40 protein-coding genes and 1 tRNA gene are annotated in these 41,870 nt (G+C 61.3%); 19 read left to right on the forward strand and 22 right to left on the reverse strand.

Annotation, left to right across the window (positions count from 1 at the left end):
- Nucleotides 1-314: 314 nt before the first annotated feature.
- Nucleotides 315-854, forward strand: a complete 540-nt coding sequence (locus AB5Y89_RS08160) for a gamma carbonic anhydrase family protein (protein WP_053288965.1) — start codon at nt 315-317, stop codon at nt 852-854.
- A gap of 77 nt (nt 855-931) precedes the next feature.
- On the opposite strand, the gene polA is transcribed toward AB5Y89_RS08160, so the two are convergent.
- Nucleotides 932-3,685, reverse strand: a complete 2,754-nt coding sequence (gene polA, locus AB5Y89_RS08165) for a DNA polymerase I (RefSeq protein WP_319892185.1) — start codon at nt 3,683-3,685, stop codon at nt 932-934.
- A 401-nt stretch (nt 3,686-4,086) separates the two neighbouring features.
- On the opposite strand from polA, the gene elbB reads away from it, so the two are divergent.
- On the forward strand, nt 4,087-4,737 hold the full coding sequence (gene elbB, locus AB5Y89_RS08170) for an isoprenoid biosynthesis glyoxalase ElbB (RefSeq protein ID WP_042878992.1): 651 nt from the start codon (nt 4,087-4,089) through the stop codon (nt 4,735-4,737).
- Between the two features lie 72 nt (nt 4,738-4,809).
- Here the strand turns inward: elbB and AB5Y89_RS08175 are convergent, their stop codons facing one another.
- The 4 genes from AB5Y89_RS08175 to AB5Y89_RS08190 form a co-directional block, all read right to left on the reverse strand.
- Nucleotides 4,810-5,019 carry a cell division protein ZapB gene (locus AB5Y89_RS08175; RefSeq protein WP_010672454.1) on the reverse strand — a complete coding sequence of 70 codons (210 nt, stop codon included), beginning with the start codon at nt 5,017-5,019 and terminating at the stop codon, nt 4,810-4,812.
- Between the two features lie 221 nt (nt 5,020-5,240).
- Complete coding sequence (locus AB5Y89_RS08180) at nt 5,241-6,521, reverse strand: hypothetical protein (protein WP_010672453.1); 1,281 nt, start codon at nt 6,519-6,521, stop codon at nt 5,241-5,243.
- A gap of 21 nt (nt 6,522-6,542) precedes the next feature.
- Nucleotides 6,543-7,322 (reverse strand): serine O-acetyltransferase, encoded by a 780-nt coding sequence (gene cysE, locus AB5Y89_RS08185; RefSeq protein WP_010672452.1) that lies wholly within the window; start codon nt 7,320-7,322, stop codon nt 6,543-6,545.
- An 8-nt stretch (nt 7,323-7,330) separates the two neighbouring features.
- Complete coding sequence (locus tag AB5Y89_RS08190; RefSeq protein WP_043155671.1) at nt 7,331-8,242, reverse strand: cation diffusion facilitator family transporter; 912 nt, start codon at nt 8,240-8,242, stop codon at nt 7,331-7,333.
- Nucleotides 8,243-8,329: 87 nt separating this feature from the next.
- On the opposite strand from AB5Y89_RS08190, the gene AB5Y89_RS08195 reads away from it, so the two are divergent.
- The 3 genes from AB5Y89_RS08195 to trmL all read left to right on the forward strand — a co-directional run bounded on the left by AB5Y89_RS08195 (nt 8,330) and on the right by trmL (nt 10,909).
- Nucleotides 8,330-9,022: a response regulator gene (locus AB5Y89_RS08195; RefSeq protein ID WP_069651467.1), complete on the forward strand. Its 693-nt coding sequence runs from the start codon at nt 8,330-8,332 to the stop codon at nt 9,020-9,022.
- On the forward strand, nt 9,019-10,374 hold the full coding sequence (locus AB5Y89_RS08200; RefSeq protein WP_103244036.1) for an ATP-binding protein: 1,356 nt from the start codon (nt 9,019-9,021) through the stop codon (nt 10,372-10,374). Before AB5Y89_RS08195 ends, AB5Y89_RS08200 begins: the two co-directional genes overlap by 4 nt.
- Nucleotides 10,375-10,444: 70 nt before the next feature.
- Entirely contained in the window at nt 10,445-10,909 is a 465-nt protein-coding gene (gene trmL / locus AB5Y89_RS08205) for a tRNA (uridine(34)/cytosine(34)/5-carboxymethylaminomethyluridine(34)-2'-O)-methyltransferase TrmL (protein ID WP_039041146.1), read from the forward strand.
- 40 nt (nt 10,910-10,949) lie between these two features.
- On the opposite strand, the gene dinF is transcribed toward trmL, so the two are convergent.
- The 4 genes from dinF to lexA all read right to left on the reverse strand — a co-directional run bounded on the left by dinF (nt 10,950) and on the right by lexA (nt 14,410).
- On the reverse strand, nt 10,950-12,311 hold the full coding sequence (dinF, locus tag AB5Y89_RS08210; protein WP_368223451.1) for an MATE family efflux transporter DinF: 1,362 nt from the start codon (nt 12,309-12,311) through the stop codon (nt 10,950-10,952).
- Between the two features lie 14 nt (nt 12,312-12,325).
- Complete coding sequence (locus AB5Y89_RS08215) at nt 12,326-12,952, reverse strand: SCO family protein (RefSeq protein WP_045522510.1); 627 nt, start codon at nt 12,950-12,952, stop codon at nt 12,326-12,328.
- Nucleotides 12,953-13,142: 190 nt separating this feature from the next.
- Entirely contained in the window at nt 13,143-13,433 is a 291-nt protein-coding gene (locus AB5Y89_RS08220) for a hypothetical protein (protein ID WP_010672445.1), read from the reverse strand.
- Between the two features lie 350 nt (nt 13,434-13,783).
- Nucleotides 13,784-14,410 (reverse strand): transcriptional repressor LexA, encoded by a 627-nt coding sequence (lexA, locus tag AB5Y89_RS08225; RefSeq protein WP_010672444.1) that lies wholly within the window; start codon nt 14,408-14,410, stop codon nt 13,784-13,786.
- A 204-nt stretch (nt 14,411-14,614) separates the two neighbouring features.
- Between lexA and plsB the strand changes: the two genes are divergently transcribed.
- Nucleotides 14,615-17,038 (forward strand): glycerol-3-phosphate 1-O-acyltransferase PlsB, encoded by a 2,424-nt coding sequence (plsB, locus tag AB5Y89_RS08230; RefSeq protein WP_010672443.1) that lies wholly within the window; start codon nt 14,615-14,617, stop codon nt 17,036-17,038.
- Between the two features lie 64 nt (nt 17,039-17,102).
- Here plsB and ubiA read toward each other — a convergent pair whose 3' ends face one another.
- Together ubiA and AB5Y89_RS08240 are read right to left on the reverse strand one after the other, a co-directional pair.
- Complete coding sequence (ubiA, locus tag AB5Y89_RS08235; RefSeq protein ID WP_010672442.1) at nt 17,103-17,966, reverse strand: 4-hydroxybenzoate octaprenyltransferase; 864 nt, start codon at nt 17,964-17,966, stop codon at nt 17,103-17,105.
- Nucleotides 17,963-18,514, reverse strand: a complete 552-nt coding sequence (locus AB5Y89_RS08240; RefSeq protein ID WP_202043486.1) for a chorismate lyase — start codon at nt 18,512-18,514, stop codon at nt 17,963-17,965. Before AB5Y89_RS08240 ends, ubiA begins: the two co-directional genes overlap by 4 nt.
- 145 nt (nt 18,515-18,659) lie before the next feature.
- Here AB5Y89_RS08240 and AB5Y89_RS08245 point away from each other — a divergent pair, with 145 nt between their 5' ends.
- Together AB5Y89_RS08245 and AB5Y89_RS08250 are read left to right on the forward strand one after the other, a co-directional pair.
- A complete protein-coding gene (locus AB5Y89_RS08245; protein WP_049636424.1) occupies nt 18,660-19,091 on the forward strand; it encodes a flagellar basal body-associated FliL family protein in 432 nt (143 codons plus the stop codon).
- A gap of 56 nt (nt 19,092-19,147) precedes the next feature.
- Nucleotides 19,148-19,318, forward strand: coding sequence for a hypothetical protein (locus tag AB5Y89_RS08250; RefSeq protein ID WP_010672439.1), 171 nt, complete (start codon nt 19,148-19,150; stop codon nt 19,316-19,318).
- 57 nt (nt 19,319-19,375) lie between these two features.
- On the opposite strand, the gene AB5Y89_RS08255 is transcribed toward AB5Y89_RS08250, so the two are convergent.
- From AB5Y89_RS08255 to AB5Y89_RS08265, 3 genes are all read right to left on the reverse strand, one after another.
- Complete coding sequence (locus AB5Y89_RS08255) at nt 19,376-19,714, reverse strand: DUF2799 domain-containing protein (protein ID WP_010672438.1); 339 nt, start codon at nt 19,712-19,714, stop codon at nt 19,376-19,378.
- A gap of 168 nt (nt 19,715-19,882) precedes the next feature.
- Nucleotides 19,883-20,005 carry a hypothetical protein gene (locus AB5Y89_RS08260; RefSeq protein ID WP_010672437.1) on the reverse strand — a complete coding sequence of 41 codons (123 nt, stop codon included), beginning with the start codon at nt 20,003-20,005 and terminating at the stop codon, nt 19,883-19,885.
- A gap of 265 nt (nt 20,006-20,270) precedes the next feature.
- Complete coding sequence (locus AB5Y89_RS08265; RefSeq protein WP_039041139.1) at nt 20,271-21,293, reverse strand: LacI family DNA-binding transcriptional regulator; 1,023 nt, start codon at nt 21,291-21,293, stop codon at nt 20,271-20,273.
- 252 nt (nt 21,294-21,545) lie between these two features.
- Between AB5Y89_RS08265 and AB5Y89_RS08270 the strand changes: the two genes are divergently transcribed.
- The 4 genes from AB5Y89_RS08270 (at nt 21,546) to AB5Y89_RS08285 (ending at nt 24,892) form a co-directional block, all read left to right on the forward strand.
- Nucleotides 21,546-21,989, forward strand: coding sequence for a PTS sugar transporter subunit IIA (locus tag AB5Y89_RS08270; RefSeq protein ID WP_005307534.1), 444 nt, complete (start codon nt 21,546-21,548; stop codon nt 21,987-21,989).
- Nucleotides 21,990-22,024: 35 nt separating this feature from the next.
- Complete coding sequence (locus AB5Y89_RS08275; protein ID WP_042879175.1) at nt 22,025-22,312, forward strand: PTS sugar transporter subunit IIB; 288 nt, start codon at nt 22,025-22,027, stop codon at nt 22,310-22,312.
- A 60-nt stretch (nt 22,313-22,372) separates the two neighbouring features.
- Nucleotides 22,373-23,629, forward strand: coding sequence for a PTS ascorbate transporter subunit IIC (locus AB5Y89_RS08280; RefSeq protein ID WP_010635518.1), 1,257 nt, complete (start codon nt 22,373-22,375; stop codon nt 23,627-23,629).
- A 213-nt stretch (nt 23,630-23,842) separates the two neighbouring features.
- A complete protein-coding gene (locus AB5Y89_RS08285) occupies nt 23,843-24,892 on the forward strand; it encodes a glycosyltransferase family 9 protein (RefSeq protein ID WP_368223454.1) in 1,050 nt (349 codons plus the stop codon).
- Nucleotides 24,893-24,913: 21 nt separating this feature from the next.
- Here AB5Y89_RS08285 and AB5Y89_RS08290 read toward each other — a convergent pair whose 3' ends face one another.
- Genes AB5Y89_RS08290 through rfaD form a run of 5 tightly spaced genes read right to left on the reverse strand, consistent with a single transcriptional unit; the run spans nt 24,914 to nt 30,435 of the window.
- A complete protein-coding gene (locus tag AB5Y89_RS08290) occupies nt 24,914-25,609 on the reverse strand; it encodes a glycosyltransferase family 32 protein (protein ID WP_039041138.1) in 696 nt (231 codons plus the stop codon).
- Nucleotides 25,606-26,337, reverse strand: coding sequence for a glycosyltransferase family 25 protein (locus AB5Y89_RS08295; protein WP_042864640.1), 732 nt, complete (start codon nt 26,335-26,337; stop codon nt 25,606-25,608). Before AB5Y89_RS08295 ends, AB5Y89_RS08290 begins: the two co-directional genes overlap by 4 nt.
- Nucleotides 26,318-27,640 (reverse strand): O-antigen ligase family protein, encoded by a 1,323-nt coding sequence (locus tag AB5Y89_RS08300; RefSeq protein WP_368223466.1) that lies wholly within the window; start codon nt 27,638-27,640, stop codon nt 26,318-26,320. The genes AB5Y89_RS08295 and AB5Y89_RS08300 overlap by 20 nt, the downstream gene beginning before the upstream one ends.
- Nucleotides 27,641-27,662: 22 nt before the next feature.
- Entirely contained in the window at nt 27,663-29,426 is a 1,764-nt protein-coding gene (locus AB5Y89_RS08305) for a polysaccharide deacetylase family protein (protein ID WP_277856421.1), read from the reverse strand.
- A 49-nt stretch (nt 29,427-29,475) separates the two neighbouring features.
- Nucleotides 29,476-30,435 (reverse strand): ADP-glyceromanno-heptose 6-epimerase, encoded by a 960-nt coding sequence (gene rfaD / locus AB5Y89_RS08310; RefSeq protein ID WP_039041134.1) that lies wholly within the window; start codon nt 30,433-30,435, stop codon nt 29,476-29,478.
- A 154-nt stretch (nt 30,436-30,589) separates the two neighbouring features.
- Between rfaD and AB5Y89_RS08315 the strand changes: the two genes are divergently transcribed.
- The 5 genes from AB5Y89_RS08315 to AB5Y89_RS08335 all read left to right on the forward strand — a co-directional run bounded on the left by AB5Y89_RS08315 (nt 30,590) and on the right by AB5Y89_RS08335 (nt 36,783).
- The gene (locus AB5Y89_RS08315; RefSeq protein ID WP_010672429.1) at nt 30,590-31,234 is read left to right on the forward strand and encodes a TetR/AcrR family transcriptional regulator; all 645 of its coding nucleotides are present in this window, start codon (nt 30,590-30,592) and stop codon (nt 31,232-31,234) included.
- 183 nt (nt 31,235-31,417) lie between these two features.
- On the forward strand, nt 31,418-32,608 hold the full coding sequence (locus AB5Y89_RS08320) for a glycine C-acetyltransferase (RefSeq protein ID WP_052815560.1): 1,191 nt from the start codon (nt 31,418-31,420) through the stop codon (nt 32,606-32,608).
- A gap of 89 nt (nt 32,609-32,697) precedes the next feature.
- Nucleotides 32,698-33,723, forward strand: a complete 1,026-nt coding sequence (tdh, locus tag AB5Y89_RS08325) for an L-threonine 3-dehydrogenase (protein ID WP_010672427.1) — start codon at nt 32,698-32,700, stop codon at nt 33,721-33,723.
- A 219-nt stretch (nt 33,724-33,942) separates the two neighbouring features.
- The gene (locus AB5Y89_RS08330) at nt 33,943-34,395 is read left to right on the forward strand and encodes a cytochrome c5 family protein (RefSeq protein ID WP_039041132.1); all 453 of its coding nucleotides are present in this window, start codon (nt 33,943-33,945) and stop codon (nt 34,393-34,395) included.
- Nucleotides 34,396-34,479: 84 nt separating this feature from the next.
- Entirely contained in the window at nt 34,480-36,783 is a 2,304-nt protein-coding gene (locus tag AB5Y89_RS08335) for a putative bifunctional diguanylate cyclase/phosphodiesterase (protein WP_368223457.1), read from the forward strand.
- On the opposite strand, the gene rep is transcribed toward AB5Y89_RS08335, so the two are convergent.
- Entirely contained in the window at nt 36,770-38,782 is a 2,013-nt protein-coding gene (gene rep / locus AB5Y89_RS08340) for a DNA helicase Rep (RefSeq protein WP_368223459.1), read from the reverse strand. The two genes, AB5Y89_RS08335 and rep, sit on opposite strands and share 14 nt — an antisense overlap.
- A 152-nt stretch (nt 38,783-38,934) precedes the next feature.
- Here rep and AB5Y89_RS08345 point away from each other — a divergent pair, with 152 nt between their 5' ends.
- Together AB5Y89_RS08345 and AB5Y89_RS08350 are read left to right on the forward strand one after the other, a co-directional pair.
- Nucleotides 38,935-40,155: an aminotransferase class V-fold PLP-dependent enzyme gene (locus tag AB5Y89_RS08345; RefSeq protein ID WP_210556369.1), complete on the forward strand. Its 1,221-nt coding sequence runs from the start codon at nt 38,935-38,937 to the stop codon at nt 40,153-40,155.
- A 13-nt stretch (nt 40,156-40,168) separates the two neighbouring features.
- A complete protein-coding gene (locus tag AB5Y89_RS08350; protein ID WP_223916408.1) occupies nt 40,169-40,603 on the forward strand; it encodes a SufE family protein in 435 nt (144 codons plus the stop codon).
- Between the two features lie 21 nt (nt 40,604-40,624).
- Here the strand turns inward: AB5Y89_RS08350 and tcdA are convergent, their stop codons facing one another.
- Together tcdA and AB5Y89_RS08360 are read right to left on the reverse strand one after the other, a co-directional pair.
- On the reverse strand, nt 40,625-41,461 hold the full coding sequence (tcdA, locus tag AB5Y89_RS08355) for a tRNA cyclic N6-threonylcarbamoyladenosine(37) synthase TcdA (RefSeq protein ID WP_368223463.1): 837 nt from the start codon (nt 41,459-41,461) through the stop codon (nt 40,625-40,627).
- 147 nt (nt 41,462-41,608) lie between these two features.
- Nucleotides 41,609-41,685 (reverse strand) — tRNA-Asp (locus tag AB5Y89_RS08360).
- Between the last annotated feature and the right edge of the window lie 185 nt (nt 41,686-41,870).

Consider the following 41,870-nt stretch of genomic DNA (forward strand, 5'->3'; position numbering starts at 1 on the left):
TGATTCAAATTGTTAAAGAGCGACGCAGCTTTTGGCTGCTGCGGGAGTGGCATTCTACTCAACCGCCTTCTCGAGTCAAGCCTTATTTTACGAGGCTTTTCGAGGCTACCGACCGGCTTGTTTGCGTTGCCGCTTGCCCTGTCGATGGAGGCGCATTATAGGGAGCTAATTCGTTCTGGCAACCCCTCCTCTGCAATAAAATTGTAAAAATCGGCACTTTTTTAGTTATTCATATCCAAACACAGCTTTTATACAAACTTATCCACAGAAACCGGTGTCGTCTTGCTAGAATGGCCGAAAACAAGGAGGCCAAGATGGACTTGCGACTGAGACCTTACAAGGGAAAACGCCCGCAACTGGGCAAACGGGTATATGTGGATCCCTGCGCCACCCTAGTGGGGGATATCCAGCTGGGTGACGATGCCAGCATCTGGCCCATGGTGGCCGCCAGAGGGGACGTCAACCATATCCGCATCGGTGCCCGCAGCAATATCCAGGACGGCACAGTGCTGCACCTGACCCGCAAGAGTGCCAGCAACCCCGGCGGCTATCCGCTGCTGATAGGTGAGGATGTCACGGTCGGTCATAAAGCCATGCTGCACGGTTGCACCATAGGCGACCGGGTGCTGGTCGGCATGGGTGCCATCCTGCTGGATGGGGTGATCGTTGAAGACGATGTGATGATCGGGGCGGGCAGCCTGGTGCCACCAGGCAAGCGGCTCGAGGCCGGCTTTCTTTATATGGGCAATCCCGTCAAGCAGGCCCGCCCTCTCAAGCCGGCCGAGATCGCCTTCCTGAAGACCTCGGCCGACAACTATGTGCTGCTCAAGGATGAATACCTGCAAGAGGCCTGACCCTGCAGCCACAAACAGGAAGCCCGGCATGATGCCGGGCTTCTCTTCTTATATAGCTATGTGACCATCAGGCAGGATCAGTGGGCCTGATCCCAGTTGTCACCGGTGCCCGCTTCCACCACCAGCGGCACATACAGTTCGGCCGCACCCGACATCTTCTCCTTGATGAGGCCGATGTACTCTTCCAGCTTCTCTTCGCGGATCTCGAACACCAGTTCATCGTGTACCTGCATCAGCATGCGGATCGACTCGTCTTCAATCCCACGGATCCAGTCATCCACGTTGATCATGGCGCGCTTGATGATGTCGGCGGCCGTACCCTGCATAGGTGCGTTGATGGCGGCCCGTTCGGCAGCTTTACGCAGACCGGCGTTACGGGACTTGATGTCCGGCAGATAGAGGCGGCGACCAAACAGGGTTTCGACATAACCCTGGGCCTCCGCCTGCTGGCGAGTGCGCTCCATGTACTCCAGCACCCCCGGGTAGCGCTCGAAGTAGAGATCCATGTACTTCTGCGCTTCGGCGCGACCGATACCCAGCTGCTTGGCCAGACCGAAGGCGCTCATGCCGTAGATGAGACCGAAGTTGATCGCCTTGGCGCTGCGACGCATGTCGCTGGTCACCGCATCGAGCGCGACGCCGAATACCTCGGCGGCGGTCGCCTTGTGGATGTCCTTGCCCTCGGCAAAGGCGGTCAGCAGCCCCTTGTCACCGGAGAGGTGGGCCATGATGCGCAGCTCGATCTGGGAGTAATCCGCCGCCACCAGCTTGTAACCGGCGCACGGAATGAAGGCCTGCCGAATGCGGCGCCCCTGTTCGTTGCGCACCGGAATGTTCTGCAGGTTGGGGTCGGTGGACGACAGTCGACCGGTCGCCGCCACCGCCTGGTGATAGGAGGTGTGCACCCGCCCGGTCTGCGGCTTGATCATCAGCGGCAGCTTGTCGGTGTAGGTGGACTTGAGCTTGGCCAGGCCACGGTGCTCCATCAGCAGACGCGGCAGCTCATAGGTCTCCGCCAGCTCGGCCAGCACCTCTTCCGCAGTGGATGGCGCTCCCTTGGGGGTCTTTTTGATGATCGGCAGCCCCAGCTTGGTGAAGAGGATTTCACCCAGCTGCTTGGGCGAGGAGAGATTGAACTCCTGCCCGGCCAGCTCGTGGGCCTGCTTCTCCAGCTCTGCCAGACGCACTTCGATCTCCTGGCTCTGCTGGTGCAGCAACTTGGGCTCGATGGTGGTACCGAGTCGCTCCATCCGTGCCAGCACCGGCAGCAGCGGCAGTTCGATCTCGCTGAACACCTTGGCAAGGCCCGGCTCGGCAGAGAGCTTGCCCCACAGCGCCTGATGCAGACGCAGGGTGATGTCAGCATCTTCCGCCGCGTAAGGGGCCGCCTGCTCCAGCTCGATCTGATTGAAGGTGAGCTGCTTGACCCCCTTGCCGGCGATCTCTTCGAACGAGATGGTTTCGGCATTCAGATATCTGCGAGCCAGGGAATCCATGTCGTGGCGGCTGGCGGTGGAGTTGAGCACATAGGATTCGAGCATGGTGTCGTAGGCGATGCCCTGCAGCTCGATACCGTGGTTGAGCAGCACGTTGCGATCGTACTTGAGGTTCTGCCCCACCTTGAGACGGGTCGGATCTTCCAGCAGCGGTTTGAGCTTGCCCAGCACCACGGCCTCGGTCAGCTGTACCGGCGCCCCCAGATAGTCGTGGCCGAAGGGCACGTAGGCCGCCTTGCCCGGCTCGATGGCAAAGGAGACGCCAACGACCCGCGCTTCCATATAGTCGAGACTGGTGGTCTCGGTGTCGAAGGCAAACAGCGGCGCCGCCTGCAACCGTGCCAGCCACTCGTCGAATTCGGCCTCATCCAGGATGCAGCGATAGTCGGTTTCGATGGCGGCTGCCGGGGCGGCGCCTTCCTCATCACTTTCGGCTTCGCTCTCCTCAGCGCCACCGGACTCCAGCTCTTTGATCAGGTTGCGCAGCTCATACTCGCGATAGACCGCCAGCAGAGCCTCTTTGTCGATGGGGCCAAGCTGCAACTCTTCCAGGCTCTGTTCCAGCGCCACATCGGTCTTGATGGTAGCCAGCACATAGGAAAGGCGCACCTGCTCTTCCTGCTCGCGGAACTTGTCGGCGAACGCCTTGGAGCCACGGAAGCCGAGCGCCGCCACCTTATCGAGGTTGGCGGCGATCTCGTCGATGCTGCCTATCCCCTGCAACAGAGCCAGTGCGGTCTTCTCGCCGACACCTGTCATGCCGGGAATGTTGTCCACCTTGTCCCCCATCAGCGCCAGGTAATCGATGATGAGCTCGGGCGGTACGCCGAACTTCTCGATCACCCCTTCCCGATCGGTCTTCACATCCTTCATGGTGTCGATCAGGGTGACATGGTCGGAGACCAGCTGCGCCATGTCCTTGTCGCCGGTGCTGATGAGCACAGGCAACTGTTTCTCGGTCGCCTGACGGGCCAGGGTGCCGATCACATCGTCAGCCTCCACCCCTTCGACCATCAGGAAGGGGAAACCCATTGCCTTGATCATCTGGTGGATAGGGGCGACCTGGCTGCGCAGATCGTCCGGCATGCTGGCGCGTGTTGCCTTGTATTCGGGATAGATGTCGTCGCGGAAGGTCTTGCCCTTGGCGTCGAACACCACGGCCACGTGGCAGTCGGGGTACTGCTTGCGAAGGCTGCGCATCATGTTGGCCATGACACGGACGGCGCCGCTAGGCAAGCCGGTCGAGGTGCGCAGATCGGCCTGCTGCGAGGCAAAGAAGGCGCGGTAAAGATATGAAGATCCGTCGACCAGAATAAGAGGATTGCTAGAGGCCATGAAAATCGTCCTGCCAAGAATAAACAGCCGCTAGGATGCCACAGGGCCCGCACCACACCAAGGGGACTCCCACCATCACCCCGGCGCACCGGTGGGGCATATTGCTGTGGATAACTCTGTGCTCAAAAATGGCACCATTGCATAACGGCCGTGACAAAGCTGTGGATTAAAACAAAAAATATCCTTTAAAACAATATTTTGAGATCATGAAAACTCAACATGACGCACGCATCATGATCTCGATCAATGTGGAAAAAAATTCAAGAGGGGTGCTGAGGCAGGATCCAAAACGAAACAATCCTAGCACAGGGAGATGACTTGACCAGCGGAGGTCGAACGATAACCATACAAAAGTACAACAATCTACCCTGGCTCACATTTTCAACAACGAGGAGTCTGTCATGAAAAAAGTGGCCGTGATCTTGAGTGGTTGTGGCGTGTTTGACGGCGCCGAAATCCACGAGGCCGTCATCAGCCTGCTGGCGCTGGCCCGTCAGGGAGCATCCGTTCAATGCTTCGCCCCCAATGTCCCTCAGCTTCATGTCATCAATCACCTGACCGGCGAGGTCAGCGAGGGAGAGAGCCGCAACGTGCTGGTCGAGGCGGCCCGCATCTGCCGCGGCCAGATCAGGGATGTGGCTGAACTGGATGCAGCCGACTTCGACGCCCTGCTGGTGCCGGGCGGCTTCGGCGCCGCCAAGAACCTGTGTGACTTCGCCATCAAGGGCGCAGAGTGCCGCATCCAGCCGGATGTGCTGAAGGCCTGCCAGAGCTTTGCCAGAGCAGGCAAACCGGCCGCCTACATCTGTATCGCACCGGCCATGATCCCGCTCATCTATGGGGCAGGCACCCTGGCCACCATTGGCAACGACGAGGGCGCCGCCAACGCCATCGAAGCCATGGGTGGCAGTCATCTCGACTGCCCGGTGAGCGAATTCGTGGTGGATCAGGAGCGCAAGGTCATCTCCACCCCTGCCTACATGCTGGCCAACAATATTGTGGAGGCGGCGGACGGCATCGAGAAGACCGTCAAACAGCTGCTGGCACTCTGATTGCCCGGCAGACCAAAACAAGCGGGCCGCTCAAGGAGCGGCCCGCTTTCATTCCGGTCAGTCTAGACGAGATCAGATGGCATCGCCCATCTGGTCCATCTTGCCCAGCAGGGCACGCAGACGCTCTTGCCAGGCAACGTGCTCGTTGCGCAGTTGGTGGTTTTCGTCTTGCAGCTTGCTGTTCTGCTCTTTCAGCTCGTCCAGCTCCATCTTCAGCAAGGAGATGTTGTCGACGGCGGATTGTACTTTGGATTCGAGTTGCTCAAGGACTTCTAGTGACATATGCATACCTGTATGTTCAATTGCGATGCCCCACAGAGGGCGATTCAAGCGCGTGGAGCCAGCATACCCTGATGCGCTCGACACAAACAAGCCAGCACGTTGCAAAATGCGCCCTGCGGCCCGGTATTGCTTAAATATGCGTCGGTTTTTCTCGCAGGCAGCAGGAACCTCGATCCCGGGCGCCCGCCGTGGCATAACCCGCCCTCCTGCCGATGCCACCATCAGCCATGCAAGGCGATGAAGCCCCCCATCATCAGACAGGCCACGGCGTACATCAACAGGCCGTAGAGCAGGTTCCAGCGCAGCAGCAGCCCGGCGCTCAGGTTGTAGCGGGACGCCAGCGCCAGATTGGAGCCGGAGAGCGGGCTCGTCCCGGTCGCCAGCCCCCACCCCATGAGGAAGCACATGCCAAGCAGGCTGGGATCCGGTGCCAGCGGCCAGAGCAGCGGCGCCACCCCCGAGATGCTGATGAGAGGATGCACACCCACTATGGCCACCAGGAAGATCAGCAGCAGGGTCAGGCAGGCTTCCAGCCAGCCGAAGTGGTTGAACAGCGGCAGGCCGTGGCCACTGCCAAAGTCCAGTACTGACAGCGCGCTGTTGATGCCAGCCGCCAGCAGGCCGGCCCCCAGAAACAGCACAAGCTGGCCACCGATGGCCGGGAAGCGCTCCACCACCTGGCGCTTGAGAGCAGCCCCTCGCCCCGCTTGCGGCATGAACAGCAACGCCAGCAAGGGCGCCACCAGGGCGATCACCGCCAGAATGCTGAGTCCGGGCCAGAAACGGTGGATCACCAGCACCAGCAGTGCCAGGGTCACCGGTAGCCCCAGGGTCTGGAGCCGCAGCGGATAACCTTCAAAGGTCTCCACGCCGAGTCGCTCTACCTGCCAGGCCGTCAGCCCCATGGCCAGCAAGGCCGCCAGTATGCCAAAAGGCAGTATGCTGCCCAGTTGCAGACCCGGTGCATAGGTGAGGGCCACCGCCATGGCGACGAAGAAGGGGGACCAAAACGCAGCCGCACAGAAGATCCGGCTCAGCACCATGACCTGACGCCGCTCCAGCGTCCCGTTGCGCTCCAGCCGATCGCCGATGATGAAGAGCACCGAAAGATTGATGACGGCCCCCAGCAGGTTAAGGCTGGCCATGGTGCTCCACAGCCCCTTGCGACCGGACCAGGAGGCGGTGCCGGTCAAGAGGCCGGAGGTAGCCAGATTGAGGGTGCTCACTGCGGCAAACATGGTCAGCATGTTGATGTTCGGCAAGAGCCAGTCACCGGGGCTGAGGCTGGCCCCTCGCCACCAGGAAAAGAGCAGCAGCAGGAGCGCCGCGCCGTAGAGGGCTAGCGCCTGGCGCCGTGCGGCACCCACCAGCCAGGGCCAGGTGAGCAGGGAGGCGGCCCAGGCCGCGATGGCGGCGGGCCAGGGGGAGAAGTCCAGATAAAGGTGCAGCAGGTTGAGCAGCCACATCCCCAGGATCAGAAAGCCTGACCAGCGCTTGACCATACAACGGCCTCGGTCAGGGGATCAGAGGCACTGATCCATGTCCAGGGAAGGTTTGTCGCACTCGGGGCGGCCCACAATCCTGGCGGGCACGCCAGCGACCGTGGTGTGAGGCGGCACCGGGTTGATCACCACGCTGCCGGCACCGATCTTGGCACCGACGCCCACCTCGATGTTGCCGAGGACCTTGGCCCCCGCCCCTATCATCACCCCTTCCCGGATTTTGGGGTGACGATCGCCACTCTCCTTGCCGGTCCCCCCCAGAGTCACACTCTGAAGGATGGAGACGTCGTTCTCGATGACGGCGGTTTCGCCGACCACGATACCGGTGGCATGGTCAAACATGATGCCCTTGCCGATGCGGGCGGCCGGGTGTACATCCACGCCGAACACCACGGAGATCTGGTTTTGCAGATAGAGCGCCAGGGCACGGCGTCCCTGACGCCACAACCAGTTGGCCACCCGATACCCCTGAAGAGCATGGAATCCCTTGAGGTAGAGCAGCGGGGTGGAGAAGAGGTCGACCGCCGGGTCGCGATCCTGCACCGCGCAGATGTCGGCGGCCACTGCGGCCAGCAGCTCGGGCTCGCTGCGCAGAGCCAGCTCGATCACTTCCCGCAAGGCGATGGCAGGCATGGTGGTGCTGTCGAGCTTGTTGGCGAGCTGGAAGCTCAGCGCCGAGCGCAAATCCCGGTGATTGAGAATGGTGGAATGAAAGAAGCTGGCCAGCATGGGCTCCTGGGCCGCCATGCTCTGCGCTTCCTGCTGAATTTTTTGCCAGGTTCTGGCAACCAGATCATCCATGTTGCAGCCTACTGTTGTTCAGGGTGAGTGCTTTGTCGTTCTTTTGTCAGCACCGAGATGGGGTCCATGTGAATGATCACATCCATCCGCTCGAAGGCCTGGCGGACGGCCAGTTCAGCCTCGTCGGCTATCTGATGGGCCCTGACCAGAGGCAGTTGATCATCGAGTTCCAGATGCAACTGCACGAAACGGGTCGGCCCGGATTGGCGGGTACGCAGGTCATGTACGCCATGCACCCCCTCTACGGCGCAGCAGAGGGCCATTATTCTCGCTTGTTCCTCCTCTGGCAACTGACGATCGAGCAGGGCCTGTACCGATTCGTAACCGATATGGACGGCCCCCCACACCAGGAACAGACCGATCAGAATGGCAAACAGGCCGTCGGCCCAGTACCACCCCTGCCCCGCCAGCACCAGTGCTACCAGCACGCCGCCATTGAGCAGCAGGTCGGAACGGTAGTGCAGCATGTCTGCCTTGATGGCCACACTGTTGGTCTTGCGGATGACAAAGCCCTGGAAGCTCACCAGCAACAGGGTCAGCACGATGGAGCCGACACTGACCCAGATCCCCGCCTCCAGGCGCACCACGGGCACCTGATTCAGCATCGACGAGATGCCGTGCATCACCAGCAGCAGGGCGGACCCCGAGATGAAGGCCGACTGCACCAGACCCGCCAGGGACTCCGCCTTGCCGTGGCCGAAGCGATGCTCTTCGTCGGCAGGTGCCAGCGCATAACGGATGGCCAGCAGATTGATGAGAGAGGCGCTGATGTCCATGAAGGAATCGGTCAGGGATGCCAGCAGGCTGGATGAATCCGTCATCAGCCAAGCGATCAGTTTGCCCAGGATGAGCAGGGTGGCGGTGGTCACAGCGGCCATGCTGGCCAGGGTAACCCAGCGGGAATAGTGTTGGTGGCTCAAAACCGGCTTTCCTCCGACGCGTAAAAACTTATTATACCCTGACCCGGACGTCAGTTTGGCGTGCAAAATCAACAGAGTGACTCCCAGATGAACAAAATACTCCTGGTCGACGACGATCTCGAACTGACCCAGCTGCTCACCGAAATCCTGACCCTGGAGGGGTTTGAGGTCACCGTCGCCGAGGATGGGGAAGAGGGATTGCAGCGACTGGCAGAACAGGCTTTCGACCTGGTGCTGCTGGACGTCATGATGCCCAGACTCAACGGTTTCGCCATGCTGACCCGGCTGCGCAAGACCCACGACACCCCGGTGTTGATGCTGACCGCCCGTGGCGACAGCCAGGATCGGGTCAACGGGCTGGAGGCCGGTGCCGACGACTATCTCGCCAAGCCGTTCGACGACAGGGAACTGCTGGCCCGGGTGCGTGCCATCCTGCGTCGGACCCAGAGCCAGGCTCCCCAGCGCGGAGCCCCGGACGAGCTGAGATTCATGGATCTGGTGCTGCAGCCCGGCCTGCAACAGGCTCGCTGCGACGATCAGTTGCTGGAGCTCACTGCCACCGAGTTCGGCCTGCTGGAGTGCCTGCTGCGCAATCCGGGCCAGATCGTCAGCAAGGGCCTGCTCTCCGAGCAGGTGCTGGGCAAGAAGCTCGAACCTTTCGATCGGGCCATCGACATGCACCTGAGCAACCTGCGCAAGAAGCTGCCGGAGCGGGCTGACGGCCAGCCCCGCTTCAAGACGGTGCGGGGACGAGGCTACCTGTGGCTGGAGCAGGCATGAAATCGGCCCGCACCTTCAACGGTCTTTCCACCCAGATCTTCCTCTGGTTCTGGTTCATCCTGCTGCTGGTCGTGGCTGCGGTGGTGATCCTCCCCACTCTGGACCCCCGCAATATCATCCCGCTGCCGGCCCACGAGGTCACCCGTCTCAACAACAACCTGGCGGCGCTGCAACGGGGCGCGGATCCCGAGCAGGATTTCGATCTGGCCAAGGCCATCGATGCCGCGGGCCTCTTGCCGGTGGACAACATCTATCTACGCGATGCCAAGGGGCAGATGCAGTCCAGCACCCGGCTGAGCAAGTTCGTGATCCGTTTCATGCTCGACTCGGACAACCCGGCCAAGCCCATGCTGGGCAGCGAACACCAGCGCGCCATCGCCGGCCCCTTCCAGATGGTCCATCACGGCCAGACCTATCACGTCTATTTCGGTCTGAACGTCGAAAACTCCTACCTGTTCCTCTTCATCCAGATCCTGGATCACCCCATCCAGATCCTGGGCATCGCCATGCTGGTCAGCACCCCGCTCTGTCTGTTGCTCGCCTGGCGCCTGACCCGCCCCATACTGCAGTTGCAGCAGTCGGTCTCCCAACTCGCCCAGGGCAACCTGGAAATACAGATCCCCAACCTGGGGCGGCGCGACGAGATAGGCCAGCTGGCCGAACATGTCAGTCGCATGGTCGACACCCTCAAGGACATGATCCAGAAGCAGAAGCAGTTGCTCTCCGACATCTCCCACGAGCTGCGCAGCCCCCTGACCCGCATCCAGCTCGCACAGGCGCTGATCCGCCGCAAGCAGGGGGACAGCGCCGAGCTGGCGCGCATCGAAGGGGAGATAGCCCGGCTCGACAAGCTGATAGGGGATCTACTGGATCTGTCGCGGGTGCAGCAACATGTGGAAGCGCCGGTGACGCTGCCCCTGGCGGAGCTGCTGGAGCCCATCCTGGACGATGCCATGTTCGAGGCAAACCAGAACGGCAAACAGCTCAGGCTCCCTTCCCTGCCCGCCGAATCCCTCACCATGTGGCCGGAGCTGCTGGCGCGCGCCCTGGAAAATCCCCTGCGCAACGCCCTCAAGTATGCCCGCGAGTTCATCAAGGTGGACTGGTACCGGGAGGGACGGGAATGGGTGATGACCATACGGGATGACGGCCCTGGCGTGCCGGTGGAGCAGCAGCCCCGGTTGTTCCTGCCCTTCTTTCGGGTGGACGATGCCCGCAACGCCAAGACCGGGGGCACTGGTCTCGGCCTTGCCATCGCCGCCGAGGCGATCCAGCGTCATGGGGGGACCATCCGGGCCAGCAGCAATCAGCCGACCGGACTGGTCATCACCATCCGTCTGCCCATGCCCTGACCTCCCCCTTTTCATCGGCACGGGTGCTGGGTATGCTGGCGCCCGTTTCGCACCAGCCCAGGATCCTTCCATGCTCGATATCGTGCTCTACCAACCGGAAATCCCCCCCAACACCGGCAACATCATTCGCCTCTGCGCCAATACCGGCTACCGGTTGCACCTGATAGAGCCCCTGGGGTTCGAGTGGGATGACAAGCGGGTCAAGCGGGCCGGGCTCGACTATCACGAGTTTGCCGACGTCAAGCGCTGGCCTGACTATGAGGCGTTTCTGGCGGCCGTCGCCCCCCAACGGGTCTTTGCCTGCACCACCAAGGGACGCACCGCCCACTCGGCGGCCCGGTTTGCCCCCGGTGACGCCCTGCTGTTCGGGCCCGAGAGCCGAGGCCTGCCCATGGAGATCATCGAGAGCCTGCCATTCGAGCAGCGGCTGCGCATTCCCATGCTGCCCCAGAGCCGCAGCATGAATCTGGCCAACGCCGTCGCGGTGTTCGTCTACGAGAGCTGGCGGCAGTTCGACTATTCAGGCTCGCTCTGACCGCTGACGATATTGGCAAGACGGCCAGGATTCAGACCGACTACGCCGTCCCCTGCCCCGCCAGCAGCCGTCCATCCCGCTCCAGTCGCCAGCAGAGCCAGCCCAGCGTCAGGCCACGACCGGCCATCAAGGCACTCATGGCGGCCCACAGGGCCGCCACACCCCATCCCTGGCAGAACCACCAGATGGGAAAGAAGCCGGCAAACACCGCCACCAGCATGCTGTTGCGCATCTCCCGGGCCCGGGTGGCGCCGATAAAGACCCCGTCCAGCAGGAAGCACCAGACCGCCAGCAGCGGCATGGCCACCAGCCAGGGGAGCTGACGTTGCGCCTCGGCGATCACCGCCGGTATGTCGGTAATGTGGCGGATGAGCCAGTGTCCCCCCAGGGCAAACGAGAGGGTGAATGCCAGGGCGATCAGCAGCGCCCAGCCCAGATTGAGGACGATGGCCTCCCGCAGCAGCGGCCGATCGCGCCGCCCGATGGCACGCCCTACCATGGCTTCCACCGCATAGGCAAATCCATCCAGCCCGTAGGAAATCAGCATCAGGAAATTGAGCAGCACCGCATTGGCGGCCACCGCCACATCCCCCAGCCTGGCCCCCTGCAGAGTCATGAACACGAAGCAGAGTTGCAGGCAGAGGGAGCGGATGAAAATATCCCGGTTCAGGGCGAGCAGCCGCAGCAGGGCCGGCCACTGGCGCCAGCGCTGCCAGGCGTTGTGCCACACCCCGGGATCAAGTCGGCGCAGATGCCGGCTCACCAGCCAGAACCCCACCCCGAGCGTGCTGTAATCCGCCAGCAGGGAAGCTGCGGCCACCCCTTTCACCTGCCAGCCCAATCCCAGCACGAACCAGGCATCCAGCACCATGTTGACGAGATTGCCCAGGATCAGCAGCAGCATGGGACTGCGTGCATCCTGCATGCCCAGCAACCACCCCATGATGACCAGATTGCACAAGGCCGCCGGGGCGCTCCAGACCCGCACCGACACATATTGACCGGCATAGGTCTGTACCTCGGAAGAGCCGCCGCCGAGGGCGATGATGGCAGGCAGGAACGGCAACAACAGGAGCAACAGCACCATGCCCAGTCCGATCGCCAAGCCCAGGGCCCGCGCCAGGGTGTCGAGCTGCCCTTCGGCATGGGCTGCACCCTGAGCCTGGGCAGTCAGCCCTGTGGTGGACATGCGCAGGAAGCCAAGCAGCCAGAACAGCAGATTGATGAAGGTCGCACCGACCGACACGCCCCCCAGAAACCAGGCCTGGCCAAGATGACCGATCACCCAGGTGTCCACCAACCCCAGCAAGGGCGTGGTGACGTTGGAGAACACCATGGGCAGGGCCAGGGCGAAGACGGCTCTGTGGCGGCGAGGATCCTTCAGCCAGGCGGGAATCAGCATGGTGCGCGCCGGGATCACTCGCCAGCCAGCCGCACAATGCGCGCGAAGTCGGCCACCATGGCCTGCATGTCCACGTGGGGCACCTCACCCGGTGCCACTTTGGGTCGGAAGGTGGCCACCAGCTTCCCCTCGGGGTTGATCAGCACGATGGAGGCGGAGTGGTCGATCAGGTAGTCCTTGCGATCCCCTTCCACGATGGAATAGACCAGCCCCAGATTGCGGACCAGAGGAAAGAGGGCACTGTGAGGTGCTGTCGCCGCCTTGAACTCGGGCTCGAAGAAGGCGGTATAGCTTTTCAGGCGGGCGCTGTCATCCCGCTGGGGATCCGCCGAGATGAATACCACCTGGCTAGTGGGGGCTATCTTCTTCAACGCCGGATAGACGCTGCGCAGATCCGCCAGCGTGGTCGGACAGACATCCGGGCAGTAGGTGTAGCCGATGAACAGAAAGCTCCAGTGTCCCGTCAGGTTGGCAGGGGTAAAGGGCTGTGCATCCGCATCCGTGAGGGTAAACGGGTTGATGTCTCGCCCCGCCGGGTAGTAATCGGCCTGTTCCGGCACCGCGGGCTGACTCCAGTAATAAGCCGCCGCAATGGCGCCGATGAACAGCAAAAGCAGCAGGTAAAAGCGTGGTTTAACCATATAAAACAAAGCCTTGCTTATGTTAGAAGCCCTAGGGGCAAAACCGGTAGGGGTCATTGTAACCCGCCCGCCCCCGCCGCTGGCTAGTCTTGCATCCCGGCGGGAAAGCGTCTGTGCCATGGATAAGCCGCATCGGCGCCAAAACAAGAGCCCCGCTCTGGCGGGGCTCTTGTCTGTACAGGAAGAGGGATCAGGGCCGCAGCCTGTGCTGCGGCTGGGCACGTCTCAGGGGGACGCGCAGCGGGATGACGGGGGCAGTCCAGGGCTCATCCGGCAATCCGATGTCGTGATGACGGCGAAACAGACGAACCAGGCGGACAATCTTGTCTTTGGGGCACCCAAGCCAGATGGTCCAACCATCTCCCTTGTGATAGACCCAGAGCGCATAGAACCATGTCATCCGACTGCCCTTGATGAATCGGGTGATGGAAGATGCGGGCGCTGCGGCCGGCACCGGATCCCACGGCGAGCTTGAAGCCATACCTGTCCTCCTTGCTCAACAGGTCACGCTGACGGGTCTCTTTGTCCCCAACGACGAACCAACCACGGCAGCGTACTGACTGTACGAGTCCCCAGTCTGAGGCGACTCTCCCTTCTGCGCACCGACTCGGCGATCATGCATCCCTGCCATGGCGTACTACCCGGTGCGACTCCCCCTTCCCTGATCACCGACCATGACAGGGGCCTTATCAAAGGATATATCCGAAATGCATGTCGTGCGGCGAGACTGTGCGCACAGGAAGGAGAAGCGAAAAGGTGGGGAGGGAGATGCCATCGGCAGATGAAAATGAAGAGGCCTCCCGCAGGAGGCCTCTTCATCGCATCGGATGTTTACATCCAGTCGGCGTTGCGGATTACGCCGACCGCCAGGCCCTCTATGGTAAGGTGCTGACTGGCGAGATCCACCTCGATGGGGGAGAGCTCTTCGTTTTCCGGCAGCAGCCACACCTGGCTGCCCTTGCGCTGGAAGCGCTTGACGGTGACATCCTCGTCGAGCCGTGCTACCACGACCTGGCCGTTGCGTACCTCCTGGGTCTTGTGTACCGCCAGCAGGTCCCCGTCCATGATGCCGATGTTCTTCATGCTCATGCCCTGCACCCGCAGCAGGAAGTCTGCCCGCGGGTGGAACAGGGCGGGATCTACCTGGTAGTGGCTCTCGATATGTTCCTGGGCCAGGATGGGTTCCCCGGCCGCCACCTTGCCAATCAGTGGTAGGCCGTTTTCTTCAGGCTGCACGTCCTCTTCTTCGAGTAGCAGACGAATGCCGCGGGACGTGCCCGGCATGATCTCGATGACCCCTTTTTTGGCCAGGGCCTTAAGATGTTCTTCGGCCGCGTTGGCCGACTTGAAGCCAAGCTTCTGGGCAATCTCGGCGCGAGTCGGCGGCATGCCGGTCTCGTTCATGTTCGCCTTGATGAGCTCGAGTACTTCAGCCTGGCGAGGGGTAAGGGGTTTCATAGCATGGGCACCTGTCTTTTTATACAGCACACTGGCAGTATATACAGTGCTGGGGCCAAGGCAAGGCGCAACTGGCATTTGTCGCGACCCGACGCACATTTGTCCCTCCCCCCGCTCTGAAGTGCCGACTCATCGTACCTCTCGGCGACAAGCAGTCGGTGATTTGCTATGCTCACGCCGCATTTTTTTGGAGAGCAGACGCACATGTCCCTTGGACAGAAGATATCCAGAGCCATCCTGCAATGGCCGGTCAGCGGCTTGGTCAATCACAAGAGCCTGCCGGAAAACCCCATCACCGAGCTCAAGCTGGATCCGGCCAGACCCATCGTCTATGCCCTGAAGACCAGCTCGATCACCGACCTGATGACCCTGCAACAGTGCTGCGAGGATCTCGGCCTGCCCGGCCCCTTCACGCCGCTGGAGCTGAACGGTCAACTGCTGCCACGCTACGTCTGTCTGGATCGTCCGCCTCCCCTGTTCGGCACGCGCAACAAGCCGCTCCCCTTCCTGCAGGAGTTCCACCAGCTGCTGGACCTGCACAAGCAGGATCCGGCGCTGGACATCCAGGTAGTACCCGTCACCCTGTTCTGGGGCCGCGCCCCGGGCCGGGAAGGCGAGGAGGCATCCGGCTGGAACATCATCAGCAGCCTGGCGCCAAACCGCCTGAAGAAGGCGCTGATCGTGATCCTGAAAGGGCGCGAGAACCTGGTGCGCTTCTCCCCGCCCCTCTCCCTGCGCTACATGGCGGACAAGCACGGCACCGACGAGGCCATCGCCCACAAGCTGGCGCGGGTGGCCCGCACCCACTTCAGCCGCCAACAGCTGGCCGCCACCGGACCCAAGTTGCCGAACCGCAACCTGCTGTTCAAGCAACTGCTGGATTCGAGCGTGATCCAGCAGGCCATCGAGGAGGAGGCCAGACGGGAAGGGATCAGCCTGGAGAAGGCGCAAAAGCGTGCCCACGGCTACATGGACGAGATCGCCTCCAATTTTTCCTATCGGTTGATCCGCCTCGGCGAAAGCTTCCTCGGCTGGCTGTGGAACAAGCTCTATCGCGGCCTCTCGGTCAACGGAGCAGAGCAGGTGCGTCAGCTGGCCCAGGAAGGGCATGAGATCGTCTACGTCCCCTGCCATCGCAGCCACATGGATTACCTGCTGCTCTCCTACGTCATCTACCACCAGGGCATGGTGCCACCCCACATCGCGGCGGGCATCAACCTCAACTTCTGGCCGGCGGGCCCCATCTTCCGCCACGGCGGCGCCTTCTTCATCCGCCGCACCTTCAAGGGCAATCCGCTCTACAGCACGGTATTCCGGGAGTACCTCAACCTGCTGTTTGCCAAGGGCTACTCGGTGGAGTTCTTCACCGAGGGCGGGCGTTCGCGTACCGGTCGCCTGCTGCCCCCCAAGACCGGCATGCTGGCCATGACCCTGCAGGCCATGATGCGCGGGCTGGACAGGCCGGTCACCCTGGTCCCCGTCTACCTCGGCTACGAGCACGTGATGGAGGTGAATACCTACCACAACGAACTCAAGGGGAGCCGCAAGGAGAAGGAAAGCTTCCTGCAGGTGCTCGGCATCCTGCGCAAGCTGCGCAACTATGGCCGTGGCTTCGTCAATTTCGGCGAACCACTGACCCTCAACAGCTACCTCGGCGAACATGTGCCCACCTGGAAGGAGAGCATCGGCCGGGAGGAGCGCCCCGAGTGGATGGCCTCCACCGTCAACCAGCTGGCCGAGCTGCTGATGACCCGCATCAACGATGCCGCCGCCGTCAACGGCTTGACCCTGAGTGCCCTGGCCCTGCTGGCCGCCGAGCGCCACGCCCTGACCCGGGACGAACTCCAGGCCCAGCTCAACACCTATCTGGACCTGCTCAAGCAAGTGCCCTACAGCCCGCACAGCACCATGCCGGACGAGGACGCCAGGACCCTGCTGGAGCAGGCGATGGAGCTCAACAAGTTCGAGGTGAGCGAGGACAAGCTGGGCCAGATCATCAGCCTGGACCGCTATCAGGCGATCCTGCTCACCTACTACCGCAACAACATACTGCACCTGTTCGCCATGCCCTCCCTGGTGGCGGCCCTGATCGAGCGGTGCGAGGGGATCTCCCGCAGCGAGATCGTCGCCCGCTGTGTCGACATCTACCCCCTGCTCAAGACCGAACTCTTCCTGCGCTATGAAGAGGACGAGCTGCCGGAACTGATCGATGCCCTGCTGGCCGAGCTGTTACGCCAGCAACTGGTCGAGGCACGCGACGGCGGCTACTGGGTCAACCCCGGCAACCAGATGCGCCTGCTGCTCTTGGCCGAAAGCATTCAGGAGACCCTGCAACGCTACGCCATCGTGCTGACCCGCATGCTGGCCCAACCCCACATCGAGGCGGAGCAACTGGAAGCGGACGGCCTGATGATGGCGGAGCGCCTCGGCACCCTGCACGGCATCAACGCCCCCGAGTTCTTCGACCAGAAGCTGTTCAGCACCCTGATCCACACCCTGCGCAGCGAAGGCTATCTGGATCCGGGCTGCAAACCGGATCTCGGCCGCTTCCAGGCATTGGCCGACAACATAGTGCCGCTGCTTAGCAACAAGATCCGCCGCACCATCCAGGCGGGCAACCGGCTCTGAGGCGTCGACACCCAACAAAAAGGCCGCATCATGCGGCCTTTTTTCATCCAGGAAGGGGGGCGGGTTAGAGGTAGTGAACCATCACCCCGAGCAGCACCAGCGCCCCCACGTAGTTGTTGTTGAGGAAGGCCTGGAAGCAGGCTTCCCGCTGCCGCTCCCGGATCAGTCGCTGCTGGTAGACGAACAGCGCCGCCGCCCCCAGCAGTCCCCAGTAATAACCGGATCCCAACCCCATCAGCTGCCCGACCCCCAGCAGGATCAGCAGGGTCGCCAGTTGCAGCGCGCCGATGATCCGCTTGTCGTGACGGCCGAACAGGATGGCGCTCGATTTCAGGCCGAGCTTGAGGTCGTCATCCCTGTCCACCATGGCGTACTCGGTGTCATAGGCGATGGTCCACAGCAGGTTGGCAAGAAACAACAGCCAGGCTTCCGGCGGCAGGGCATTGGCCTGAGCCGCATAGGCCATGGGAATGGACCAGGAGAAGGCCATGCCAAGCACCAGCTGGGGGATGGGGATGAAGCGCTTCATGAAGGGGTAGCAGACCGCCAGCAGCAGACCGGCAAAGGACAGGCTGATGGTGAGCGGGTTCAACGTCAGCACCAGGGCGAACGAGAGAAGCGCCAGCACGGCGAACAGCACCAGCACTTCCCGCTCGGCGACCCGCCCCATGGGCAGCGGTCGCCCGGCGGTGCGTTTCACATGACCGTCGAAGTTGCGATCCGCATAGTCATTGATGACACAGCCGGCGGAGCGCATCAGAAAAACGCCCACCACGAACACGGTCAGGATCCAGGGGTCAGGCAGGCCACCAGCCGCCAGACAGAGCGCCCACAGGGTCGGCCACAGCAGCAGCAGGGTACCGATGGGCTTGTCGATGCGGGCCAACTGCGCATAGGCCAGTCCCCGCTCCTTGGTTAACAGCTTCACTCCAGCTCCTTATCCGATGGCAACGAATGAGACGATAGCGAGGGCAGGAAAAGTTCATGGACCAGCAGTGGCCATTGCCCCAGAAACAGGCGGGAACGACGCCCCCATACGGTGGCGGCCGGACACCAGGGATTGCTCGCTATCTCGAAACAGGCCAGTTGCAGGTGATCCCGCCGCGCCGGTGCCCCACCGAAAATGCGCTCTCCCAGCGGCTGCTCTCCCAGATCCTGCAAACCGCCCCCCTGCAAGGCCGCTTCGGCAAACAGGGTCCAACCCAGGATGGCAGGCCCGCCATCACCGTGCAGGATCACCTCGCGGCACATGCCCACGGGGGCCGGCACCGCTACCAGCGCCTGCTCGTCCACCGTCAGCGACACGGCGCGATTGCCGAGCAGTTGCACCGAGAGGTGATGATTGTAACGACGCAGGCGCCGGGTCATGGAATCGGCCTCCAGCAACCAGGGACGCAGCGCCTCGGGCGGTTCGCACTCTGCAGGCGCCCGCCACGGGACGAGCTGGACGAGGGGAACAGTCAACTCGGACTTCACAGCTTCACCATCCGGAGATTTCCGTTGTCAGGTTAAAAACCGGTTTATTATCCGTAAATCAATGGCGAATTGTAAGAACATCCGTGCTTGACGGCCCCGATGGCAGCATCAAAAATGGGGCATCCGTCGCTGCCGAGCCATCCAGATGAAGATCTTCAGAATTCTGCTGCTGTCCCTGGGGTGTACCCTCTTGAATACACAGGCCTTCGCCAATGAGGAAGAGACCACCGATCCCGCCTCCTCCGCCGTCCAGCCAGGATTCGCCTATCACGCTCTGGATCCGGATATCATCACCAACTACCTTGGCGACGGTAAAACCCTCGGCTATGTACGGGTGACGGTAGAGCTGATGGCCACGGACGCTGCCGACCTCAAGTTGCTGGAGCAGCACGACCCCCTGATCCGCGACGCCATCATCCGGCTGATTGGCAGCAAGACGGGCGCACAGATCAAGTCCCTGGTGAACCGGGAAGAGCTGCGCAAGGAGTGTGAGGCCAAGGTCAACGAGCTGCTGGTCAAGGAGACGGGCAAGAAGGCTGTCCGCGAGCTCATCTTCACCAAATACCTGTACCAGTAACCACACCGGGAGGGGTCCTACCCCTCTCACCCGTTGCATTCACTGTCGAGGACGTCATGGGTCACAAGACGCTGTGTGAGTGGCGCCGTCACGAGATCCCCGCCGATCTCAAGACGCTGCGCAAGATTGTGCGCAAACCCAAATTCGTGTGTGGCAAGTGTGCCCGCAGCGCCAATGACAAGGATTACCTGTGCCAGCCGCTGCGGCTGAAGCATAAAGAAGGGTAGGTACCTCTTCTCACGAAGAGGTTCACGCAATATTTCAGAAGAGAGAGGAAGGCTGATTTATTGATCAGTCCAGCCATGGCGACCCTGTTCAAACAGGCGACGGGCCTGCACGTCGTTGGGACAGACGCCGCGATACTCCTCTCCCGACCGTCCTGCCAGATAGAGATGCTCGGGTCGGCAATACCAGGCCAGCCCCTTCTGGCGACCCAGCTCCCAAAGGGCAACGTCCACTTTTTCCCCGCACTGGGTCTGGTGAAATGCCACCCGATCGCCAGCAAAACCGAGCTTGCCGTCCGCCTCTCCCACGTCGCTCCACACCTTCTCGCAAGGGTCGTCGGAGTTGGAAACACAGCCCCCGAGCAGGGCGGCACAAAACATGATGACGAGTGAGCGCATATTCATCCTTGGCGTCGTTGGAATCGTTGTTGAGCCGCTGCCTGCCTCGTACAGCGTCATTTGAGCAGTTCATTCTAACCAGCCCGCCCCGTTCTCACCAAGGGCTGCCCCCCTCGCCACACAAAAAATCGGGCGGGCACCAGGCCCGCCCTCAGGCGTTACAGGGAGTCACTGATCGTCGAGAGGGTCATAGTCCTGCCAGCTCTCGTCATCTAGCTCCTCCAGCTCGTCTTCCCAAGATTCCGGCTCCCAGTCATCATCGAGATCGAAATCAGGCGTCTGCGTACCCATGCTCATTCTCCTTGGATAGTGCACCGGCCTACAAAGTCTATCCAGAATAATGGTGCTCGCCAGTGGTTCCGCTCAGAGCTTGACCAGGGTGCAGACAGCCACCTGGAGTCATGGCTCCGGTGGCATCCACGCTCTGCTCCAACCCGGTGACAGACCGGGCGAACACGTCGGCTGGCAGTTCCCGCGCAGGGCGACGGTGCACCAAGCGGGTCTTCGGTCACAACGCCTTGAACATGCTTCCCTCGCCCTGTCGTGGCATCGCTCGTCAGGTGCTCTGGCGCTTTTGCAATTGAAAATCCAGGGCGAGGCTCATGCCGGCCACCTCCTCGCCCGCCAGCTGGCGCAGGATCAGCTCCGCCGCCTCCCTGCCCATCTGGTGATAGGGGATCCTGACCGAAGTCAGCGCAGGATGACAGGCGCGTGCCACATCCAGATCGTCGAAACCGGCGATGGCGAGCTTGCCCGGCACGCTCAGATGGCGGCGCTGGCATTCGAACAGCACCCCGGCCGCCAGCTCGTCGTTGACGCAGATCAGCGCATCCAGTTCGGGCCAGCGCAGCAGAAACTCCCCCAGCATGGCCGCCCCCGTGCTAAAACTCGGCAGCTCAGAGGTATTGATGATGGCGTCCGGGGAGAGGTAGTTGTCCAGCAGCGCCTTCTGCCAGCCCTGCATGCGCTGCTGCAGCATCCACTGCTCCTGGCGGGCACAGAGAAAGCCGATGTTGCGGTAGCCGCGCTCGATGAGGTGGCGGGTCAGCTGATAACCGGCATCGAAGTTGGAGACCCCGACGTTCATGTCGATGGGATGGCGCGCCATGGCTCCCACCTCCACCACCGGCAAGCGGGCCGCCTGCAGGCGCTGCCGGATGACCTCCCCGGGATCCCCCCCAAACAACACCACAGCGGCCGGATTGTGCTGCAGGAAATTGCTGAGCAGGCTGGCCTCCTGCTGCTTCAGGTGCTGGGCATCCCCCAGCATGATCTGGTAGCCCTCGGCGAGCAGGGTCTGCTGCAGCCCGGCAATCATGTCACCGCAGGCGCGCTCCGCCAGGCTGGGGACGATGACCACTATGGTCTGGGAAGTGGCGGAAGCCAGCGCCCCCGCCGCCCGATTGGGGATATAGCCGAGTTCATCCACCGCCGCCTCGATGCGCTCTCGCATCTTGTCTGACACCAGCTCGGGGGTGCGCAGGGCGCGCGACACCGTCATGGCTCCCACGCCAGCCAACTGGGCCACGTCGTTGAGGGTCACCCGACCCGTGCTGCGGCGTTTTTTCGCTTCTGACATCCTTTCCCTTCCTCGGCATACGGGCATTCACTTTAAGGCAAAAGCGGGGCACTGACTATTTGCTCAAACCGGATTTTACCTTCTTTGAGGCCGATAAGGGGCAGGATGAATCCCTCCTGTGAGAGAAATGATAGCGCTATCACAGATCAATGTTAGCGCTATCTGGTAGCGCTAACTTTCGGGATCAAGCTCACAGTTATCAAGGGGCAAGATCGCTAGATTGGCGCCATCCTATCCAGCCCGGACACTGCCATGCTGACCCAATTGCTGACCGAGGAGGTCATTTCCATCGAAGCGGGCGCCCGCGACTGGCGCCACGCCATCGAGCTGGCCACCGCCCCCCTGCTTGCCAACGGCACCATAGAGCCCTCCTATGTGGCGGCGCTCTATCGCTCCCACGAGGAGCTCGGCCCCTACTACGTGCTGGGCCCGGGCCTGGCCATGCCCCACGCCCGCCCGGAAGACGGCGTCAACCGGTTGGGACTGGCGCTGACCGTACTGAAAGAGGGGGTCAACTTCGGCTCCGAGGGCAACGACCCGGTGCGGCTGCTGGTCACCCTGGCCGCCAGCGACAGCAACTCCCACGTGGAGACCATCGCCCAGCTGGCCGAGCTGTTCATGAATGAAGAAGACGTGGCGGCCATCATGGCGGCCACCAGCAAAGACGACATCCTGCGCATCCTGGCGCGCTACTGATCTGCGCCACGGCGCACCTGACAGAGGAAGAGAGCATGAAAATTCTGGTTGTATGCGGACACGGCCTGGGCACCAGCCTCATGATGGAGATGAGCATCAAGAGCATTCTCAAGGAGCTGGCCGTGACGGCCGAGGTGGATCACCGGGATCTCGCCTCCGCCGGCAGTGAGAGCGCCGAGATCTTTGTCGCCACCCGCGACATCGCCGAACAGCTGGTCAGCATGGGTGTCAACGGTCGGCTGGTATCGCTGGACAACATGGTCGACAAGGCCGCCATGAAAGAAAAACTCGCCATCGCCCTGCGCGAGCTGGGCGCACTCTAACCCCTTTGTGACTGTCTGGGCGGCTGGTGAGCCGCCGCTTCCATCTGCTTGGAGCTGACCATGGAATTTTTCAATTTTCTGATGTTTGACGTGCTGTCGGAGCCGGCCGTGCTGGTTGGCCTCATCGCCCTCATCGGCCTGATCGCCCAGAAGAAACCGGTGACCGAGTGCATCAAGGGCACGGTCAAGACCATCATGGGCTTCGTCATCCTGGGGGCTGGCGCCACCCTGGTGGTGAACTCGCTGGGCGACTTCGCCACCATCTTCCAGCACGCCTTCGGCATCAAGGGGGTCGTCCCCAACAACGAGGCGATCGTCTCCATCGCCCAGCAGTCATTCGGCAAGGAGATGGCGATGATCATGTTCTTCGCCATGCTGGTGAACATCCTGATCGCCCGGCTCACCCCGTGGAAATTCATCTTCCTGACCGGTCACCACACCCTGTTCATGTCGATGATGGTAGCGGCCATCCTCTCCGCCGGCGGCATGAGCGGCATCCCGCTCATCGCGGTGGGCAGCCTGGTGGTCGGCGTCACCATGGTGCTGTTCCCGGCCCTCGCCCACCCCTACATGAAGCAGATCACCGGCTCCGATGACGTGGCGCTCGGCCACTTCTCCACCTGCTCCTATGTGCTGGCCGGCTGGATCGGCGCCAAGTTCGGCAACAAGGCCCACAGCAGCGAAGAGGTGCAGGTGCCCAAGAGCCTGCTGTTCCTGCGCGATACCCCGGTGGCCATCTCCTTCACCATGGGCATCATCTTCCTTATCACCTCCCTGTTTGCCGGTGCGGATTACGTATCGGAAGTCGCCAAGGGCAAGCACTGGTTCATGTTCTCCCTGATGCAGTCCATCACCTTCGCCGCCGGTGTCTACGTCATCCTGCAGGGGGTGCGGATGGTCATCGCCGAAATCGTGCCGGCCTTCAAGGGGATCTCCGACAAGCTGGTGCCCAACGCCAAGCCGGCGCTCGACTGCCCCATCGTCTTCCCCTACGCCCCCAATGCGGTGCTGATCGGCTTCCTGTCGAGCTTTGCCGCCGGTCTGGTAGGCATGGTGCTGCTCTACCTGCTGGGGCTCACCGTCATCATTCCGGGCGTGGTGCCGCACTTCTTCGTCGGCGCGGCGGCCGGGGTGTTCGGCAACGCCACCGGCGGTCGTCGCGGCGCTCTACTCGGTGCCTTCGCCAACGGCCTGCTGATCACCTTCCTGCCGGTGTTCCTGCTGCCGGTGCTGGGTGATCTCGGCTTTGCCAACACCACCTTCAGCGATGCCGACTTCGGCGTGGTGGGGATCCTGCTCGGCCTCATCGTACGCTGATCACTCTTCCCCATCGGGGGATGGCCAGCGGTGCCATGCCCCGCTCATCTTCCCGCACAGCCAGCCGGGCCCCACCAGCCCGAACAACGTCGAAAATATGTGCAAACACAGTGCGTTGGATCGGATTTTCACCCCATAGCGGCAGCATCTGACAGGGGAGTGCGATATGCTGATGCGCTGACGTTCAACCCGACCTCGCTCGAGGCCCTTTCCATGAAATACCTGGTAGTACAAACCAAACAGATAGGAGATGTGCTGATCTCCACCGCACTGTGCAACAACCTCAAGCAGCACGACCCTGCCGGGGAAGTTCACTATCTGGTCATGGATTACTGCGCGGGCATGGCAGAGGGAAACCCCAACATCGATCGGTTGATCGTCATCGAGAAGGCGCGCCGCAACGAGTGGCGCTATATGAAGGATTTGCTGCTGGGCATTCGCCGCGAGCGCTACGATGTGGTGATCAACAGCCAGGGCCAGATGATAGGCCTGCTCACCTGCCTCTTCTCCGGCGCCCGCCTGCGGATCGGCTTCGACTCTTTCCCATGGCGCCTGGGCCACAACCGCATCGTGCGCTTTCGCCATGACACCGAGCATCAGGGCAACAGCACCCTGGTGGACGACCGATTTTCACTGCTCAAGCCCCTCGGCCTCGCCAGGGAGGATCGCAACTACTATCTCTGGCTCAGCGACGGGGAGAGACAACGGGGGCGCGAGACCCTGCTGGCCGCTGGCGTCGACCCGACCCGGCCACTCATCGCCATGGGAGTGAACTCCCTCGGGCATTACAAGCGCTGGCCCATCGACTGCTTCGCCAAAGTCGCCCAGTGGCTCATCGAGGAGCACAATGCCCAGATCCTGGTCTATTGCGGACCGGGGGAAGAGGAGTACAACCGGGGGCTGAAGCCGCTGCTGCCAGAAGCGCTGCAGGCCAGCGTGTTTGACCATGTTCAGACCCGCTCGGTACGGGAACTGGTGGGGCTCTTCGCCCACTGCCACCTGTTCGTTGGCAACGACACAGGCCCACGGCACATGGCGCAGGCGCTGGATATCCCCCTGCTCACCATCGTCTCTCCCCTCGGACACTCCGCCATTGCCAATCCCGTCTCTCATCCCCGTTATCGCTTCGTCGACACGGGTCGTCAGGATCCGCAGCAGGAAGTGCGCGAGGTACAGATGCAGCTGGATCAGCTCTGGAGTCAAGTCACACCCGTCACCGGCAAGCAGGCAGATGGAGACATGGCTCCCCTGCCCACTGTCTAGCACGGTGATGCCATATCGCCGTCATTTGCGCAGGCGGAAGAACTCCTTCTGCCATTCATAGAGATACCCTGACCAGCCTTTGGCCTTGGCACGCAGGAACACAAGACCGGATGAGCGTTTCCAGCTGTGCTGGAACCAGTGGGTCATGTAGCGCTCTGCCGCCGGCTCGAAATGAATCGCCTCCCCCTGGTAGTTGTAGAAATAGTGCACGGGGGCGATCAGGGCGGTATCCCCTGATGATGCCAGCTTCTCCGAGACCAGGTGTGTCATGATCTCCGGCCCCATGTACATGGGAGAGGACATGATCTCCTGTTCATAGAAGCGCACCAGTTCGGACAGCATGGCCGAATCCTGTCTGGCGTAGATGACCGCGGTGCCGATCAGCCGATCGGATTCGTAGCCAACGCCAAAGGCCACGGACTCGAAGAGCGGGAAGGGATCCTGGTTGATGGTGACATCGGTATCCAGATACAGACCACCTTCCTGAGCGAGGATCTTGAGCCGCAGGTAATCGGTCACGAAGGCCAGCAGGCCTCGCCGGTAGCACTCCCGGGCAAAGGTGCACTCCTGTATCCAGCGTTTGACCTGCGGATCCGTGTCCAGCCAGAGCTTGTAGTCGTAACCCTGCTTGCGCCAGTCATCGATGCACACGTGCGCCAGAGGAGGCAAGCGGCTGCCGAGCCAGATGGCGTGAATGGTTCTGTTGGTCGCACTCATGCCTTGCCCCCCGCCTGTTTCATGTTCCACAGGGCCATCCTGACGAAGCGGTAGAAGCGATAGAGTTCACGGGTCAACTTGAATCCCAGCGGAACTTTCTTCAGCACGACCTGATTCTGGATGTCGCTGCCCATGTCCCGCGGACTGTAGATGGCATAGGGAATCAGGCCGGTACAGATGAGCCCGGTACGATAGGACTCACCGATGAAGTTGTCGACCGAACAGAGCCACCGCTGGCTGTGGGCCAGCAACCGGCGGGCCCCCTGGGGAGAGATGCTGTATCCCGTGGTCCAGCACGAGTTGTTGTGCCAGAACATGAGCTGCATGTTGTCCACTGTAGTCAGGGCCGTGGCGGTACCGATCTGGGGTTCCACCTTCACGTACTCGTACTGTTCGTGGATCTTCGGCAGGGTACCCACCACCTCTTCAAAATACTGGGTGGGCAGGAAATCGTCTTCCAGGATGAGGATGGGCTCGTCGAGCTCGACACACTTCTCCCACAGCAGATAGTGGCTGGCATAGCACCCCTTTTCCCCGGGCGTCAGCGGTCTGCTGCGAAACCGGATCCTGTGCTGATCATCCGGCAGGGCCTGCAGCCGCTCGGGCAGCCCCTCAAAACCGTTCACTGCGCTGAAAAATTCGAAGGGGATGCCTCTGGCAGAGAGCACAGACTCGACACGACTGCGCCGCTCGACGGCCCTGTCCAGACTAATGACGTAAATTTTCATGACCTTCCTTTCCAAGCCTGTTCAGTTCCCAATGCAATGCGGTCGAGTAGATGGCGCCCATGAAGACGCTGAATACCCACTGCCCGGAACGCATGTAGAAGAATGATTCGAAGTTGTTGATGATGAGCCAATAGAGGATGAAGGAGATGGCCAGCATCTTGATGAAACGGGACGAAACCGGACAGCACAGCACCTGGCGGAGCACCGAGAAAAGTGTGCCATACAACACCAGGAAACCGGCTACCCCCCAGCACACCAGTGTTTCCATGTTGGAGTTGTGCAGGTGACGAAACTCCCGGGTAATGTAGTCAGGCAGCGTCTTGGAGAGGGTGATCACCAACGACTGGCTGCCATAGCCTGTCCCGAAGAAGGGGTGAGCGAGGAACCACTGGATGGCCTCCAGCCAGGTCTTCAATCTCACCCCGATGCTGAAGTCCCGTACCTCGTTCCAGTTACCCGTCAGGATGGCATTCACATCCCCCTGATGCACGAAGCCGGCCAGCAGCCGCTCCCGGATGAACGAAACCTGATAAAGCGCCAGCATGGTCATCAGCAAGATGGCGTAGATCAACACCACCTTGCGCCTTGGCCAATGCTCTCCTCCCCCCAACAAGGGGAGGATGGCCAGCGAAGCCGAGATCGCCAGCCAGGACTGACGGGACTGCAGAATGACGGAGAAGACCCCGAACAACAGGATGCCGAGCAGGATCCCGGCATTGCCCAGCGACAGCTTCCTGAATTTCGATGTAAGCAACAAGAGCACAAAAAACAGGAAGCAGGCACCCGCGATCAGGGAGCCGTGCTGGGCATTGCGGTAATTGAAATCTACCCTGGCCCCATCAAGACCTGTCTCGACGATGGAGAAGAAGGAGGAGTGATAGGCAAAGGTGAAAATGACACCGAGGCAGAAGGTCAGCAGGGTGATGACGATGCGGCGCGGGTCCCCCTTCAGCCAGTAGGCGAGACCAAGGAAGAAGAAGAGGTATGCCATCGACTTCACAGAAGGGTATTTGAGGGCATAGTCGGGCACGAACTGTCTGGATGCGACCCAGCTCAGGCTCTGTACCACCAAGGCCAGACAGAGCAGTTGAAAGATCCTGTTCCTTGTAAAGAAGGCCCTTTCCACATAGAAGGCCATCAGGGTGGCCAACACTATGATGGTCTGGCAGACGTCGGCGATCAGCTGAATCGAATCCTTGAACAGGGTGTAACCCAGAATATTCAGGAAGATGAAGTTGCCGAACGCCTGGCCGTGAAAGATGCGGAGAAAATCGTCACTCGTCGATGAGTCATGATCTGTCATACGGAGCAAGGTGTATTCCCTGTCAGGTTTTTCGGAAGACATAGTTGCCACGGATCTTGCGCCACAGGCCGAACATGTCGGTGCGGGGGAAGATGGCGATCCGGCGGATCTGGAACGGATCCCGGTGCATGGCTCTGGGGCCGCTGTTGGTGGCCACAGCATAGCGATAACCGGCGGCAACGGCCTGGGATTTTGCACTGTCGTTCAGATCCCCGTAAGGATAGGCAAACGAGATCAGGGGATGGCCGAGCAACTGCTCCAGCCAGGCCTTGTTGGCCTGGATCTGGTGGGCCTGCTCCTCTGGGGGGAGCGTACTCAGGCGGGGGTGAGTCAGGGTATGGCCCCCGATCTCCACATGACCGGAGGCCACCAGCGCCTTGATCTCCTCCGGGGTCATCAGGGTCACCGGGGTATCGGGGTGGGTCGGGTGCTCCACATCCCAGCGATTGTGATCCTCACCGGTCACCACATAGACCACCGCCTTGTAGCCATACTTTTCCAGCAGCGGCAGCATGCGGGTGAGGTTGTCCCGATAGCCGTCGTCCACGGTGATCATCAGGTACTTCTTGCCGTATTGCAGCCGGTGGATGAACCCGTTCTCCGCCAGGTCGGCAAATGTCAGCGTCTCGTAGCCCAGCCACTTCATCAGCTTGAGGTGCTTCTCGAACATGGCGACCGGGAGCCAGGTGCCATGCACTCCCTTCTCGCTCTCGTGCTCGATGAAGCGGTGATACATGATGACCGGCATCTCCCGGCGCAGGGTCTCGACCACGGCATCCTGATAGACGGATTCCAGCCCGGTCACGACGCCTTGCAAATCATACTCTTGCAGGATCCGTTGACGCACTGGGTCTGGCACCACCTTGGAGGCTAGCGCCGAAGGGATCTGCGCCTTCAGACCGGCAAAGTCGATGGCCAGATCCCTGGGGCCGATGTCGCCGAAGTTGCTGGCGAGGGCCTCGTCCAGATTCTGCTCCGTCACCAGACCGATGGCCCTGGCTTCGCCGATGGCAAACGCCGGACGACCGCACAGCAGCGCCTCCATCGCCACCCGACCGGCACCGATCACCAGATCGCAGCCCGCCATCAGGGCGGGCACATCGTCCACATAACCAACGAAGTCGACCTTGTCCTGAAAACGGGCAAAACGCGCCGGCACCTGGGTGCCGCTGACGATGCGCACCCGGCAGGCTTCCAGATCCAGTACCTCGTCCAGCAACCGGTAGCAGAGCTCCCCCTTGGGACCGCTCAGCCGACCAATGATGGCGATCACCGGCTTGTCGTTGTCCGGTATCGGCACGGGCTGGAACTTGTCGGTCTCGATGCCGTTGCGCAGCACCTGCACCATGGCCGGGTCCACCCCCAGGTTGTCGATGATCTGGCTGGCGATATCCTCGCACACCGCCACCGCCCGATAGCCCAGCGCATGGAATGCCTTGCGGGAGGCGTGTACCGGCTGGCGCCCGTGCACCGTGGTGATCATGGGGGTGCCGGTCAGCTTGCAGGCGACGTAGCTGCTCCAGCCCGAGGCGCGCGAATGGGCGTGCACAAGCTGGATCCTGTGCTTGCGGATCAGATAGATGAGATAGAAGACGTGCCAGAAGCGGCGCAGGATGCTGCGCTTGTTGAAGCGCAACCGAAAGACCGGCCCCAGAGTCGGTTTGGTCAGGGTGTCAGAGACGTAGAAAACCTGGTGGCCACGGCGGGTCAGCTCGTTGCCGACCGTGGTGGCATAGACTTCCGCGCCCGTCACTTCGAGCTGGGAGAGAGCCATCAATATGTTCATGCAAGCGCATCCGATCGACGGGTGGCCAGAGCCACCCGCCAGAGGGGGATCAAGCCCGGTTCAACCAGGCCATGTAATCGGCCACGCCTTCGGCCACAGTCTTGAACTCGCCGTCATAGCCGACGCCGCGCAACTTGGTGAGATCCGCCTGGGTGAAGCTCTGGTAGCGACCCTTGAGGTGATCCGGGAAGGGAATGTACTCGATGGCGCCTTTCTGGTGATGCCTGATCACGGCTTCCGCCACGTTCTGGAACGGTTCAGCCCGGCCGGTGCCGCAGTTGAAGATGCCGGAGTGCTGCGGATTCTGCCAGAACCAGAGGTTCACCTTGCAGACGTCGTCCACGTAGATGAAGTCGCGCATCTGGCCGCCATCCGGGAAGCCGTCACAGCCCTCGAACAGCTTGGGATTGTCACCCTGCTTCACCTGGGTATTGAGGTGGAAGGCCACGGACGCCATGGAGCCCTTGTGCTGCTCGCGCGGACCATAGACGTTGAAGTACTTGAGACCCACCACCTGGGAGTTGATCTCCGGCATCCAGCGACGCACGTACTGATCGAACAGCTGCTTGGAGTAGCCGTAGACGTTGAGGGGCTGCTCGAACCTGGGATCTTCGATGAAGTTGTCGTTGCGCCCGCCATAGGTCGCGGCGGAAGAGGCGTAGATGAAGGGGATTTCCCGTTCGATGCAGTAGTGGAACAGATCCTTGGAGTACTCGTAGTTGACCTCCATGATGAACTTGCCGTTCCACTCGGTGGTCGCGGAGCAGGCGCCTTCGTGGAAGATCACCTCGATGCCGTCATCCCACTCCTCGAATTCGTCACCGGAGACGATCCGCGCCTGGAACTCGTCCTTGTCCATGTAGTCGGCGATGGTGAGGTCGACCAGGTTGACGAACTTGGTGCCGTCGGTCAGGTCATCAATGACCACGATATCGGTCCGTCCTTGAGCGTTCAGCTGCTTGACCAGATTGCTGCCGATAAAGCCAGCACCGCCAGTTACTACGATCATGGAGTTTGCCTCGCGTACGTTGTGGCCCCGTGTGACTGCCTGTTAAAGCTGTGTATAGTGGGCCAATTTGAAATTGCCGAAAAGTTTATCACGGGCCGCAAGGGGATTCGACCTCGATGACTTTTCCCCTTCGGGCCCGGCAGAGGGACCAGCGATGAAGACCAGAGACAGGATCATCCACAGCGCCACCGAGCTGTTCAACGATCAGGGCGAGCGCAACATTACCACCAACCACATTGCCGCACACCTTGGCATCAGCCCGGGCAACCTTTACTACCACTTCAGAAACAAAGAAGACATCATCCACTCCATCTTCGATCAGTACGCCCGCCACCTGAGCGACAGCTTCACTCCGATCCGCAGCAGCGAGATCCGGCTGGAGGATCTGATGGGCTACCTGGATGCCATCTTCTATTTGATGTGGCAGTTCCGCTTCTTCTACGCGAACCTGCCGGACATCCTGAGTCGCGACGAGCTTCTGCAGCAGAAATACCTCAAGGCACAGGAGCAGCTCCGTGCCACCGTGGAGACGCTGCTCAGAAGCCTGCGCGAAGGCGGCATCATCGCCGTCAGCGATGAAGACCTGCCGGATCTCGGCCAGACCATCAAGATGGTCGTCACCTGCTGGATCCCGTTCCAGATTGCCCAGGCCCCGGCCACCCGCATCACCAAACCCCTGCTCTACCAGGGGGTCTTGCGGGTGCTGTTTTTGCTGCGCCCCTACGTGCAGCCACAGGTGGCCCCCCAGATACATCAACTGGAGCAACATTATCACCAACTGGCCCAACCAGCCGGGTGAGATCTGTTTCACAATTGTTGATTATCAGCATAAAAATTTGAATTTATACGCAGGGATTACAGTAAAATGTTGCCCATTCTAGGGTCTGTCGGCGTTTCGTCGCGACCGTGACGACGCCGAACCGTGCGGGTTGCACGGCCCGGGATCCTGATAACACAGTCGATACAGCAATGAGGACCGAGGATGTCTAACGGATTCTATCGTCACCTGACCGAACAGCTCGAACAGGTCAAGGCGGAAGGGCTATACAAGCAGGAGCGCATCATCACCTCGGCCCAGCAGGCCCAGATTGCGGTGGGCGGCGAGCAGGTACTGAACTTCTGTGCCAACAACTACCTGGGGTTGGCCAACCACCCCGACCTGATTGCCGCCGCCCATCAGGGGCTCGAGAGCCACGGCTTCGGCATGGCCTCCGTGCGCTTCATCTGCGGTACCCAGGACCAGCACAAGGAGCTGGAGCAGAAGCTGTCCGCCTTCCTCGGCACCGAAGACAGCATCCTCTACTCCTCCTGCTTCGACGCCAACGGCGGTCTGTTCGAGACCCTTTTCGGTGCCGAAGACGCCATCATCTCCGACGCCCTCAACCATGCCTCCATCATCGATGGGGTGCGGTTGTGCAAGGCCAGGCGCTATCGCTACGCCAACAACGACATGGCCGAACTGGAAGCCCAACTCAAGCAGGCCGATGCCGACGGCGCCCGCTTCAAGCTGATCGCCACCGACGGCGTCTTCTCCATGGATGGCGTCATCGCCGACCTCAAATCCATCTGCGATCTGGCCGACAAGTACGATGCGCTGGTGATGGTGGATGACTCCCACGCCGTCGGCTTCATCGGTGAGAACGGCCGCGGCACCCACGAATACTGCGAGGTGATGGAACGGGTCGACATCATCACCGGTACCCTGGGCAAGGCGCTGGGTGGCGCGTCCGGTGGCTACACATCCGGCAAGAAAGAGGTGATCGACTGGTTGCGTCAGCGCTCCCGTCCCTACCTCTTCTCCAACTCCCTGGCACCCTCCATCGTCTCGGCCACCATCAAGGTGATCGACATGCTGGCCGAGGGTCACGACCTGCGTGCCCGCCTCAAGGAGAACAGTGCCTACTTCCGCGAGCGCATGAGCGCCGCCGGCTTTACCCTGGCCGGTGCCGATCACGCCATCATTCCGGTCATGCTGGGGGATGCCAAACTGGCCGCCGAGATGGCGAGCCGCATGCTGGACGCCGGTATCTATGTGGTGGGCTTCTCCTTCCCCGTGGTACCCAAGGGTCAGGCGCGCATCCGGACCCAGATGTCCGCCGCCCATACCCGGGAGCAACTGGACAAGGCGATCGATGCCTTCATTCGCATCGGTCGCGAGCTCGGTGTGATTTGATCACATGGCTGGCTGATTAAAACGGGGGCCAAGGTTGGGCCCCATTTTATTACCCTCTGTACCCGGCATGGCGCCGTGAGGAATCTGTCATGAAAGCACTCTCCAAACTCAAATCCGAAGTCGGCATCTGGATGACTGATGTCCCGGCTCCCGAGCTCGGCCACAACGATCTGCTCATCAAGATCCGCAAGACCGCCATCTGCGGCACCGACATGCACATCTACAACTGGGACGAGTGGGCCCAGAAGACCATTCCCGTCCCCATGGTGGTGGGGCACGAGTATGTGGGAGAGGTGGTCGCCGTCGGCCAGGAAGTGCGCGGCTTCGCCATCGGCGATCGCGTCTCCGGCGAAGGCCACATCACCTGCGGCCACTGCCGCAACTGCCGTGCCGGTCGCACCCACCTGTGCCGCAACACCATTGGTGTGGGTGTGAACCGCCCGGGTTCCTTCGCCGAATACCTGGTGATCCCGGCCTTCAACGCCTTCAAGCTGCCGGACAACATCCCCGATGAGCTGGCCGCCATCTTCGATCCGTTCGGCAACGCCGTGCACACCGCCCTCTCCTTCGATCTGGTGGGTGAAGACGTGCTCATCACCGGCGCAGGCCCCATCGGCATCATGGCCGCTGCCGTCTGCCGTCACGTTGGCGCCCGTCACGTGGTGATCACCGACGTCAACGAATACCGGCTGGAACTGGCCCGCAAGATGGGCGCCACCCGTGCCGTCAACGTGGCCAAGGAGAAGCTCTCCGATGTCATGGAAGATCTCGGCATGACCGAAGGGTTCGATGTGGGGCTGGAGATGTCCGGGGTGCCCAGCGCCTTCCAGGACATGATCGACAAGATGAACCACGGCGGCAAAATCGCCATGCTCGGCATTCCGCCCTCCACCATGGCCATCGACTGGGGCAAGGTGATCTTCAAGGGACTCTTCATCAAGGGGATCTACGGCCGCGAAATGTTCGAAACCTGGTACAAGATGGCAAGCCTCATCCAGTCTGGCCTGGATCTCAGCCCCATCATCACCCACCATTTCCATATCGATGACTTCCAGCAGGGCTTCGAAGCCATGGGCTCGGGCAAGTCCGGCAAGGTGATCCTGAACTGGGATTGACGACGCGCGAGGGGCGCCTTGGCAATCAGCGCGCCCTCTTTTGTTCAGCCTCACTACACCCGGCGTATGCCGGGTTTTTTTATGTGGCATCACCCCTTCCCGCTCTGCCACTTTGTTTGCAGATTGCTTAACACTTCACACACAAGCGTTTAAATGGCTGTAACTATTCGGTTATAATCCCGTCGTTTTCTGGGGATAATAAGAGCCTGCTGGGAGTACATGAGCGTGTTGAAAAAACTGAGCTATTTGCTGGCTGCCGGGATGGCGGCTGCCACTCTGTCCGGCGCCGTCCTTGCCGCCGATGACATGTCGACAGAGGCCATCGCCGAGCGTATTGCCCCGGTTGGCCAGGTTTATACCGCCAAGGATCTGGAAGGTATTGCGACCGCCGCGGCCGCGCCTGCGGCAGCCTCCTCAGGCCCCCGTGACGGCGAGACCGTGTTCAAGGGTGCCTGCTTCGCCTGCCACGATACCGGTGCCGCCGGCGCCCCCAAGCGAGGTGACAAGGCCGCCTGGGAGCCACGCATCGCCCAGGGCTTCGACACCTTGCGCAAACACGCCATCGAAGGCTTCACCGGCAAGGCTGGCATGATGCCACCGCGGGGGACCTGCGCCACCTGCAGTGACGAAGAGATCGAGAACGCCATTCACTACATGATCGACAAGCTCTAAGTAATTGAAAGGGCTCCTCTTGCAGCCCTTTCAATCCCATCACTTCCGACTACGCTTGAAGGTAAGTTTTTTCGGGAGTGTTGCATGTCAGTTCAGCCCACCACACCGCCAGACTCGCACTCCTTGCTGGCGGTCGTCTCCTCCATCATGGATTTCCCCGCCCCCGGCATTGCCTCCCCCGAGGATTACGCCCGACTGGTCGGTCTGCTGGACACACTCTGCCCTCTGCAACATTTCGCCATGCTGGGGTTGGCCGACGGGGGGCTGAACTGGCGCTACACCTATCAGCTTCCCGACGTGTTCAAGCAACAATTGGGACGGGAAGAACCTCGCCTCACCGAACAGCTCACCCGGCTCGATGAAGGTCAGGGCTGGTGCGTGCAGCCTGTGGAGCATATCGACGTGCAGTGGTTGCTGGCACGCAGCACCCCGGATCAGGCACCCACCCTGAGGTTGCTGTTGGAGTGCCTGGCCAAACGCCTGCACGAAACCCAGACCGGTACCCAGCTGGCGGGGCAGGCTTCCCCTCTCATGCAGCGGGATCCCCAGTGGCAGGAGAAAATCGAGAAGATCGGCCGAGTCATGCGCCTGGCTCACAACCTGCCTCAGCATGCCCTATTTACCCAGTTGGAAGCTGTGTTGCGCCAGATGCTCTCGGTCAGCGACATGTTGCTGATCCGGCTGGAAAACCAGCGACTGGAGCGACTCTATCCACCACACCTGACATACGACGATGACATCATTCGGGCCATGTGCCACAGCACCAACAGCGTAGAGCGCCATGAAGAGGGACTTTACTGGTACAGCCTGCCCCTGCGCCAGCAGCAGCAATACTTTGCCCACCTCATCCTCAACATGACCCGGCCTCTGGAAACCGATGACAGGCTGTTCCTCGATTTCCTGCGCCATCAGCTGACCCTGTTGCTGGAGCTCAAAAGGGTGCGACAGCAACTCGATGAGCTCAACTCGGAGGAGTCCATCAACCAGCGACTCCAGCAGCTGCGCCAAACCAACTTGAGGTTGCAGAAACGGCTCAAGCATCATCAGGAGCTGGAGCGGCGGCTCCAGTTCAATGCCCTGCACGACCCGCTGACCCAGTTGCCAAACCGGGCGCTGCTGATGAATCACCTGCATCATGCCATGACCCGCTACCGCCGTTACCAGACAGCCGGCTTCACCCTGATCTTCGTCGATGTGGATCACTTCAAGCAGGTCAATGACGCCTTGGGCCACAGTGCCGGCGATCAGTTGCTGCAGGAGCTGGGCAACAGGCTGCAAGGCTGCATCCGGCAAAATGACATGGTGGCGAGGCTCGGAGGGGACGAATTCGTCATCTATCTGGACAACAGCCAGCGGGAAGAGGACATCAGCCCCGTGCTCAATCGCCTGATTGGCCGTATCGGCCATCCGTTCCGGCTCCAGGGCAACGAACTGACCATCACCGTCAGTCTGGGGGTCGCCAGCGTGACGGAGCAAACGGCCGATGTCAGTGAACTGCTGCACCAGGCAGACCTCGCCATGTACCAGGCCAAGCGCAACGGTCGCAGCCGCATCGTCATGTATTCGGAGGCCTGTACCGAACAGGCGGGGTCACCGGAAGAGCGGCTCTTCAGAGCCTTGCGGGAAGGGCGGATTGTGCCCTACTTCCAGCCGGTGATCAGGCTGTGTGACAGCCGCCTGGTCGGACTGGAGGTGATGGCGCGCTGGATAACGGAGGAAGGGGAGCTCAAGGATGCATTCGACTTCATTCCTCTGGCGGAACAGTGCGGCCTCATTCAGGATCTGGACCGCCAGATCCTCAAGCGCACCTGCCAGCAACTGAAGCTTTGGCAACCCGCCTCCGGGGTCGGTCGTTTCAGGATAGCCATCAACCTCTCCGGCAAGCACCTGGCCAGCCACGAGCAGATCATGCAACTGCTCACCATCATGGAGGAGGAGGGTGTCATCCCCGCATGTTTCATCTTTGAGTTCAACGAGCGCGAGCTCTCCCGGCAGAGTGCCGACTCCCTCACTGCCCTGCATGAACTGAGGGCGAAAGGGATCCAGGTCAGCCTGGATGACTTCGGCACCGGCTTCTCTTCCCTCAACGCCCTGTTTCACTTCCCGGTGGATTACATCAAGGTGGACGACAGCTTCACCCATCGCATGTTGAACTCACCCAAGGATCTGGCGCTGATCCGTGCCATGCGGGACATCTGCCAGGACCTCGACTTCACCCTGGTGGTCGAGGGGATCGAAAATCAGCAGCAGTTGCAAAAGCTCATCGAGCTTGGCTGCGCCCTCGGGCAGGGGCGCCACATCTCCCCCCCGCTGCCGGGAGCCGATATTCCCCCTCTGCTGGGTCAGGCCGCCCGAGAGGCCAAGCCTTCCGGCCTCAATCCTTCTTGAACAGGGCCCGCAGGTTGGCGACACCAACCTGCCCCTTCTGCTGGCGTTCCTCTGCCGTCACCTTCTTCTGGTTTTCCCACTCCAGGTCATCCTGGGGCAGCTCCAGCAGGAAGCGGCTCGGCTCCGGCCGCACCGACTCGCCAAACTGGCGACGCTCCTTGCAGAGGGTAAAGGTCAGCTCGGTCTGGGCCCGGGTGATCCCCACGTAGGCGAGGCGTCGCTCCTCGTCCACGTTGTCCTCGTCGATGCTGGTCTGGTGGGGCAGCAGCCCCTCCTCCATGCCCACCATGTAGACATAGGGAAACTCCAGCCCCTTGGAGGCGTGCAATGTCATCAGCTGCACCTGATCCGCCTCATCCTCCCCTTCGTTGCGCTCCATCATGTCCCGCAGGGTGAGGCGAGTCACCACCTGAGCAAGCGTCATCGACTCCTCCAGCTCGTCCCCCTCCAGCATCTCGCTGATCCAGCGATAAAGGGTGGAGACGTTTTGCATCCGCATCTCCGCCGCCTTCGGACTGGGGGAGGTCTCATAGAGCCACTCCTCGTAGTGGATCTCCTTGATCATGTCCCGCACCGCCTCCACCGGATTGCCGCGCAGCGCCTGATCGCCAAGCCTCACCAGCCAGTTGGTGAAGGCCTGCAGGGCGGATAAACCGCGTCCGGAGAGGTGTTGCTCCAGCCCCAGCTCGAAGCTGGCGGCAAACAGGCTCTTGCCGCGCTGGTTGGCGTACTGACCCAGTTTTTCGAGGGTGGTGGGGCCTATCTCGCGGCGCGGCAGGTTGACCACCCGCAGGAAGGCAGTGTCCTCGTCCGGGTTCACCAGCAGCTTGAGGTAGGCCATGATGTCCTTGATCTCGGTGCGGGAGAAAAACGAGGTGCCGCCGGAGATACGGTAGGGAATGCGGTTGGTCATCAGCGCCTTCTCGAAGATGCGCGACTGATGGTTGCCCCGATAGAGGATCGCGTAATCCTTGAACCGGGTGCGGTTCATGAACTTGTGGCCCATCAGCTCGGCGGCGATACGCTCCGCCTCGTGCTCCTCATTCTTGGCAAACAGCACCTTGAGCTTCACCCCCTCGTCCAGCTCGGAGAAGAGCGCCTTGTCGTAGACGTGGGGGTTGTTGGCGATCAGGATGTTGGCGCACTTGAGGATGCGCCGCTTGGAGCGGTAGTTCTGCTCCAGCTTGATGAGCCGCAGATTGGGGAAATCTTCGTTCAGCAGCACCAGGTTCTGCGGCTTCGCCCCGCGCCAGGAGTAGATGGACTGGTCGTCGTCCCCCACCACGGTGAAGCGGGCCCGCTCGCCGACGATCTGCTTCACCAGCTCGTACTGGCTGGTGTTGGTATCCTGGTATTCGTCGACCAGCAGATAGCGGATCTTGTTCTGCCAGCGCTCGCGCACCTCCTGATTGCTCTTGAGCAGCAGGGTCGGCATCACGATGAGGTCGTCGAAATCAAGCGCGTTGTAGGCCACCATCTGGCGGTGGTAACGCTCGTAGAGCTGGGCCATTAGTACCTCTTCCGGCCCGCGGGCGATGCGCATAGCGCGGGCAGGCAGGATGAGGTCGTTCTTCCAGTTGGAGATCTGGCTGATGAGGGCCGAGAGCTTGTCCTTGTCGTTGTCGAGCTCCGCCTCGGTCAGCTCCTTCAGCAGCGCCAGCTGATCGGTGTCATCAAACAGGGAGAAGTTCGCCTTGAGGTTCAGGCTCTTGTGCTCGCGGCGGATGATCTCAAGCCCCAGAGTGTGGAAGGTGGAGACCATCAGCCCCCGCGCCTCCTTGCGACCGAGGGTCTGGCCGACCCGCTCCTTCATCTCCCGCGCGGCCTTGTTGGTGAAGGTGACGGCGGCGATGTTGCGCGCGTTGTAGCCGCACTGCTGTACCAGATAGGCAATCTTGTTGGTGATGACGCGGGTCTTGCCCGATCCGGCACCCGCCAGCACCAGGCAAGGGCCGGAGACAAACTTGACCGCTTCGTTCTGATTGGGGTTGAGCTTCATGGGCCGGATCTCTTGGCTTATGATGAGGGGCGGCATTGTAACAGAGATCCCGCAGGCAGCCGAAACCGCAGGCAATATCCCGCCACTGCGCCTTGTGTTTGACCGCTATTTTCCGGATCATGGCCGACTTTTCCAGATGATATGAGGGGAGCATGAACCAGCAACAGCACGCCCGGCTGCGCAGCCAGTTTCCGGCCTTGGCACAAGAGGTCAACGGCCACCCTCTGGTCTATCTGGACAATGCCGCCACCACCCAGAAACCCCAGGTGGTGCTGGATGCCATCGCGCACTATTATCGGGCCGACAATGCCAACGTGCACCGCGCCGCCCATGCCCTGAGCGGCCGGGCCACCCGTGCCTTCGAGGCCGCCCGCGAGACGGTTGCCCGCTTTATCAATGCACCCCGCAGCCACGAGGTGATCTGGACCCGCGGCACCACGGAGGCTATCAATCTGGTGGCCCAGAGCTGGGGAATGAGCGAGCTGAGGGCGGGGGATGAAGTCGTGCTCAGCACCTTGGAGCACCACGCCAACATCGTCCCCTGGCAGCTGGTCGCCCAACGCACCGGTGCGGTGATCCGGGTCATCCCCCTCGATGAGCGGGGCGATCTCGATCTGGCCGCCTATCACGCCCTGCTGGGACCACGTACCCGACTGGTGAGTGTGGCCCACGTCTCCAATGCCCTTGGCACCGTCAACCCAGTCGAGCAGATAGTGGCGGCGGCCAAGGCGGTCGGCGCCCTGACCCTGATCGACGGCGCCCAGGCAGTGGCCCACTTCGAGGTGGATGTGCAGGCCATCGGCTGCGACTTCTACGCCTTCTCCGGTCACAAGCTCTATGGCCCGACCGGCATCGGCGTATTGTGGGGCCGCACCGAGCTATTGGAACGGATGCCGCCCTGGCAAGCGGGAGGCGAGATGATCGACAGGGTCAGCTTTGCCGGTACCACCTTCAACACCCTGCCCTTCAAATTCGAGGCAGGCACCCCCCATATTGCCGGCGCCATCGGCCTGGCTGCAGCCATCGGCTTTGTGATGGAGCAGGACAAGGATTCATTGGCCAGCCATGACGCGGCGCTGACCGACTATCTGGTTGCCGGACTGCAACAGGTGCCAGGGCTGCGTCTGGTCGGCGAACCCGGTCAGCGCGCCGGCGCGGTCTCCTTTCTGCTGGACGACATCCACCCGCAAGATGCCGCCACCCTGCTCGACATGCAGGGTATAGCCCTGCGGATCGGCCATCACTGCGCCATGCCGCTGATGGAATCGCTCGGTATCGGCGGCACGATGCGTGCCTCCCTGGCCTGCTACAACAATCGGGACGATGTCGACGCCCTGCTGGCCGCCCTGCACAAACTCCGTGACTTCTTCTAAGGCAGACAATCCAATGAGCAGCCTCGCAACCTATACCCGGATAGGCGTTGAGCCCGACGCAAATAGCATCCGTCAGCAGTTTGCGGCAGCAAACGGCTGGGAGAACCAGTACCGACTCATCATCCAGCTCGGCAAACTGCTGCCTGCACTGCCCGGCGAATGGCAGCAGGAGGAATTTCGCCTCAAGGGGTGTGAGAGCCAGGCCTGGTTGAAGGGGGAGAAAGGTGAGGATGGTAACTGGCACTTTGCTTGCGATTCCGATGCCCGCATCGTGCGGGGCCTTATCGTCATCGTACTGGCAGCGCTCAACCACCAACCTGCAGCGGCGATCCACTCCTTCGACATGGAGGGCTATTTCAGCGAACTGGGGCTGGAGAAACACTTGAGCCCGTCGCGGGGCAACGGGCTCAGAGCTATCGTGTTGGCAATCCGGGAGCAGGCTGCCTAACCCACCTTGTACAGTGGTCGATCAGGCTTCGCCAATCGACCCTGCGCCTTCATTTCCGGCCTCTTTCTCGGCGCGGGCTCCCCGCTCGGCAATCTTCTTCAAGACCTGGGACGCGGCAACCAAGCCAAAGGTGGCCGTCACCGGCGTCACAGCCCCGAAACCGGAGGCGCAATCCATCTTCATGTTGCCGTCACTGGCCGCCTTGGCCTGACAGGTGCCACCCTGGCCATCGGGGTAGCTCAGCTGCTCGGTTGAGAACACGCACGCCACCCCGAACTTGCGCGCCGGATTCTTGCTGAAGTTATGCAACCGGCGTAAGTCAGAGCGTACCTTGGCCGCCAGCGGATCCTGGATGGTCTTGGCCAGATCCGCCACGGTGATCCGGGTCGGGTCCATCTGCCCGCCGGCGCCACCGGCCACGATCACGGGTATCTTGTTGCGCTTGCAGAAGGCAATCAGCGCCACCTTGGCCTTAACCGAATCGATGGCATCCACCACATAGTCAAACTCCCGCTTGATATGCTCGGCCAAGTTGTCGGCGGTGATGAAGTCATCCACCTCGATCACCTCACAATCCGGGTTGATGGCACGGATCCGCTCCGCCATCACTTCGGTCTTGAGGCGGCCGACCGTGCCCTGCATGGCGTGGATCTGGCGATTGGTGTTGGTGATGCAGATGTCATCCATGTCGATCAGGGTGATCTGGTTGATGCCGGCACGGGCCAGCGCCTCCGCCGCCCAGGAGCCGACGCCGCCTATCCCCACCACGCAGACCTTGGCCTGACTGAAGGAGCCGAGCGCGCTCTGACCATATAGACGGGCAATGCCCCCGAACCGCTGTAGATATTCTGCTTTCATACCACCACCTTGCTTAAGGGCGGCCATTATAGCGGCAACCTCTCTCAGGGGCGATGTTCGGATGATGGCGGTGTTGATGTGAGGGAAAATGAGTGCTGTGTCGGAAACGAAAAAAAGCCCAGTCTTTCGACTGGGCTTCTTAAGTAGTGGCGGAGCGGACGGGACTCGAACCCGCGACCCCCGGCGTGACAGGCCGGTATTCTAACCGACTGAACTACCGCTCCGCATTCGGTTAGCTTTCGCTAAATCTTTTGCTGCTTGTTTGTGAGGTGTCATCCTCGCAGCCAGTCATGTGATTCTTCACATCACCGTTTAATTGGGTGCCTGGCAGTGTCCTACTCTCGCATGGCGAATGCCACACTACCATCGGCGCTACAGCGTTTCACTTCTGAGTTCGGCATGGGGTCAG

This window comes from Aeromonas sp. s4 (genome assembly GCF_040907855.1).
GTDB classification, from domain to species: Bacteria; Pseudomonadota; Gammaproteobacteria; order Enterobacterales; family Aeromonadaceae; genus Aeromonas; species Aeromonas caviae.

Bases quoted from the DNA above. Each gene is read 5' to 3' on its own strand.
- AB5Y89_RS08160 (WP_053288965.1), top strand. From the start codon at position 315: ATGGACTTGCGACTGAGACCTTACAAGGGAAAACGCCCGCAACTGGGC.
- polA (WP_319892185.1), bottom strand. From the start codon at position 3,685: ATGGCCTCTAGCAATCCTCTTATTCTGGTCGACGGATCTTCATATCTT.
- elbB (WP_042878992.1), top strand. From the start codon at position 4,087: ATGAAAAAAGTGGCCGTGATCTTGAGTGGTTGTGGCGTGTTTGACGGC.
- AB5Y89_RS08175 (WP_010672454.1), bottom strand. From the start codon at position 5,019: ATGTCACTAGAAGTCCTTGAGCAACTCGAATCCAAAGTACAATCCGCC.
- AB5Y89_RS08180 (WP_010672453.1), bottom strand. From the start codon at position 6,521: ATGGTCAAGCGCTGGTCAGGCTTTCTGATCCTGGGGATGTGGCTGCTC.
- cysE (WP_010672452.1), bottom strand. From the start codon at position 7,322: ATGGATGATCTGGTTGCCAGAACCTGGCAAAAAATTCAGCAGGAAGCG.
- AB5Y89_RS08195 (WP_069651467.1), top strand. From the start codon at position 8,330: ATGAACAAAATACTCCTGGTCGACGACGATCTCGAACTGACCCAGCTG.
- AB5Y89_RS08200 (WP_103244036.1), top strand. From the start codon at position 9,019: ATGAAATCGGCCCGCACCTTCAACGGTCTTTCCACCCAGATCTTCCTC.
- trmL (WP_039041146.1), top strand. From the start codon at position 10,445: ATGCTCGATATCGTGCTCTACCAACCGGAAATCCCCCCCAACACCGGC.
- dinF (WP_368223451.1), bottom strand. From the start codon at position 12,311: ATGCTGATTCCCGCCTGGCTGAAGGATCCTCGCCGCCACAGAGCCGTC.
- AB5Y89_RS08215 (WP_045522510.1), bottom strand. From the start codon at position 12,952: ATGGTTAAACCACGCTTTTACCTGCTGCTTTTGCTGTTCATCGGCGCC.
- AB5Y89_RS08220 (WP_010672445.1), bottom strand. From the start codon at position 13,433: ATGGCTTCAAGCTCGCCGTGGGATCCGGTGCCGGCCGCAGCGCCCGCA.
- lexA (WP_010672444.1), bottom strand. From the start codon at position 14,410: ATGAAACCCCTTACCCCTCGCCAGGCTGAAGTACTCGAGCTCATCAAG.
- plsB (WP_010672443.1), top strand. From the start codon at position 14,615: ATGTCCCTTGGACAGAAGATATCCAGAGCCATCCTGCAATGGCCGGTC.
- AB5Y89_RS08245 (WP_049636424.1), top strand. From the start codon at position 18,660: ATGAAGATCTTCAGAATTCTGCTGCTGTCCCTGGGGTGTACCCTCTTG.
- AB5Y89_RS08250 (WP_010672439.1), top strand. From the start codon at position 19,148: ATGGGTCACAAGACGCTGTGTGAGTGGCGCCGTCACGAGATCCCCGCC.
- AB5Y89_RS08255 (WP_010672438.1), bottom strand. From the start codon at position 19,714: ATGCGCTCACTCGTCATCATGTTTTGTGCCGCCCTGCTCGGGGGCTGT.
- AB5Y89_RS08260 (WP_010672437.1), bottom strand. From the start codon at position 20,005: ATGGGTACGCAGACGCCTGATTTCGATCTCGATGATGACTGGGAGCCG.
- AB5Y89_RS08265 (WP_039041139.1), bottom strand. From the start codon at position 21,293: ATGTCAGAAGCGAAAAAACGCCGCAGCACGGGTCGGGTGACCCTCAAC.
- AB5Y89_RS08270 (WP_005307534.1), top strand. From the start codon at position 21,546: ATGCTGACCCAATTGCTGACCGAGGAGGTCATTTCCATCGAAGCGGGC.
- AB5Y89_RS08275 (WP_042879175.1), top strand. From the start codon at position 22,025: ATGAAAATTCTGGTTGTATGCGGACACGGCCTGGGCACCAGCCTCATG.
- AB5Y89_RS08280 (WP_010635518.1), top strand. From the start codon at position 22,373: ATGGAATTTTTCAATTTTCTGATGTTTGACGTGCTGTCGGAGCCGGCC.
- AB5Y89_RS08285 (WP_368223454.1), top strand. From the start codon at position 23,843: ATGAAATACCTGGTAGTACAAACCAAACAGATAGGAGATGTGCTGATC.
- AB5Y89_RS08290 (WP_039041138.1), bottom strand. From the start codon at position 25,609: ATGAGTGCGACCAACAGAACCATTCACGCCATCTGGCTCGGCAGCCGC.
- AB5Y89_RS08295 (WP_042864640.1), bottom strand. From the start codon at position 26,337: ATGAAAATTTACGTCATTAGTCTGGACAGGGCCGTCGAGCGGCGCAGT.
- AB5Y89_RS08300 (WP_368223466.1), bottom strand. From the start codon at position 27,640: ATGACAGATCATGACTCATCGACGAGTGACGATTTTCTCCGCATCTTT.
- AB5Y89_RS08305 (WP_277856421.1), bottom strand. From the start codon at position 29,426: ATGAACATATTGATGGCTCTCTCCCAGCTCGAAGTGACGGGCGCGGAA.
- rfaD (WP_039041134.1), bottom strand. From the start codon at position 30,435: ATGATCGTAGTAACTGGCGGTGCTGGCTTTATCGGCAGCAATCTGGTC.
- AB5Y89_RS08315 (WP_010672429.1), top strand. From the start codon at position 30,590: ATGAAGACCAGAGACAGGATCATCCACAGCGCCACCGAGCTGTTCAAC.
- AB5Y89_RS08320 (WP_052815560.1), top strand. From the start codon at position 31,418: ATGTCTAACGGATTCTATCGTCACCTGACCGAACAGCTCGAACAGGTC.
- tdh (WP_010672427.1), top strand. From the start codon at position 32,698: ATGAAAGCACTCTCCAAACTCAAATCCGAAGTCGGCATCTGGATGACT.
- AB5Y89_RS08330 (WP_039041132.1), top strand. From the start codon at position 33,943: ATGAGCGTGTTGAAAAAACTGAGCTATTTGCTGGCTGCCGGGATGGCG.
- AB5Y89_RS08335 (WP_368223457.1), top strand. From the start codon at position 34,480: ATGTCAGTTCAGCCCACCACACCGCCAGACTCGCACTCCTTGCTGGCG.
- rep (WP_368223459.1), bottom strand. From the start codon at position 38,782: ATGAAGCTCAACCCCAATCAGAACGAAGCGGTCAAGTTTGTCTCCGGC.
- AB5Y89_RS08345 (WP_210556369.1), top strand. From the start codon at position 38,935: ATGAACCAGCAACAGCACGCCCGGCTGCGCAGCCAGTTTCCGGCCTTG.
- AB5Y89_RS08350 (WP_223916408.1), top strand. From the start codon at position 40,169: ATGAGCAGCCTCGCAACCTATACCCGGATAGGCGTTGAGCCCGACGCA.
- tcdA (WP_368223463.1), bottom strand. From the start codon at position 41,461: ATGAAAGCAGAATATCTACAGCGGTTCGGGGGCATTGCCCGTCTATAT.